The following is a 43,648-nucleotide window of genomic DNA, read 5'->3' as shown; positions in this document are numbered from 1 at the left end:
ATTATTAATTATTATTAAAAAAAGCGTAAATAGAAGGAGAGATTCCGCCTATTGGCTCGAAAAAGTCAAAAAGGAGCAATTTTTCTTTGCATAAGCGGAAAACATCCCCTTATTTACCCCGAAACGAGGCTCCATTCTGCATCTAACCGGAAATTCTCCGCTAATATTACTTTTGCTAGTTATTCGATTAAGTACTTTTAAATACCAATAACGATTCCAATACGACTGTCATTCGGCACGTATTTTAAGAAATGCACTTCAAAACGGAACTCTTTACCATTTAAGATAGGAGCTTTTTCACGCTCCTTAGCCGCTTCAATGGCACGCAAAATAGCCTACCCTATTGGGTAGGCTATTTTTGCTTCTAGAAGGCTTAGAACCAGTTTGTATGGAATGTTCCTTCTTTATCTGTACGTTGGTACGTATGTGCACCAAAATAATCACGTTGAGCTTGTAACAGATTCGCTGGAAGTGTTTCTGTACGGTAGCTGTCGTAGTATGAAAGGGCAGCAGAGAAACATGGTACAGGAATACCGTTTTGAACGGCAACAACCATGATGTCACGAAGAGCATGCTGGTAGCTCTCAACAATTTCCTTGAAATATGGATCAAGTAATAAGTTTTTAAGCTGGCCGTCACGATCATATGCTTCTTTAATCTTTTGAAGGAATTGAGCACGAATAATACATCCTCCACGGAAGATCATTGCAATTTCTCCGTATTGTAAATCCCAGTTATATTCTTCTGAAGCTGCACGCATTTGTGCGAAGCCTTGTGCGTATGAACAAATCTTACTCATATAAAGAGCTTTACGAACTGACTCGATAAATGCCTTCTTATCACCAGTAAATTCCTTCGCAGTTGGTCCACCTAATACTTTGCTAGCATGAACACGTTCTTCCTTCATTGCTGAAAGGAAACGAGCGAATACCGACTCTGTAATGATTGGTAGAGGTACCCCAAGGTCAAGAGAGCTTTGGCTTGTCCACTTACCTGTACCCTTTTGTCCAGCCGTATCAAGGATAACGTCAACAAGAGGCTTACCTGTTTCTTCGTCCTTTTTCGTAAAAATATCAGCTGTAATTTCGATTAGGTAGCTATCAAGCTCACCTTTGTTCCACTCAGCAAATACTTCATGAAGCTCTTCTGCGCTAAGACCAAGTACATGCTTTAATAAGAAGTAAGACTCAGAGATTAACTGCATATCTCCGTATTCAATTCCATTATGAACCATTTTCACATAATGACCTGCTCCATCTGGACCGATATACGTTGTACAAGCCTCACCGTCAACCTTCGCAGAAATATCCTTAAAGATAGGTGCGATTAATTCATAAGCTTCTTTTTGTCCACCTGGCATAATAGAAGGCCCTTTAAGCGCACCCTCTTCTCCGCCTGAAACGCCTGTTCCAACAAAGTGGATACCTAATTCACTAAGTTCTTTATTGCGGCGCTGTGTATCAACAAAATACGTATTTCCACCGTCAATAACGATATCACCTTTATCAAGTAATGGCTTTAATTGATCAATTGTTGCATCAGTTGGCACACCAGCTTTAACCATAAGCATGATTTTACGTGGCTTTTCTAATGATTCAACAAATTCTTCCATGCTATATGTACCAAATATATTTTTTCCATTTGATTCCGCAAGCATCTCATCTGTTTTTTCGCTTGAACGATTGTAAACTGAGACAGTGTAGCCTCGGCTCTCGATGTTCCAAGCAAGGTTTTTCCCCATTACTGCTAACCCAATAACACCAAATTGTTGTTTTGTCATTTTTTTACTTCCCTTCTAGCTAAATACTTATATACATAAGAATCCACTTTACTTTAGCAAGATTAAGCAAAAAGCGCAAGTAAGGTGATTATTAAATATTCAAATATATTTTTTCCTGAATTTCTTTATCTATGTTACTCTTCTTTCCTATCTCGCGCCGTATGTAAAAAATCTTTATTAAAGCTCGTATCTGTCCCAATTGACGGCGTTTGCTTTTTCTTCCGAGCCATTCCTGCCCGATTTATAATGGCCGTACCATATTTTTCTCTTAATTTTGAAACAGCATTTAATAGCGGCTCTTTTTTTGCATCGCGTTCATAAGAGAAAAGATCTAGCTGTTTCACTGCTTCATTCACATGTATTAAGTCTGTCCCTGTGATTCCAAGAAGACGGATGGCATTCCCATTCCAATTGGAATGAAACAATTTTTTGGCAAGTTGAGAAATTTCATCTTGTTTATCTACTGGATTATTTAGTTTTTTGCTTCTAGTCAACGTTTTTCGATCCTTATACCGTATCGTTACACTTAATCCCGTTGCCAACACTTGTTTTGCTTTTAGTCTTGCAGATACTTTCTCTGCGAGCTTCTCCAAAACTTCGTTTAACTCTCTGATATTTGTAACATCCTTCGGAAGAGTGGTTGAGTTTCCAACGCTTTTAAAGTCAGAAACAGAATTGGGGTCCACTTCACGGTGATCAATCGCGTTCGCTCGTTCCTTAAGACGTACTCCATTGATTCCAAGAAGTGCTTTTAACTGAATCTCATTTCCTTTTGCTAAATCACCAATCGTAAGGATTCCTATTGTCTTCAATTTCTCAGCTGTCTTTTGACCAACACCGTGCATTTCACCCACATTCATTGGCCACAGAATTTGTTTGATATCCCTTTTTCTAAGAACCGTTATTCCTAATGGCTTTTTTATATCAGATGCTGTTTTTGCTAAAAATTTATTGGGAGCAATCCCGATGCTGCAAGGAAGATCAAACTGTTCTAACATCCTAGCTTGAATGGTTTTTGCAATTTCAAGAGGTGATCCAAACTCGTAGCTTTCTGTAATATCTACATATCCTTCATCAATGGAAACCGGCTCTACAAGGTCCGAAAACTGCCTTAACAGATCAAAGATAGCGATAGAGGCAGCCCGATAGCGCTCAAAATTGGGTTTCATCACGATTAAATCAGGGCATAATTTTCTCGCTTCCCATAACGGCATTGTCGTTCTCACCCCAACATGCCTTGCTTCATAGCTGCAGGTAACAATGATACCACGTCTTTCCTCAACATTGCCTGCAATCGCAAGTGGCTTCCCCTTTAAACTTTGATCGTAAGCCATTTCCACGGATGCATAAAAGCTATTCATATCCACATGAAGGATGACACGACCGTTTTTCGGGTACATTTCTCGCATAGCCCACCTCCTCACCATTGTCCTTATATTTTACCAGAAGTATTGGATGACGAAAAAAAGAGAGCCACAGGCTACTCTTCTTGGTGTGATTTCATATATTGTTGGATTTCATTTATTCCTTCTAGCGATTGAACAAGCTTAGATGGATCGATCAACGTAATTAAACGAGATTCCAAGTTGGCAATGGAAGTAAAGTAACTTGTTTTATTAAATGCTACTAGCCCTAACTGCTTTAAATTTTCCTTTTCAATATCAATAATCTCTTTTGCGTCGTTAACAAGGACTCCAATGGTTAATTCATCTGTCTTTACGACAATCATCCTCGTTTGATCATTGTACTGAATGGTTCGGTGATATAAGATTTCTTCAAGATCAAGAACAGGCAGTAATTCTCCTCTTACTTTCACGATTCCTTTCACGTACACAGGTAAATGAGGGATTGGTGTAATTCCTTCCACCTTCTCTATCGAGATCACTTGTTCAATAGGAATCGCATATTCTTCCGTCCCTACTTGAAAAACGACTACTTTTGTTGTTGTAAGCATGGGTACTCGCTCCAATCTAGTACAAATTCATCATACTTTATACCTGTATCATACTAACATTCCTGCTATCTTGTCTATCGAAAGTAACAAAAAAAGAGTGAAGGATTTACTCCTCACTCTTTGTCCATTAGGCAGAAACTTCTTCAATGATAGCAATCACATACTCTGCCAGCTTATTGAGTTCTTCAATAGGCATTCTTTCATTCGTTGTATGAATTTCTTCATAACCCACTGCCAAGTTAACGGTGGGAATTCCAAATCCAGCTATTACATTCGCATCACTGCCCCCGCCGCTTCTTAACAGTTCAGAGGTTCGACCAATTTTAGCAGCAGCTTTCCTCGCCACTTCAACCACATGGTCTCCTTCTCCAAATTTAAAGCCAGGGTACATAACTTGAATTTCAACCTCTGCTCTGCCACCCATTTCTGAGGCCACTTCTTCGAAGGCAGCTTTCATTTTTTTCACTTGCTCTTCCATTTTCACATTTACTAACGAGCGTGCCTCAGCTAAGATTTCAACGTGATCACAAACGATATTGGTTTGCGTACCGCCTTCAAAACGACCGATATTTGCAGTTGTTTCCTCATCAATTCGACCAAGAGGCATTCTTGAAATGGCTTTTGCAGCAATCGTAATAGCCGATATCCCTTTTTCAGGTGCCACGCCAGCATGTGCTGTCTTTCCAAAAATCATTGCCTTTACTTTTGCCTGCGTAGGTGCAGCAACAATAATATTACCTACTTTACCGTCACTATCTAGAGCATAGCCGTATTTTGCTACAAGTAAGGATGGATCTAATGCTTTGGCACCAACCAATCCAGACTCTTCTCCAACAGTAATGATAAATTGAATTGTTCCATGCGATATAGATTGTTCCTTTAACACACGAACCACTTCAAGCATAACGGCAAGTCCCGCTTTATCATCCGCTCCGAGAATGGATGTACCATCTGTTACTACATAACCATCCTTAATGCTTGGTTTGATGCCTTTACCAGGCACAACCGTATCCATATGGGAAGTGAAGTAGATGGTGTCTACCTGCTCCTTTGAGCCTTTAAGTGTACAAATTAAGTTTCCTGCCCCGTGTCCAGTCGTTGCAGTTGTATCGTCTTCAACCACTTCAACGCCTAGCTCTAAAAACTTCTGTTTTAATACCTTTGCTATTTCTGCTTCATTCTTTGTTTCTGAGTCCACTTGAACGAGCTCTAGAAATTCCTTTAACAATCTTTCTTCATTAATCATTCTGTACCCTCCATCAATCATTCACTCACTCTTGTAGTATAACTTTTTCGTATCATAATCAGCAAATGAATGGGTTTAAAGGGGAATATTTCCATGCTTTTTATTAGGACGGGTATCTTTTTTATTACGAAGCATCTCTAAAGCTTGGATAATTTTAATTCTTGTTTCACGCGGATCAATGACGTCATCTACCATCCCCATACTTGCGGCCACATATGGATTAGCAAATTTATCACGATATTCCTCAATTTTTTGTGCTCTTGTCGCCTCTGGATCTTCACTTTGGTTAATTTCTCTTGCAAAAATAATATTCGCAGCCCCCTGCGGCCCCATCACTGCTATTTCAGCGTTAGGCCAAGCAAATACAAGATCAGCACCGATAGACTTCGAGTTTAATGCAACATAGGCTCCGCCATAAGCTTTTCGCAAAATAATCGTTAATTTTGGGACCGTTGCTTCTGAATAGGCATACAATATTTTTGCTCCGTGTCGGATGATTCCACCATGTTCCTGCTTTACACCAGGGAAGAAGCCTGTGACATCCTCAAATGTGATAATAGGTATGTTAAACGAGTCACAGAAACGAATAAATCTGGCTGCTTTATCAGACGAGTCTATGTCCAACCCACCGGCCATAAACTTTGGTTGATTACATACTAATCCAATTACTTCACCCTTTACTCGAGCGTACCCGACAACGATATTTTTGGCGAAATCCTTTTGAACCTCCATGAAAGAACCTTCATCTACTACTTGCTCAATTACCTTTCTCACATCGTACGGACGGACTGAGTCAAATGGTACCACATCGGTTAAATCAGGACGGTAATCCCAATCAGCTTCATACTGACCAATCGGGGCTTTTTCTTCATTATTCTGTGGAAGATAGCTTAATAATTGCCGGACCCCCGCAAGTACTTCTTCCTCCGTTGATGCATGAAAATGAGCATTTCCACTTATGGAGTTATGTACCTTTGCCCCTCCTAAATCCTCGGGACTTATTTTCTCACCCGTAACCGTTTCAATTACCTTAGGACCTGTTATGAACATTTGACTCGTTTGATCCACCATAAACACAAAATCAGTGATGGCTGGGGAATACACCGCCCCACCTGCACACGGACCCATAATCACAGATATTTGCGGTATGACTCCAGAGTAAATGGCATTTCGATAAAAGATCTTTCCGTAGCCATCGAGAGACACGACTCCTTCTTGAATTCTAGCTCCACCCGAATCATTCAGCCCAATAAATGGTGCACCATTCTTCGCAGCCAAGTCCATTACATTCGCTATTTTATTCGCATGCATCTCCCCTAACGCTCCACCAAAAACCGTAAAATCTTGAGAGAACAAATAGATTGGACGACCATTTACCTTTCCATAGCCAGTAACTACACCGTCGCCTGGACCCTTTTGATTCTCCAAACCAAAATCCTTGCATCTATGTTCAATAAAAGGGTTCAGTTCAATAAAGGTCCCCTTGTCAACAAGAAGATCGATTCTCTCCCTTGCTGTCAGCTTTCCTTTTTCATGCTGCTTTTCAATTTTTTGATCTCCCCCACCTAACTCTACTTCTCTTTTCCGGTCATATAAATCATTGATTTTCTCATAGATGTCGATCATTTTTGACTCCCCCCATCTCTTTGACACAATTCGAAAAGCACATGATGAGTAGATTTTGGATGCATAAAGGCCACTCGTGCATGATGTGCTCCTTCTTTTGGTTTGTCATGAATCATTTGTACACCCTTCTCTTTAAATTCCTGAATCCTAGATTCAATAGAATCTACCCCTAGAGCGATGTGATGGATTCCTTCTCCACGCTTTTCGACAAACTTATAGATAGCGCTTTCAAAATTTGTCGATTCCAATAACTCTAACATGACGTTTCCCGTGTCTATAAAGGCTACTTTTACCTGTTCTGATGGAACTTCTTCAATTCCGACAAGCTTTAATCCAAGAGTCTCTGTATAAAAAGGCAAGCATGCATCAATTGATTTTACAGCAATCCCGATGTGATCAACATTATTTATCACTTTTTCCATCTCCCTCAAAAGTAATATAATTATAAATATTCGCTTTTTGGACAAAAATCCCTTCTTAGAACCTGAGCGGTTGTTCAATTTATCTTTTCCTAGTAAAATAAACGTAGAAAAGTTCTGCCTGAGAGGAGATAGAAAATGGGAAATAAGAAAACACAGAAGATTGTTGTTTATGTAATGCTATTTGCGATGCTAGCATCTACCATACTAGCTGGAGTTGTTGCATTTTTATAAACAATAAAAAGTCACTTAAGGGTTGGGCCTTAAGTGACTTTTTATTTTGAAATCGCTCCGTATTCTTTTGCTATTTCTGCATAGTTTTCATTTGTTGTTGTGATTAATACCTTTGTGCCTATTGGAATGAAATCATAGAGAGATTCAATGGCTTCATTTTGAAGTCTCACACACCCCTGCGACACATACTTACCTATGGAACTAGGTGTGTTGGTTCCATGAAGACCATAGATTCTTCCATCGGTTTCATTTGCGTCAAAGCCGATCCATCTTGTACCTAAAGGATTTTCTGGATCTCCACCATTAATATTGTTTTTTCGATAATAAGGATTTTTTGCCTTAACCGTTATCGTGAATAATCCTTCAGGCGTTAACTCCTCCGTTTTACCTGTTGCAGCTTTTACCACTGTCTGAACTCGATTTTCATTAATTAAAGCTACTTCATTTGTAGCTTTATTGACAATTAAAAAAGGGTCCCCCGGAAGAGGATTTTCCCCTAATGGCCAAATAGGATTTGAAGTAAATGCTATAACTAAAGCTAGAAGAAAGGATACCATATGATCACCTTCCGTATTATTTCTCCTTAGTAGTTTGTAGCATCTTCTTCCTTTTATTCGCTTTTGATTTTTTCATTCCAACAAAGTCCTTTTTAATCGTTAAATATTGCTCCATTTCCTTTGTGAAATGCAACAGAGCTGCCCGTGTCTCAAATTCCTCACGTGTTCTAGGAAGCTCCATTTTCTGAAATTCCACTCTCATCCTCTCTAATTTTTCAATATAAATATCCGCTGTGTTCCCTGGGTGAATATTATTTGAGAGGTCTTCAATAAATTCCGCAATCATCTCTCCCTGTTCAACGGTTAAAGAAATAGAACTAACAAGTGGCAGCACTCTTTCAATAATTTCAAATTGCTTTTCTCTCATTTTAAAATAGTGATAATATAAGTTCTCGTTTCGGAGGAAATGGTTTTCTACATCACGGAAAGCTAGAGTCTTTGCCTCATCAATAAGCGTTGCTGTTTCAGTGATTTCATGACCATCCCAATCCGTTTTATTATTCTTTAAATATAAGATAATTTCATCAAAGATGGCTTTGAAGTTCTCCTCTATTTTCCTTTGATAATCAATCAGCTTATTTTCTAAACTTGGCATATACAAGTTCATAATTAGGGCCACACCAATTCCAATAATAATCAAACCCAATTCATTCAATAATAGACTCTTTGTAATATGTCCAGCTGAGTACAAATGCAGAATAATAACCGTACTCGACACAATCCCATCGCTTGCTCCCACCATTACTGCTGTAGGAATGAATAATAATAATAAAAGTCCGATCATGACGGGATGGAAAGCAATACCTTCAAAAATAATGATTGAAAAAACCATTGCCACCATGCAAGCTAAAAACCGTTCCCAGGAAGCACGGACACTTTTCTTCTTTGTTACTTGAATGCAAAGGATGGTAAGAATTCCCGCAGATGTAAAACTCGAAAGGCCAAAAGCCTGAGCAATCATAATGGAAGCAGCTGCTCCCAAGGCGGTCTTTACCGTTCGGTAACCAATTTTAAATTCCATTTTATATTTTACTCCTATATGTTAATTTCCCATTAGTTACCTTACCCTTGATGGCGCTTTCAATTCAACTGTTAACCGATGAAGATTCAAAAGAAAAACCTCAGAGACCTGAGGTTATACTTCTTCACAATATTTATCGAATGCTTCTTGTAACTTTTGTACAACTGCCATTGGTTCATGCCCTTCAATTTCATGACGCTCAACCATTGTTAAAATTTTTCCGTCTTTTAATAAAGCAAAAGAAGGAGAAGATGGTGGATAATCAGTAAAGTAAGAACGTGCTGTTGCTGTTGCTTCTTTGTCTTGACCAGCAAAAACCGTCACTAATTGATCAGGCTTTTTATCGTAGTGTACAGAATACATCGCTGCCGGACGGGCAATACCACCTGCACAACCACATACTGAGTTGACCATAACAAGTGTTGTACCTGACTTGGAAAGTGCATCTTCCACATCTTCTGACGTCTTTAATTCTGTATAACCAGCAGCAACAATTTCTTGTCGCGCTTGTCGAACCACATCATTCATAAATAAATTAAAATCCATATTCACGAAAAGTCCCTCCATCATTTCATTATTATATATTCAATATACCAATATGAGATACAAATATACAATCAGAAAGGTTTAAGGTATTAAAAAAAGGGTATCATATAAGCACAGCTAGATCATACCCCTACTCCTTAGATGAAGGTCACCGTATGTGTGACCTTCCTTTTTTTATTTTTTTTCATAAAAATATTTGAATAGAAGGTCTACTGCAAGGGTAACCGTCTGATCACCATCAACTACAGCTCTTTCAAGCTGAGGAAGCAATTCTTTTATTTTTTCGTGAGCGTAAAATTGTAACTGAAGCTGATCCGTGATTAAGGCGTGCATCCAATCCTTTGTTTGTTGTCTTCTTCGCTCCTCGAACACTCCTGATTGTGTCGTTTCATGGACAAATTGGTCAATTGTCCGCCACATTTCCTCAATTCCTTTATTATATAAGCTTGAGCATACATGCGCTCTCGTTTCCCAATTAGTAGTTGAGGGTTGAAGGAAATGCAGAATTTGATTATATTCATCCCTAGTTCTTCGTGCGGCAGCTTCATTTTCACCATCCGCTTTATTTACAACAATGGCATCGGCAAGCTCCATGATTCCCTTTTTCATCCCTTGTAGCTCGTCACCAGCTCCTGTTAATACTAGGAGCATAAAGAAGTCTACCATGTCTCTCACTAGAACCTCGCTTTGTCCCACACCAACTGTCTCTACAATAATGACTTCATAACCCGCAGCTTCGCAAAGAGCAATAGATTCCTTCGTTTTTCGATGAACGCCACCTAACTTTCCTCCCGTAGGGGACGGTCGAATAAAAGCTAACTCTGTCCTAGATAGTTGTTCCATTCTCGTTTTGTCCCCTAAAATACTCCCACCACTCCGCTTAGAGCTAGGATCAACAGCTAGAACAGCTACCCTAATGCCTTGTTCACATAAGTACACCCCAAGTGAGTCAATAAAGGTACTTTTCCCCGCTCCTGGTACACCTGAAATGCCAATTCGAACCGATTTACCTGAGAAGGGAAGAATTTGTTGAAGAAGCTCCTGCCCCTTTTTAAAGTGGTGGTCGGCATTGCTTTCGATTAATGTGATCGCTTGAGCGAGCATAGAACGATTTCCATTCCTTAGCCCTGAGCAAAGTTCCTCGACCGTTGGTGTTTTATTTACTTTTTTTTGAAATCGTTTTGCAGAAGAAAAACGATCTTCTAAATGATTACCTTTCATTACTTATCCACTTCCTCATAGCCTAATCGCTCATAGATTGCTCTTACTACCTTTTGAGCGGCTACTGGAATGACGGTCCCAGGTCCAAAAATAGCGGCGGCCCCTTTACCATATAAATAGTCATAATCTTGAGCAGGGATTACACCACCGATTACCACTAAAATATCATCCCGACCTAAGTCCTTTAATTCTTTCATTAATTGTGGAAGCAGTGTTTTATGGCCGGCAGCAAGTGAGCTTATACCAATCACGTGAACATCATTTTCGATCGCTTGTAAAGCGGTCTCCTTTGGTGTTTGGAATAACGGTCCTATATCCACATCAAATCCTAAATCAGCAAAAGCTGTTGATATCACTTTTGCTCCCCTATCGTGACCGTCCTGTCCCATCTTTGCTATAAGGATTCTTGGCCGACGTCCTTCATTTTCTAAAAATTCCTCTGTCATACGCTGAACTTCTTTCATTTCCTCTTCATTCGAGTACGCTGAGCTATATACTCCACTAATTGAGCGGATAATCGCTTTGTGTCTTCCTGCAACAGCTTCCACCGCATCTGAAATTTCTCCGATCGTTGCACGGGCCCTAGCAGCGTTTACCGCAAGTTCAAGGAGGTTTCCCTCACCTGTCTGTGCCCCTTTTGTTAATGCTTCTAGAGTTCGCTTTACTTCTTGCTCGTCTCGATTCGCCTTTACGTATGCCAGTTTTTCAATTTGCTTTAATCTTACAGCCGTGTTATCTATGTCTAAAATCTCAATATCTTCCTCTTTATCAACTCGGTAACAATTGACACCGATGATTGTTTCCTCGCCTGAGTCAATTTTAGCTTGGCGCTTTGCTGCCGCTTCTTCAATCTTCATTTTTGGCAATCCCGTTTCAATTGCTTTTGCCATTCCACCTAGCTCTTCAATCTCTTCAATATGCTCCCACGCACGTTTAATCAACTCTTCTGTTAGTGCTTCAACATAATACGATCCACCCCAAGGGTCAATCACATTCGTGATTCCGGTTTCTTCCTGAAGAAATAACTGCGTATTGCGCGCAATTCTAGCAGAAAAATCGGTTGGAAGTGCAATAGCTTCATCTAGAGCATTTGTGTGAAGAGATTGAGTATGGCCCATCGCTGCAGCATGCGCTTCGATAAGTGTGCGAGTCACATTATTAAACGGGTCCTGTTCAGTTAAGCTCCATCCAGATGTTTGGGAATGGGTACGTAACACCATAGATTTCTCATTTTGAGGAGAAAACGACTTCATCATCTTTGCCCAAATGGAACGCCCTGCCCTCATTTTAGCTACTTCCATGAAATAATTCATACCAATCGCCCAAAAAAATGATAATCTTGGGGCAAAGGAATCGATATCAATACCCGCTTTTAGACCTGTTCGAACATATTCGAGCCCGTCTGCTAGTGTGTATGCAAGTTCAATATCTGCTGGTGCTCCCGCCTCCTGCATATGATATCCTGAAATACTAATACTATTGAATTTCGGCATATACTTAGAAGTATAGGAAAAAATATCAGAGATAATTTTCATCGACATTTCTGGTGGATAAATATATGTATTACGAACCATATATTCTTTTAAAATATCATTTTGAATCGTCCCAGACAACTGTTCCTTACGTACCCCCTGCTCCTCAGCTGTTACAATGTAAAAGGCCATGATCGGCAAAACAGCTCCATTCATTGTCATCGATACAGACATCTGGTCAAGAGGAATGCCATCAAATAAGGTTTTCATATCGAGTACAGAGTCTATAGCAACACCTGCTTTTCCTACGTCACCTACAACGCGTGGATGATCAGAATCGTAGCCTCTATGGGTGGCTAAATCAAATGCTACTGACAGTCCCTTTTGTCCCATTGCTAAGTTTCTACGATAAAAAGCATTACTTTCTTCTGCGGTAGAAAAGCCTGCATATTGCCTTACGGTCCATGGCCTATTAACATACATCGTAGGATATGGTCCCCTAGTAAAGGGGGGCAAACCAGGTAAATCTCCAAGATGAGCAACATGATCACGATCATCTCTCGTATATAAAGACTTTACTTTGATTTGTTCATTTGTTTCGTAAAATAAATCCTCTATGGAGGCAGTTATTTCTTCTTTTTCTCGGTTGCTCTTTTCTTCCTTAAAAGAGGATATCTTTATTTGACGAAAATTAGGTTTGTTAAGCATGTGTGGTTTCCTCCATTTCAGTCAAAAGACTCGATAGAGAATCATAGCAGTTACTTTGTCGATGAAAAAAGTCCGTTACACCTGATTGAAGCCAGACATCCTTTGCTTCAGGTAGCCCTGCCAAATATAGTCGTTTTTCTGGATAATTCGTATGAAATTCTTTCACGATGGTAAGCCCCAATTCCTCAAGTACTCCATACGCTCCACACAAGCAGTACGTTGAATGGTTACTACTTTCAATATACTTCTGAATTTGTTCCCAACTGTCAGTTCCCTCATTTTTTTCTGTAGCAATTCCACCTGGTGCAAGAAAGCCCTCCATAAAATCTACTTGTGGTTTAAACTGTTTTAATCCACCTATACAAATAAGCCCCACCACTGGTTGCCGTTCTAGTTTTTCAGAAAGCCTTCTAAGGGTTTCATAGGGTTCTGAAAGTCTAGATTGCTTTAGCTCGGGTATCTTGATGGCTACTGCTTCAGGTGTTGTTTTTTGCTGCATGCATAATTTTAATGGTTGATCTTCCAAATTTGCGTACATATTGGTACCGATAATCGATTGTTTTCTTGTGAAACTATCATTCTTTCTATTATCCAATACACTAGAAATTTGTGATTGGATGTCACCATCAACAAGGGAGGATAGCATACCGCCATAATCATCGATTTGCAAAAACAGCTCCCATGCCTTCTTGGCAATCTCCTCAGTTAGTTCTTCTATATACCAGGAACCTCCAGCTGGATCGTGTGTTTTACAAATAAGCGCTTCTTCTTTTAAAATAAGCTGAGTATTTCGAGCAATTCGGTCGGAGAACTCTGCTCCATTCCCTTCTAGCTCATTAAATGGACTTACATGCAAATATTGAACTCCTCCGATGAATGCAGCAAATGCTTCATTACTCGATCGGAGAAGATTTACATATGGATCATAAACTGTTTTTGTAAAGATTGATGTTCGTGCTGATATGACCATTTTTTGATTTTCGGTACTTCCTCCGTATGCTTTTACAATTTCACTCCAAAGCATTCGTGCTGCTCTTAACTTAGCAATTTCCATAAAGAAATTAGCTCCTATTGAGAAGTGAAAAATATATTTAGATAATATGGTTTGGATCGGTATATTTCGGTTTGAAAGTTCTTCTAGGTGGAATACGGCAGTTGCAAGAGAAATCGCAATCTCTTGGACGGCGTTAGCCCCCCCATTATGATAGGGAGTTGTATCAACAAGAATTGTTTTTAGTTCTGGGAATTTTTGTGAGGCAATTTGAATGTTTTTTGCTAATTCATCATACACATCGTTCACCGGCTCTTCTAAATAGCCATCTGAAACCAATTGGGCTAACGGGTCCGTTGCAATAAAACCTTGAATATCACTTCTCTGTTTGACGCTACAGAGCTCTGAGAGGAGTTGGGATTGGTGACCTTTCTTTGCATGTACGCAAACTGGGAAACGACCCGCAAACGCTTCAAATATAGATTGATAGGAGATATCCTCTTGAACAGAGAAAGAAACAGCGGACTGTCCGCCTTTGATTGCAGCTTCCATCTTTTCTTTTAGCTCATTTTCGGTAGACGCGTGAATGGTCTGAGCTATTCTCCATGGTTGCTTCTCCCCCAAATACGAATCAATTCCTCTTCGAAAATCTGGGATACCAGGAAATTGAGAACAGAATTGTTCTTTTTTAAAATAAAGCGGTTTCATTTTTATCTGTTCGTATGTATGTTTTATTAAATGTTCTACTTTTTTTCCTTTCAGTGACTGTTCACTTTTTTCGGTCCAGTCTTCTTCTTGCCAAAGTGGGAATGACGCATGTTTCATATCTTTTATTTGCATAGTATGCCGTGTCAAATTTGCCACGGCTCCCCTCCCTCCGAAAGATAAATTGAGGTAAAATTTTAAATGATTGATCTTACCCTTATTGTAGTACACATGGGAATAATTGCAAAGAAGAAAAACCGCTGTCTAAATTGACAACGGCTTTTTTGTATTAGTAGATAGATGTATTTTCCTTTGTGGTTGCCTCAAGGATATCTTTCACCCGTTTTAAGAATCTTCCGCACACAAGTCCATCAAGAACACGGTGATCAAGCGATAGACAAAGATTAACCATGTCTCTTACAGCAATCATACCTCCATCCATGACAACCGGACGTTTAACGATGGATTCTACTTGTAGAATGGCTGCTTGAGGGTAATTAATAATTCCCATGGATTGAACGGATCCAAACGAACCGGTGTTGTTAACAGTGAACGTACCACCTTGCATATCAGCACTTGTTAATTTTCCAGCTCTTACTTTAGACGCTAATTCAGTAATTTCTCTTGCAATCCCTTTAATGGTCTTTTCATCCGCGTGCTTAATAACTGGAACATATAAAGCATCCTCTGTTGCAACAGCTATGGAAATATTAATATCCTTCTTCTGGATAATTTTATCTCCTGCCCACATAGAGTTCATTTGCGGGAATTCCTTTAGGCTTTGAGCGACTGCTTTTACAAAGAAAGCAAAGAATGTTAAGTTAAATCCTTCTTTTGCCTTAAACTCCGATTTGATGGAGTTTCTGTATGCAACTAAATTCGTGACATCGACTTCAACCATCGTCCAGGCATGTGGTGCCTCATGCTTGGAGCGTAACATATTAGCCGCAATTGCTTTTCTAACACCTGAAACCGGAATTTCTATATCCCCGGCTGTTACAGGAACATCCATTGGAGCAGGCGCTGCTTTTTCTACTGCTTTTGGAGCTGGAGTAGTTGGTACAGCTTCCACTTTTGGTTGAGGTGGCACAACAGCTCCGGACTCTATGATTGCCAGAAGGTCTTTACGAGTAATTCGACCTCCCGCTCCAGAACCAGATACCTGAGTTAAGTCAATTCCATGCTCCCCAGAAAGCTTTAAGACTGCTGGTGAATAGCGTGCTTTATTTGGCGCATCACTCACTTCAGGTATTTGAACATTTCCCTCTGTTTGATTCTTTGTTATCGTTTCCTGAGGTGTACTATCTTGCCCTTCAATTTCAATGGTACAGATAATGGCACCAACCTCTAATGTTTCTCCTTCACTAGCAATAAGTTCAACAATCTTTCCTGAGAAGGACGAAGGTACTTCTGCATTTACTTTATCAGTCATTACCTCTGCTAGAGGATCATATTTGTTTACCGTGTCCCCAACTGAAACGAGCCATTTGCTAATCGTTCCTTCTGTTACACTCTCCCCAAGCTGAGGCATTTTGATTTGTTCGATAGCCAATTCATTACCTCCTTGTTAACCTTTAATCCCTATTAAAATTCAGCAAGCTCACGCATCGCTTTTTCAACCTTATCTGGATTTACCATAAAGTATTTTTCCATCGTTGGAGCGTATGGCATAGCTGGGATATCAGGGCCTGCTAAGCGCTTAATCGGTGCATCTAAATCAAACAAGCAGTTCTCAGCGATGATCGCCGCTACTTCGCTCATAATGCTGCCTTCCTTGTTATCCTCCGTCACTAACAGGACCTTTCCCGTTTTAGAAGCTGCCTCAATAATCGCCTCTTTATCCAATGGATACACGGTACGTAAGTCAAGTATATGGGCTGAAATCCCGTCACTAGCTAATTTTTCTGCCGCTTGTAAAGCAAAGTGAACACATAAACCATAAGTAATGACGGTAATGTCTTCTCCCTCTCGTTTAACATCTGCCTTACCAATTGGAAGAACATAATCATCAGCTGGAACTTCCCCTTTGATTAAGCGATAGGCACGCTTATGCTCAAAAAACAGAACAGGATCGTCATCGCGAATAGCTGCCTTTAACAGACCTTTTACATCATAAGGAGTTGAAGGCATCACAATTTTTAGACCAGGCTGATTGGCAAATACCGCCTCAACAGATTGAGAGTGGTAAAGTGCACCGTGAACGCCTCCACCATAAGGAGCACGCACTACAATGGGGCAACTCCAATCATTGTTAGAGCGATAACGGATTCTTGCTGCTTCGGAAATAATTTGATTTACTGCGGGCATAATAAAATCAGCAAACTGCATTTCAGCAATTGGTCTCATACCATACATCGCTGCGCCTATTCCGACTCCTGCAATAGCTGATTCAGCTAGTGGAGTGTCAATTACTCGAGCCTCTCCAAATTGCTCATATAAGCCTTGCGTTGCTTTGAACACACCGCCCTTTTTACCCACGTCTTCACCTAAGACAAATACTTTCGAATCGCGCTCCATCTCCTCACGGATCGCCATAGTTACCGCATCAATATATGAGATTACAGGCATTGATTTCTTCCCCCTTACTTCTCAGCATACACATGCTTTAATGCACTTTCTGGAGCTGCATATGGTGCATTTTCTGCATAGTCGGTTGCTTCATTTACTTGTATCATTATTCGATCATTAATTTCCTTTGATAAATCATCATTTAGGAGTCCAACTTCTGTTAGATAAGAAGCAAATGTAAGAATTGGATCCTTCGCTTTTGCTTCCGCTACCTCTTCTTGACCGCGATAGCTTCGGTCATCATCATCAGAGGAGTGAGGAGTTAATCGGTAAGAAACGGTCTCTACCAATGTTGGGCCCTCCCCGCGACGTCCGCGGTCTGCTGCTTCTTTCACTGCCTTGTATACTTCAAGTGGGTCGTTTCCATCCACCGTTACACCTGGCATGCCATAACCAATCGCTCGATCAGAAACATTTTCACATGCAAGTTGTTTTTCGATTGGGACGGAAATCGCATACTTGTTGTTTTCACACATAAAGATGACTGGAAGTTTATGAACACCAGCAAAGTTTGCTCCTTCATGAAAGTCTCCCTGATTCGATGAGCCTTCTCCAAACGTAACGAATGTCACTAAATCTTTGTTTTCCATTTTACCAGCAAGGGCAATTCCAACTGCATGAGGAACCTGCGTAGTTACTGGAGAAGAACCTGTGACAATCCGGTTTTTCTTTTGTCCAAAGTGACCAGGCATTTGACGCCCACCTGAGTTTGGATCTTCTTCCTTAGCAAAACCCGACAACATGAGATCTTTCGCGGTCATACCAAACGTTAGGACAACACCCATATCTCGATAATATGGAAGAACGTAATCCTTCTCACGATCTAATGCAAATGCTGCACCGACTTGAGCAGCCTCTTGACCTTGACACGAAATAACGAACGGAATTTTACCCGCGCGATTTAACAGCCACATCCGCTCATCAATTCGACGAGCAAGTAGCATCATTTCATACATTTCTAAAACCATCTCATCACTCAAACCTAATGCAAGATGACGATTTTCACCCATTATCATAACCTCCTATTAAACGGTGACAGACACCTTTTGTGGACATTTGTATTTATGGAGTACACATACACTCACCCGTGTAAAGCTTTCCCATCTACAGCAAGGGCTGCTTCTCCAATTGCTTCAGATAACGACGGGTGAGGGTGAATCGTTTGAGCAATTTCCCACGGAGTGGCATCCAACACTCTAGCCAACCCTGCCTCTGAAATCATATCTGTTACGTGTGGGCCGATCATATGGACACCCAAAATATCATCCGTTTTCTTATTAGCAATGATTTTTACAAATCCATCAGATTCACCATACACAAGTGCTTTACCAATGGCTCGGAATGAGAATTTCCCTACTTTTACTTCGAATCCTCTTTCTTTCGCTTCTTCCTCTGTGTATCCTACACTAGCTACCTCAGGATTAGAGTATATACACTTGGAAATAAGACTATAATCAATTGGTGAAGGGTTCTCCCGGACAATATGCTCAACTGCAACAATTCCTTCATGTGAAGCTACATGAGCCAACTGAAGTCCACCAATGACATCACCAATTGCATAAATATGGGATTCCTTTGTTTGATAGAAAGAGTTTGTTTTAATAACTCCTTTTTCTATCTCAATATCTGTGTTTTCAAGTCCAATTCCTTCCACATTTGCCTGCCGACCTACAGAAACTAATATCTTCTCGGCTGAAAATTCCTTAATTGTTCCTTTTACATCAGCTGAAATCACAACATCGTTTTCCTTTTTTATAGTTTCTGGTAAAACTTTAGCACTGGTAACCAATTTAATTCCTTTTTTCTTCATTAAGCGCTGCATTTCCTTTGAAATTTCGCGATCTTCTGTTGGAATAATGCGGTCACTATACTCTATTACGGTTACATCTGTTCCAAAATCTGAAAGCATCGATGCCCACTCAATTCCAATCACACCGCCGCCAACAATAATGATCGACTTAGGAACAGAAGAAAGTTGCAGTGCTTCATCAGAGGTAAGTACCTGTGAACCATCGATTTCAAGACCTTCTAATGTACGAGGACGCGAACCAGTTGCGACAATGACATTTTTCGGTAACAACATCATATTGTCTTCTCCGCTGTTCATCTCTACCGAAATGGTACCCGGCATTGGTGAAAAGATAGAGGGTCCTAAGATCCTGCCCGTTCCTTCATATATGCTAATTTTCCCTTGTTTCATAAGGTGCTGAACGCCTTTATAGAGCCCCTCAACTATTTTATTCTTTCTTTCTTGAACCTTACTGAAATCTAATGAAATGTTTGAGGCAATTACACCAAAATCCTGCGCTTTTTTGGTCGTACGATATACCTCTGCACTTCGAAGTAATGCTTTACTAGGAATACACCCTTTATGTAAACAAGTTCCACCTAACTTTGTCTTCTCCACGATGGCCGTTTTTAATCCAAGCTGTGACGCACGTATTGCTGCCACATATCCACCAGTACCTCCGCCTAAAATGACTAAATCATATTCTTCTGCCAAACCAAACCCTCCTCGTTACTTGCTATGAACGGTGTCTTTTATTCCATTTGGATATTGTTTCGCCTCTTCTTCTCCTCTTAACACTCTTAACGCACCTTCCGCAAGAGCCTGTAACTCATTTTCACCAGGTTCAATCATTACGTCCGCTATCCAATTGACACGATCACTGATTTCTTTAACAAATCCTTTCCCGTACGCCAATCCACCCGTAAGAATAATCGCATCTACTTTTCCTGCTAATACACTACTCGCTGCACCAATCTCTTTCGCAACCTGGTATGCCATCGCTGAGTATATAAGCTTAGCCTGCTTATCTCCCTTACGGATCATTTCTTCTACTTTTAGCGCATCATTCGTACCAAGATACCCAACAAGTCCGCCTTGACCGACTAGTTTCTTCATAACTTCTTCTCTATAAAAATCTCCTGAATAACATAAGGAAATTAAATCACCAGCTGGTACTGTCCCCGCACGCTCCGGACTAAATGGTCCATCACCATGCAATCCATTATTCACCTCAATCACTCTACCATTTTTATGAACCCCTACAGTGATCCCTCCACCCATATGAGTCACAATTAGGTTCAGGTCCTCATACCTTTTCCCGAGGGACTTCGACACCCTCCTAGCAACCGCTTTTTGATTAAGTGCATGGAAAATACTTTTCCGTTCAATTAATGGAAAACCAGAAATACGTGCGATCGGATCAAGTTCATCTACAACAACAGGATCGACAATAAAAGCTGGGATATTTAAACCAGATGCAATTTCAAAGGCAATAATTCCTCCCAGATTTGATGCGTGTTGTCCTGAATAACCAGCCCTTAAGTCTAAAAGCATCATATCGTTCACTTCATACGTCCCACCTTCAATGGGGCGAAGTAAGCCACCACGTCCACAAACAGCACTCAGCTTTGATATATTTATTCCTTCAATATCAAGCGTCTCAAGTATCGTCTGTTTTCTGAATTCATATTGATCAATAATATTGTCAAACGAATTGATCTGGTCTGATTCGTGTCGTATGGTCTTTTCAAAAATTGAAAGGTCATTATCGAATACTCCGATTTTCGTTGATGTAGAACCCGGGTTGATTACAAGAATTCGATTCATTAATTCATGCAACGTGTAAACCTCCATTGTATCCAAGCTTTATACTACTATGTAAAAGACAAGAGGCTGAATTCTCAGCCTTCCTTGTCCGTGCATTAACGTCGACTTAAAATATGATGTCCGTTTTGTAAGAATTGACTTCTAGAATTACGCATTCTTTCGATTCGCTCTTCTGCCATTCGATCAGCCGCTTTATATGTCGGAATTCTATCACGTTTTGCAATTTCAATTACCTTCTCAATATTAGTGTAGATCGTCTCAACTTTTTTCATTGCTCTCTCATGATTATAACCGTATAACTCATCTGCTACGTTAATTACTCCGCCTGCATTAATTACGTAATCTGGCGCATAAACAATTCCCATTTCATGAATGATATCACCATGGCGTGGGTCACGTAACTGGTTGTTTGCCGCTCCTGCAATAACTTTCGCTTTAATTTGGGGAATCGTGAGATCATTAATGACTGCCCCAAGAGCACATGGTGCATAAATATCACATTCAACACTATAAATTTCATTTGGCTCTACCGCTTTGGCTCCAAAATCTTCAACAGCCCTTTGTACAGCTTCTTTATTTATATCCGTAACAATTAATTGTGCGCCTTCTTCATGAAGATGACGGCACAAGTTATATGCTACATTCCCTACCCCTTGTACGGCAACAACTTTTCCTTCAAGGGAATCCGTACCGAACGCTTCCTTTGCAGCAGCTTTCATCCCACGATAAACACCATATGCAGTTACAGGTGATGGATTCCCAGATGAACCAAATGCCGGTGAGATACCCGTTACGTAATCCGTTTCTTCATGAATTAAATCCATATCTGCTACCGTTGTTCCTACATCTTCCGCTGTAATGTAGCGTCCATTTAATCCTTGAATATAACGACCGAACGCACGAAACATTTCTTCATTTTTATCTTTACGCGGATCACCTATAATAACGGTTTTTCCACCGCCAAGATTTAATCCTGCAGCTGCATTTTTGTAAGTCATTCCCTTTGCTAGACGCAAGGCATCTTCAATCGCAGCTTCTTCTGACTCGTATGTCCACATCCGCGTTCCACCTAAGGCCGGACCTAATGTTGTATCATGTATAGCGATAATCGCCTTTAATCCCGATTGTTTATCTTGGCAAAACACCAATTGCTCGTAATCATAAGTTTCCATATACTTAAAAATTTCCATTAACGTCTTCCTCCTCAACCAACAGTGTTTTCTTTATTTACAAACAGAACAAATTGCCAGAGCAAGTGAATACACTTTACTTTCCGCTGAATCTGCTCTAGATGTTAAAACAATTGGTACTTTTGCTCCGGCGATAATTGCTCCAACCCTAGCACCAGCAAAATATACGAGTGATTTATATAGTGTATTTCCTACTTCAATAGTTGGCACTAATAAAATATCAGCTCGTCCAGCCACCTCACTGTTAATCTTTTTCTGCTTAGCAGCTTCGAGAGAAATGGCATTATCAAGACCCAATGGTCCGTCTATGATGCAATCCTTTATTTGGCTTCTTCGATTCATTTGAGTTAAGATCGCTGCATCCATTGTTGCTGGCATTGATGGATTTACGACTTCTACTGCTGCAATGACGGCCACACGTGGAGTTTCAATTCCGATTGATTTCGCAAGTTTTACCGAATTATTAATGATTTGAATTTTTGTATCTAAATCAGGATTTATGTTCATAGCTGCATCGGTAACAATTGTAAAACGGTCATAACCAGCAACTTCAAAAACGGAGATATGCGATAACACATTCCCTGTTCGTAAACCGAAGTCTTTATTAAGTACTGCCTTTAAGAGAGTAGCTGTTGGAACATTTCCCTTCATAAGTACATTTGCTTCATTTAATTTAATTGCTTTAACTGCATGTTCAGCAGCAGAAACACTTGAGTTGGTATGAAAAATCTTTATTTTTTCACTTCTTACTAGTTCTGGGGCTTTTTCCCTCAGTATAGACAAAATTTGCTCTTTATCTCCATATAGAAAGAAATTAGCTATCCTGAGCCTTAAAGCCTCTATAACTGCATCAATAACCTCTACATCGTCTGCCGCCGCTACTGCTACGGTCTTCTCTTCATATTGGGTTGCTCTTTCTATTAGCAAATCCAATGTCATTAAGTTCAACCCCTTTTTACCCCTAAGCTTACGATACTCCTGTATAACATTATGCAAGAAGCATGCCAAAAAATAAAATATGAAAACGTTTTATTATGCATGGATTAACCTGCAAATTATTTCACTGCATGAAATTTATTGCACGCCACTTCTGGCAAGATTGTATTTATCAAGCTTATAATATAAATTTCGAACGGATAATCCCAATTTCTTTGCAGTTGCTGTTTTATTTCCTTTTAGTTCCGCTAAGGTTTGAGCGATTATTTTTGCTTCAAACTCTTCAACGAGTTCTGCCAATGACTCCTTTTTGTCTTCCTCAGCTGTCACCTTTGGCAACTGATCTTGCTCCTTAATTAAAACAGGGACGTGCAAAATATCAATTTCCGTTTCATGGTTGGTCATAAAAATGATTGCCCGCCCAAGAATGTTTTCTAATTCTCGAACATTACCTGGCCAATCGTAACGCATAAGTTGCTTCATTGCGAGCGGTGTGATTCCCTCCACATTTCGTCCATAATCTTGATTTATTTTTTGGATGAGCCTTTCGCACAACAACGGAATATCCTCTTTTCTGAATCTCAAAGCAGGAATATGAATAGGCATTCGATTGAGACGATAATATAAGTCTTCCCGAAAAGTACCGTTTGCAATGCCCTTCTCAATATTTACATTCGTGGCAGCGATCACTCGAACATTAATCGGGATCGATTTGGTCCCACCTACTCTAGTAATTTCATTTTCCTGTAGCACTCTTAACAGCTTCGCTTGTGTATTGGCCGTCAACTCACCAATCTCATCTAGAAAAATACTCCCATTATTCGCTTCTTCAAAGAACCCTCTTTTCCCCCCACGTTTCGCACCCGAGAACGCTCCTTCCTCATAGCCAAACAGTTCACTCTCGAGGAGACTTTCTGATAATGCCGCGCAGTTAACACGTATGAACTTGTTATATTTCCGATCACTACCATTATGGATCGCGTGTGCAAAAAGTTCTTTTCCCGTTCCTGATTCACCGCGAAGCAATACCGTTGCTGGAGTTTTCGCACCAAGTCTTGCTTGTTCAATCGAAAGCTGAATTTCCTCCGAACGGCCAATAATATCATCAAACGAGTATTTTGCTTCAAGAGTACGAATGATTTGCCTTGCTCTACTCAGCTCTTTATTTAAACTTTGAATTTCAGACATATCATGAATGACACCGACGCTACCTTTTAATTTCCCATCAACAATTATAGGAGCGACATTAACAATAACATCTTTTTTATTTGGTCCAACTCTCATCGTTACTCCTCTTACTGGCCTTCTCGTTTGGAGTACTTTCATATGCATACTTTCGCCTTCTGAAATATCTGCATTCGCTGGTTGCCCGATGACTTGTTCCTCCGTCAATCCCGTAAGCCTAGTATAAGCAGGGTTAATCATAATCCCATTTCCGTTTTCGTCTACAACAGAAATCGCTTCATCACTAGATTGAATAATCGCTTGAAGCATGGTCTTTATCTCGTTTAAATTCGTTATTTCCAAGGCCAAGTCCATTAACTCTGTTTTATCTTTAAAGACAGAAAATGCCCCAATCAATTGATTATTTTCATCAATCATCGGGATTCGGGTGGTTATCACATGCATGCCATTCGTTAATACCAACTCATGATTCGCTTCAATTTTCCTGGTTATTAAAATACGTGGCAACTGGCTTGAAGGAATAACTTCGAGGATTGGTTTTCCAATCGCCTCTTTCTGGCTAATTCCTGTCATTCTCTCCGCACTGCTATTAAAAAGGGTAACTACCCCGTCTTTATTTACTACAATCATCCCATCGTCAGTCGAATTAAAAATCAAGTCATGCTTATATGCATCATTTTGCACTTTATCAAGCAACTTTTCTTTTTCTTCAATTAACATGGTAACAAGGAAGGCTACACTTCCAGGAATAAGAACCGTATTCTTAGAGCGAGCATCTCTTAATTCACGAAAAACATTTTCATCACCAGTTACCTCAATAATAATATCAACTGTTTCTATATATTTACGCCAATCAATATCTGTAATGATTCCTTCCGTTTTGGCGTGTTTTATCCCTTCCGCCTCTAGATCACGATCAATCACTACTTTAACATCAAGCATAGCTGTTTCTTTTAATATTTTTAATATAGAAGTTCCACCCTTACCGGCCCCTACAATCATGACTGTCTGCAAAAAATCACCTACTCTATATGAATAATGAAGAATATTGCATATCTCTATTTTAATGTGAATATTCCATCTTGACAAATTGGGAGAATAATTTATGATGGCAAAGGAGACCACACTTTCGTTTTGAAGGGATTGCCTATGATTAGAATATTTGCGTTACTTATCTTATTAATACCTGGCTTTTTAGCCGCATACGGTATTAAACTAATGCGGGATATGCTGTTCGGGATACTTCTTTCACCCTTTCCATATCTTTGGCTTCAATTTCTGATTGGTCTATTTCTGTTTGTGGCAGGATTATCTTTCGTGGCAGGTTTTATCTTTCACAGAGATCGCAAAAAAAATAAAGTACAAGCTCGATTTCAGACACAAAAAAAAGACAAAGCGTAAAAAATATGATTACGCTTTGTCTTTTTTATATTTATCCCGAAGTTTAACCGCAATGGTTGGATCATCTGTTATAAACGCTGTACAGTTGATTTGAAACAATCTCTCCATCTCAGCTTCTTTATTGACTGTATATGGCCTCACAGCAATTCCCGACTCTAAGGAAGGACCAATCACCTCATTAGGTACCGCTAAATAATGGGGATGAAACCCTTTTGCTTGAATAGAAGCTGCATATACCCATGGCATATATAGACCTTCTGATAGCAAAGGGGCAATCTCGATTTCTGGAGCAAGTCTATAGCAATGAACAATACTGTAATGATTAAATGAAGAAATTACGATTCGGTCTGAGAGTTCATATTGACGAATTAACTGTATGACTTTTTCCTCCATACCTTCGTAACGAAACACACCATTTTTCAATTCAACATTGCAGGTTAATGTATTTGTCTGTAGCCAAGCGAATACTTCTTCTAATGTAGGAATTGATTGTTTTTCTTTTAAATCAGGAAATAATACTGCTGCATTCAATTTCTTTAATTCTTGAAGTGTATAGTCCTTCACATATCCTTTTCCATTTGTCGTGCGATTCAGCTTTTCATCATGAATGACTACTACTTCACCATCCTTTGAAAGCTGGACATCTAGCTCTACTCCATCTGCATTTGCATATTCTGCTTCCTGAAATGCTATCATCGTGTTCTCAGGAAACTTAGCTGAATAGCCGCGATGTGCAATTACTTCAGTCATAATGCTCGTACCTCCATTATTCAGAGTAAAGTGTATTCCTATCGCTGTAAATCGTACCTTTTATTAAAGTACGAACATGTTTTTTCTGGTTTTTGATTTGTAGTGTCGTTTCTGGATACGCTGCAACTTGTATACTTACTTGACCTTCTCCCTTTGTCTCAAGAAGCTTCATGACGTTTTTTCTTCTTGCCTCTAAAAAGGACACATCCATCATTTCGTCCTCATATATGGTCTTTAACCGTTGAAATTGCTTGTATTGTGTTTCATTCAGATGCGATTGTAAGTCTTCAAACGATTCGAGTTGCTTTTTAAGCCCCTCCACATAGAACACTTTTTCTTTATACCTCAACAACAACTCAGAAAGCTCATGTTCTAATTCGAAACGATTAAATCCTTCCACTTGAATAAACGTCTTCCTTTCTAGCCTATTACCAAATACAGCAGCACTCACCTTCCCCTTCGCCTCAATGGTCCCTCCGATAATTTTACCCTTTTGTTCGTTAGCAATAATATTCCTTCCCTTTATCTTTGCACCTAACGCATAATACCCAATATGAATATCCTCACCAGCTTTTAGCGTACATTCATTAGCATGTTTTAAGAATATATTTTTTGCTGCTTTAATAATGGTTGTGTTATTCCCGAATACTCCACCTTTAATAAAAATGTCACCGCTTTCGGATACCACTTCTTTGACCCCACTTATGCCAAGCTCCCCTAGGATTGAAATATCCTGAGTAGCCTTGACACTAAATCCTGCTGAAACCATGCCGTTAATTGTGACACTTCCATCAAATTGTATGTTCCCAGTACCCGTTCCCACATCTCCATTAATGATGAGATGATTCCCAACAGAAATTTTCCCATCTTTGTATTGGACAACTCCATCTACAAGCGCTTTTAAAGTGGTTACGTCGTCCTTTTCTATTTTTTCAACTGTCTTATGGTCATAAAACAAGGGTTTGTCCTTCCCTCTTTTCGGTAGCAATACCTCTCCCAGTACATTTCTTCCAGGAACACCTTCTGTACATGGAATCTTTTCACCAAGCCATTCCCCAGCTTTCACTTCATCAATAAAATGCAAATCAAAGTAATCTGCTTTTCCGTCTTCGCGAATCGTCGGTTTTCGGTCAGATAATTGAAAGTACCGCACAACCGCATCTGCTCCAGTAAGGGCAGGCTCACCTTTTGCTACGATAAATTCCTTATTGGAAAGCGGTTGCTTTACTGCCGTGTCCAATATTCCATTTTTAATTCCATGAACACCTAGTGCTTCCATTATGTCAGCAGTGAATTTCTCACTCTCACTGTGTAATTGCGCTTCTGTTACATGAAGCCGCATCTTTGCAATCATCTTATCTTCACTAATAGAAATAGAAATAAGAGGCTTCCATTCACCGACATGTATCTTCTCGCTTATTACCTGTTCTAAACTAGCTTTCAACTCTACAAATTTAGTGATCGTAATTCTCGGATGCTCTCGAACAAGCTGATCCAATCGATTTAGTGAAAATCCTTTTTTTAAAACCGTAATAAAGACAGATCCGTTCTCCACTTCCAGTCGAAAATATTCATTGTTTATTAGGTCCATGAATGCCGTCACCCTAATCATAATAGTACTTTAAGTATATATGAAAGATGGTTACTTGAATATACATGATCAATCTTCTTCATATAAAAACAAAACTTTGTCCCAACAAGTGATAACTATAAGAGCAATATCATATTTTTAAGTAAATATATTAAATGTTAGTAGGGATTTTTATGAATGAAAAAAATAATCATCACGCTTATGAGCAACTTTCAAATTCTAACTCAGTCGTCCCCCGTTATATAAAAGCCCCAGTTGAAATCGTTCATTCTAAATTTGACTTTACGATTAATAAAACCATTAAAATTAGCGAAAGGACAAGCAAAATATTAGATATTAACTGGACTACCCTTCACCCTGAATATCAAATAAACCTAGTAGCCAATCGACTTTGGGTTTCTGGTAAACTTCATGCTGAAATTACCTATACCAAACTAAACAATTCTAACATCCACATGGAAAATCTTCTTATTCCGTGGAAAAAAACATGTCAATTAGAATATACGTACCCTCCAATGATTCCTTTGAGCAATGAAAAAACACAGTATGATTTCATTAACCAAGACCAACAAACAGAAACTTCGACTCACTTTGAGCAATCGATTTATCAAAATGAAGCGTCCATATTGGAAATCATCTCTACCAAAATTATTACAACAAAGAATATAAAAGAAGAGGATACTAACTCCATTCTATTCTTGGATCTATATTGTGAAAAACAGTTCAGAATATGGCAAAACCAAATAATAAAACTCTAACCAGAAGGAACTGTTGTTATGGTTCCTTCTTTGTGATGCACGAAACATAATCAGGCTAAAACCCCTGTCTATTCGTCCATACATCGGGACAAGCGAATCATACACTAATCATGTATAACAAGCATCAGAAAGGGGAAAGTTTGCATGTCATTTTTTGAACATCATGATTCTCACGGAAAAAAGAAAGTTGTAAAATCATCATCTGTTCAACAAGAGGTAAGTAACACACCTGTAACACCAGAGGTAGTAAATTCTTATCCTTTTATGAAAGTTCCTGTTGTATTAGGGGAAACAACTGTACAAATCGACCTTGATTCCATTATTGAGTTTCCTGAACCGGTATTAGAAATCAAAAAAATTAAAAAAAACCTAAAGCTAGTACAATGTCGGCTATTGCTACCAACAAACAAGCTATTCTTAAAGGGATTTGTTAGAAAAAACATTCAATATGCAACACCTAAAGCAGGAGGGAAAGATTTTGTCTCTTCAAGCATTCACTCCTTAACGGTCGATGTCCCATTTCAAGCAGTCACACAAATAGACTTTTTAAGCAAACCTGCTTTTAAAGCTGGTCCTAAAACGACTGAGTTCGAGTATTTTATGTCTTCCCCACTACCTCATGGATATGCTTCCAAAGAAAAATTGCTTTCAGCTGACCTCTCGGAGTACAACCAAATTAGTGGGGAGGTTTTTAACGAGCTGCCTTATTGCGAATTAATCGCAAGTCATTTTATTGAAATGGATGAAGCCCTAAATAGAAAAATGGGAACGGTTTTTGGCCCAGAGGGAGAAATCTGTGCACCATTTGAAGAAGGTACCTTCACAAAAATTGAAGAAAAAATGGTTGTTGAATTGACTTTAAAGGTACTACAAAATCAACAAGTTAAAATGCAGAAACATGTATGTAAACAAGACGAAGATATGGATGACCACCATCATTTTTAACATTCCCATAAATCACACAAAACCCAATGAACACTTTTGTCATTGGGTTTTAATTTTCCTTATAAATAATTAATACTGAATGATGGCTTTACTTTTCTTCTAACTCTTTCAAGAAGCCTTATGTTCTAAACGAAGCTTATCAGCAACCATTGCGATAAATTCTGAATTTGTAGGTTTTGCTTTTGACATACTCACTGTATAACCGAAAAGACTCGAAATGCTATCGATATTCCCTCGGCTCCAAGCTACCTCAATTGCATGACGAATGGCACGTTCAACACGGCTAGCCGTAGTATTATATTTCTTCGCAATATCAGGATACAACACCTTCGTAATTGAACCAAGTAGTTCAATATCGTTGTAAACCATTGAAATAGCTTCACGTAAATATAAATACCCCTTAATATGAGCTGGTACACCAATTTCATGGATGATGCTAGTAATACTTGCATCCAAATTTTTCGGCTTTGATTCCATTTGTTGACGATACATCGGACTAGTTGTTAACGGTGAAGTCGTTCTCATAACAGCGCTTGTTTTCCCACTCACTTGACGAATATGATTTCCTAAATTTTCTAAATCAAATGGTTTTAAGATAAAGTAAGAAGCTCCTAGTTCTACCGCTTTCTTAGTAACGTCCTCTTGGCCGAATGCTGTAAGCATAATAACGTTCGGCATCGGAGACTTTCGAGTTTCACGCAACTTTTCAAGAACCGCTAGCCCGTCTAGGTGTGGCATAATGATATCTAAAACAAGAACATCAGGAGACACTTTTTCTAATAAATCCAGACATTCTTGACCATTATGAGCTGAACCAACGACTTCCATATCTTCTTGGGACACTAAATAGTCCTTAAGTAAGCCAACTAGCTCTCTATTATCATCAACTACACATACTTTTATCTTTTTCACTACATGTTTCCTCCTCGAAAGTATTCTCACCTGAACAATTATCTATATATATAATCTACTAACCAATTCGACAATGCAACAGTAAATCCTTTTCTTTTTTGAAAAAATCTAAAAAAATGGTATAAATCTCTATTTTTCTTCGGTTTTCGCCCGTATTCGACTTATTCTGTACTTTTGTCGAAAAATCTTTATTTTCGATTAAAAAAAGGGAGAGGCTAAAGCCTCCACCTTAACTCGCCTTTTCTCTTGGTTTTTCGTAAATATCAATACCAGCTTCATTTAGCATCCATTCGATATGAACACCATAGCCTGAAGTAGGGTCATTGACGAACACATGTGTTACGGCTCCAACCACCTTATCATCCTGTATGATCGGACTTCCACTCATTCCTTGAACAATCCCACCTGTTTTTTCAAGTAACTCTGGGTCAGTTACCTTAATCACCATTCCTTTTGTAGCCGGAAATTTTTGTGGAATCGTGCTTACAATTTCGATATCAAATAATTTTACTTGATCATTGTCTACAACTGTTAGTATCTTAGCCGGACCCTCTTTAACCTGATGTGAGAGGGCTATTGGAAGTGCTTTATCCATTATTCCATTGGTAATTTCTTTTGAAAGCTTACCAAAAATTCCAAAAGGGCTATTTCTTTGAATGTCACCAATAACTTCTTTATCAGAAGAGAAACGGGCTAGTTTTTCACCTGGATCTCCATTGCTTCCTTTTTCAATAGACGTGACTGTTGAGCGAACAATTTGACCATCCTCAACTACGATAGGCTTTTTTGTGTCCATGTCCGAAATAACATGTCCTAAGGCACCATACTTTTTCGATTCCGGATGATAAAACGTCATTGTTCCAATACCAGCCGCCGAGTCACGAATATATAAACCGAGTTTAAAATTCTCTTCTCCCGTTTCCTTTAATGGCAAAAGCTTCGTATCAATTTTGCCATCTTCTCTGCTTACTTCAATATTTAATGGTTCACCCTTTTGTCCTGCTGTTTGAACAAATGGTGCTACATCTGACATTTTTTCGATTTTTTGACCATTAATCTTTGTAATAATGTCGCCTACTTTAATTCCAGCAATTTCACCTGGAGATTTCTTACCTTCTGCTGTATTTACTTGATGGTGACCAACAACAAGGACTCCTACCGTATTAAGCTTCACACCGATAGACTGTCCACCTGGAATGACTTTAAAATCCTTTAATACGTCTACATCGACCTTTTTAATGGGGAAACCTGCTAGTTCAAGCAGCATTTCATCTTTCCCATATTTCTTTGCTTGTAATGACACGGTTTGATCATCTTGTTGAATAGAAAGAGTTGAATTTGCTGTGACGGCAGCAGATACAGGAGTAGATTTTTGTAAAATAAGGTTTTCGCCTTCAAACAGGGTAACGCTTTTGGGGATACTAAGGTAGTCTTGAAACGGTTTCGAAAATCCTATGGCAACTAATGAAACAAGGAGAATTCCACCAATTATTTTTCTAAGAAGTTCATGCCTCAACATCTTTCACTCTCCTCGCTTCTAGTCCACACACACTTTTTTCTTCTTTATGGCTACATCTTTAATTTTGCCTGCTTGAGTCGCATTTATAACCTTTTCCGTTATAAAAAAAGCTACCCGTTATGGATAGCTTTTCAAGTTACCTTCATTTCCTTTGCTAAATAGAGTAATTCTTTCGCATGCTCACGGGTCAAATCGGTAATTTCTACTCCAGATATCATTCGACCGATTTCTTTTACCTTATCTGGCTCTGATAATGATTGGACTGAAGTTTTCGTTCTTCCTTTTTGAGTAACCTTTGAAATATAAAGATGGGTATCAGCCATAGCTGCCACTTGAGGCAAATGGGAAATACATAGTACCTGAGATGAAACAGCTACTTTATAAATCTTTTCTGCAATGGCTTGCGCTACACGTCCTGACACTCCTGTATCCACTTCGTCAAAAATAATGGAAGTAACACCTTGATGTTTAGAGAAGATACTTTTTAAAGCTAACATCATTCTCGATAACTCTCCACCAGATGCTACCTTGGATAAAGGCTTTAATGGTTCACCTGGATTTGTTGAGATAAAGAATTCGATGTGATCACATCCTGTATGTGTGAACACATCATAATCCGAGTGAAAACGCACTTCAAATACTGTTTTATCCATATACAGTTCTTTTAATTCACGGTGAATTGATTTTGTTAGCTTCTCCGCAAACTGAAACCTTGTGGAGGTCAACTCTTTTGCTTCGAGCACTAAATCTTTCTTTATCGCCGCAAGTTCTTTGCTTAATGCATTGATATGCGTCTCTTTATTTTGTAGTGTTTCTATCTCTTCTTCTATTTTAGCTGAGTATTCTATGATCTCTTCAATCGTTTTTCCATATTTTCTCTTTAACTGATTTATTTCGTTTAGTCTGCTCTCAATATCGTGCAAACGTTCTGGATTAAACTCAAGACTGTCCATTTTACTTCTTAGCTCTCTAGCGACGTCCTCTAAGGCGTAGTAACTAGTCGAAACCGTATCAGCTAACCCTTGATATTGTTGATCCACACTTGAAACATCTTCTAAATGACTCATCAAAAGGCCAATCCAATCCAATCCCCTTTGGTCTCCTTGAAGCACAGAATAGCTATTAGAAAGGCCCTCATAAACCTTTTCAAAATTAGACAATCGTTTTTTTTCTTCAAGTAATTGGTCATCTTCATTAATCACTAACTGCGCTTTTTGAATTTCATCAAATTGAAATTGAATCAGATCCAGCCGATGAGCCATTTTCTGTTCATTTTCACTCAAACTTTTTAACCTTTTGGAGGTCTGCTCATAGCTTCGATATAATTTCGAATACTCTTCTAGTTGCCTTGATATCACTTTTGCACCGAATTGGTCTAGGAGCCTTTGATGCTTAGCTTCCTCCATTAATTCTTGATGCTCATGTTGTCCATGAATATCAATTAATGTCGACCCTATTTCACGTAAGGTAGATATCGTGACCAGTTTGCCGTTTATGCGACAAACACTTTTACCCGATTGCGATATATCTCTTCTTAATATAAGCATTCCCTCTTCAATCTCTATTCCAAACTCTTCAGCTTTTTGGTAGCTCGGATGCGTCAAACTCTCTAATTGGAAAAGCCCTTCAATTTCAGCTTTTTCTTCTCCATGTCGAACAAATTCTGACGAACCTCTTCCCCCGACAAGAAGATGAACAGCATCAATTATAATCGATTTACCTGCTCCTGTTTCACCTGTCAAAACTGTCAATCCCTTTGTAAATGACACAGTTAGGTTTTCAATAATTGCAAAATTTTTAATCGACAACTCGGTTAACAACTGGTTTCACCTCTATTTAGAGCATTTCAAGGAATCGATTGGAAATCGTAATCGTTTCTTCTTCTTTTCTACAAATAATGAGAATCGTATCATCTCCACAAATCGTTCCTAAAATCTCTTCCCAATCTAAGTTATCAATCAGTGCACCAATGGCCATGGCATTACCTGGTAATGTTTTCATAACAAGTAAGTGACCTGCACTATCAATTCGAACGAAGGCATCCATTAAATTTCTCTTTAATTTTTGAAGAGGATTAAAACGTTGATCCGCAGGAAGACTATATTTGTATCTCCCATCCATAAGCGGCACTTTTACCAAGTGTAATTCTTTAATATCTCTCGAAATGGTTGCTTGTGTTACGTTAAATCCAGCAAACTTTAGTTCATCAACTAATTCATCTTGTGTCTCAATATCATTGCTAGTAATGATTTCTCTAATTTTAATATGACGTTGGCCTTTATTCATGTACTCACCCCTAATTGCTTTCAAAAACTCTGTAATATTTTGTTATATTTTTTCAACTTTTGTAGTATATATGTATAAATATACATCCTTTTGCTTATCCCGTCAAAGTATACCTACAATAAAAAGAAGAACAAGCATGACGCTTATTCTTCTACATTCCCCTTTGATTTTAATACTTCATGAGCTTCTGAAACAATTTGGCTCGGCTTCTTAGAAAGATGGTTGTTCCCTTGCTCCTTTTCACCTTCCCAGCCTAAATGAAGTAAAAACTCAATATTGCCATCCCCACCAGTGATTGGTGAGAACGATAGATTTTTGACATCATAACCAAGAGATAAAGAAAGGTTGATGATTTTATTTATGACCGCTTCATGAACCTTTGGATCCCTTACGATTCCCTTTTTCCCTACCTCTTCTCTACCAGCCTCAAATTGTGGTTTGACCAATGCGATAATATCGCTGTTTTGGACTAGGAGGGTTTTTAACACAGGGAGAATAAGCTTTAATGATATAAATGAAACATCTATTGAAGCAAAATTCGGCATCTCTCCAGTCAGATCAGCAGGTGTCACATAACGAAAGTTTGTCCGTTCCATGACGATCACTCGATCATCTTGCCTCAACTTCCATGCTAACTGATTATATCCTACATCTAAGGCATAAGATTGTTTAGCCCCATTCTGTAAGGCACAGTCTGTAAATCCACCGGTGGAGGCACCAATATCTAACAAAACCTTGCCTTCAACATGTACATCAAATTCCTTCAAGGCTTTTTCTAACTTTAAGCCACCCCTACTTACATAAGGCATGACATTTCCTTTAATCATTAGTGGCAGATCGCTACTTATTTTTTCACCAGGTTTATCCAATCGGTTTTCGTTGCTATATACGAGACCTGCCATAACCGCTCGTTTTGCTTTTTCTCTTGTTTCTATTAACCCGCGTTCAACTAGCAGGACGTCAATTCGTTCTTTTTTACTTTTCATAGTAATGAACCCTTTTTTCCTTTAATCTTTGTAAGTTCGATTACCTTTCGAATCGTTGAATCCACAGTCAAATCGATTTCTTTCAATAACTCATCAACACTTCCATGCTCAATAAATTGATCTGGAATTCCCATGCGATCAACCACTGCATCAAAATAACGATTTTCAGATGCAAACTCTAAAACAGAACTTCCAAATCCACCTTGAAGAACGGCTTCTTCAATTGTTAGCACAGGCTGTTTCCGTTCAAACAGCTCTGTGAGCATCTGATGGTCTAACGGTTTAATAAATCGTGCATTGACGACCTTCACACGAATCCCCTGCTGTTCAAGATGATTGGCTGCCTCTAACGCCATTGGAATCGTTGTCCCAAAAGTTAAAATAGCCACATCTTCGCCTTCTTTTAATACTTCCCAAGTACCAATTGGAATCGTTTTAAGCTCTTCATCCAATGGAACTCCCACTCCATTTCCTCGAGGGAATCTCATGGCAATCGGTCCATCATCATACTTTAAGGCTGTATTGACCATATGTTGCCCTTCGTTTTCATCTTTCGGCATCATCAGCACCATGTTTGGCACATGTCTCATAAAGGCAATATCAAATACTCCTTGATGAGTTTCTCCATCAGCACCTACAAGTCCTGCACGATCAATACCAATAAAAACATTTAAATTTTGACGGCAAATATCATGAACTACTTGGTCATAAGCCCGTTGCAGGAAGGTTGAATAAATCGCTAAAAACGGCTTCATCTTTTGGGTTGCGAGTCCTGCAGCTACGGTTGCAGCATGCTGTTCAGCAATTCCCACATCAAACATACGATCAGGGAATTCACTTGCAAATCCCTCAAGCTTGGAACCAACAGGCATTGCAGGGGTGATTGCAACGATTCTCTCATCTTCTCGTGCTAGTTTTCGAACCGTTTCACTAACCAGTTTACTCCATGCTGGTGGAGGAGTTTCAGCCGGTTTTGGAAAAGCTCCTGTTTCAATTTTATACGGTCCCGTTCCGTGCCAAGTACCCACTACATCACTTTCTGCAGGATGATATCCCTTTCCTTTTTTAGTGATCACGTGTAAAAGAACCGGTCCTTCTGTCTTTTTTGCGTATGCTAAGTTTTCAAATAGTTCATCATAATTATGACCATCTACTGGTCCTAAATACGTAAAGCCCATCTCTTCAAAAAACATACCTGAAACCAACAAATACTTCAGGCTATCTTTTATCCGCTCAGCGGTTGTCGCTAATTTCCCTCCAACAGCGGGAATTTTCTTTAACAGATACTCTAGTTCATCTTTCGCCCAGTGATATTTCCCAGCCGTTCGTAATCGGCCTAAGATACTGTGAAGAGCACCTACATTAGGGGCAATGCTCATCTCATTGTCATTTAAGACAACGATGAGGTTCTTCTTTTCATGACCTATGTGATTTAATGCCTCTAGTGCCATTCCACCAGTTAAGGCACCATCACCAATTACAGGGACAACAAAAGATTTCTCCTTTTTTAAATCCCTTGCGATCGCCATACCCATAGCAGCGGATAAAGAGGTAGAACTATGCCCTGTTTCCCAAACATCATGTTCACTTTCAATCATCTTTGGAAATCCACATAAGCCTTTATATTGTCTTAATGTGTCAAACTCACTTGCTCTACCAGTTAAAATTTTATGGACATATGATTGGTGACCAACATCCCATAAAATTTTATCTTTTGGGCTTGTAAAACAAGTATGAAGAGCAATCGTCAGCTCTACTACTCCTAAATTCGGTCCAATATGGCCACCTGTAACTGATAATTTTTCTATTAAAAATTTTCTGATGTCTTCACTTAATTCTTGTAGTTGTTGTTGAGAAAGCCCTTTTAAGAAGGAAGGGTCTTTAATTGATAACAGATCCACTAGTAGGACCACTCACTTTCATCTCTTAATTGTTGCCGATCTTTTTCTTAGTTGTTTCATGTGTTTCGTTAGCTATATACATTAAGAGTACCGTATTATAGTCATTTTTCCAAATGTTTTCCGTTTACACTCTTATTAATGATTTCGGTTAGCTACTAAATCCGTGATTTCTTTAAGAATCTCCGTTTCAAGTTCCAAGCTATTTAGGGCATCCTTTGCAAGCGTAATATGCTCTAATAGTGATTGCCTTGCTCCCTCCATCGTCAGCAACGATGGATATGTGCTCTTATTGTTTTGTTCGTCACTGCCCACTTTCTTCCCGATGATTTCTTCATCACCTTCAAGGTCTAGAATATCATCCCTAATTTGAAAGGCTAAACCTAAATGGTGAGCAAAGGTAGCAAACTTTTCTAATTGTTGAGTATTTGCTCCGGCAATCATCGCTCCAGCAACCACACTATAAGCAAGTAACTTCCCTGTCTTATGGATGTGAATGTATTCAAGTTCTTCAAGACTTAAGTCTTTCCCTTCCCCATCCATATCGGCTACTTGTCCACCTACCATTCCTTCGGCACCTGATGCTTTTGCTAAGTCAGAAATAAGTTGGATTTTTACTTCAGCCGGAATATTCTGGGAAGATGCACTCGAAATTACTTGGAAGCTGTACGTTAAAAGGGCGTCACCAGCAAGAATAGCATATGCTTCTCCAAACACCTTATGATTCGTAGGCTTTCCTCTTCGTAAGTCATCGTTATCCATACTTGGAAGATCATCATGAATTAAAGAATACGTATGGATCATTTCTATTGCTGCAGCTGCTTCTAAACCTAATTCTCCCTTCTTCCCAAACGCTTCTAAGGTGGCGAATAATAATAATGGACGAATACGTTTGCCACCTGCCTCTAACGAATAGAGCATCGCTTCCTTAATTAGTGAAGGTGCAGTTAATTTACTAACAGATTCATTTAAATACGCTTCCACTAGCTCTTTATACTTTTTAGAAAAGGAGGTAAATCCCACTTTCTTCACTACTATTCCTCCTCTTGAATAGAGAAGGTTTCCTTCTTCCCATTCTCGGTAAGAATTTCTGTTAGCTGCTCCTCTACATTGCGAAGCTTATCGTGACAAAGCTTCGAGAGCTCCATACCTTTTTTATAAATAGAAATGGCCTCTTCTAGAGGTACATCACCTTCTTCTAGTTGTTCAACGATATCTTCAAGCTGCTGCATTGCTTCTTCAAAGCTTATTTTCGTTTCTTTACTCATTTGTTTGATCCTTCCCCTCGATCTCTAACACTTCACAAGTGATAGAACCATCTACAAGTTTTATTTTAATATTATCATTTAGTTGGATTTGGTCCGTACTTTTTACTAAGTGATTTTCTTTATCATAGACGAGGCTATATCCTCGATCCATAATTTTTAAAGGGCTTAATGCATCCAATGCCATATTCACTCTTTGATGTTCTTTTTTCTTTGCTAAAAGAAGGTTTGCAAAGGCACGGTTTAATGCCTTTTCGGTCTTTGTTTGCTGCTGAACAGCTGTTTGAAGAAGTGTATTCAAATTATGTCTTTCAAGTCTTCGTTTGGTACGAATATACTCTTCATTTCTATTTAAAAATAAAGCTTGTGCTGCTCTCTGTAATAATTCTGTCGACTTATCAACCTGCTCTAACTTTTGTTCATACAATCTTTGTGGGTACTTAAAGGCGTATGATTTACTCAAGCGATCATATCGCTGTGCTTGTACATTTATCTTTTCTTTAATTTTTCGAATAATCCTTGTTTGTCTTGTTAACACTCTTTCAATTAATTCATCAATATGTGGGACAGCGAGCTCTGCTGCACCCGTAGGAGTCGGTGCTCGAAGATCAGCTACATAATCCGCAATGGTTGTGTCTGTTTCATGACCAACAGCAGATATAATCGGTATTCTGGATGAAAAAATGGCCCTTGCCACTATTTCCTCATTAAACGACCATAGTTCCTCAATTGAACCCCCACCGCGTCCAACAATCAATACATCAATCTCATGTAATTGATTTGCTTGTTCAATTGCCTTTACAATAGATGCAGCTCCTTGTTCTCCTTGAACAAGGGCAGGAATGACCATTATATTAGCAATCGGATATCTTCTTTTAAGGGTCGTTAGAATATCTCGTATCGCTGCTCCCGTAGGGGAGGTAATTACTCCAACGGTGTGGGGGTATTTTGGCAGTGGTTTTTTATGTTCCTTTGAAAATAACCCTTGTTTTAATAGTTTTTCCTTTAGCTGTTCAAAAGCTAAATAAAGATCGCCAATTCCATCGGGCTGCATCTCTTTTATGTACATTTGATACTGACCACTTTGTTCGTATACGGTGATATCACCTTTCACTAACACTTCCATTCCATTTTCTGGTCTAAATTTAATGGATTTATTGAAGCTTGAGAACATGACGGCAAGGATTCTTGCTTTTTCGTCTTTTAATGTAAAGTACATATGTCCACTGGAGTGCTGTTTAAAGTTTGAAATTTCCCCTTTTACGTACATATCCTGTAAATGTGGATCAGCGTCAAATTTTCTTTTTATATATTTGGTTAAGGCAGTTATTGTTACATATTGCTTTTCTTCCATTTAGTACTCCTTTTTCAGCAAAGGTATGGATCACGCAAAAAAACAGTCCTATCTAATTATAAGGATAAATCACTTTTCAGTCACGTCATGATGGTTTGGAAAAGGGATTACCTATAAAAAAGGGCTGTTTTTTGTGAAAATCTATCCTTGAATAGCTTTTCGCGCGGCTTTGACTGTGTTATACATGAGCATAGTAATGGTCATGGGACCGACTCCACCTGGTACTGGGGTAACGTAGGAGGCCTTGTCTTTTACTTGATGGTAAGCAACATCACCACAGAGCTTCCCTTCTTCGTTTCTGTTGATTCCAACATCAATGACTACAGCCTCTTGTTTTACAAAGTCGGCAGTTATAAAATTAGCTCTCCCTACAGCAGCAATTAAAATATCTGCTTGATTCGTGAATGATGCTAAGTCACGAGTCTTTGAATGGCAGTAAGTAACCGTAGCATCGCGGTTTAATAGCATTTGCCCTAGGGGTTTTCCGACGATATTGCTTCGTCCCACAATCACCACATGCTTTCCAGATAGAGAAATAGCATTATCTTCGAGCATCTCAATCACACCTGAGGGGGTGCATGGCATCAATGCATCTTGTCCTATAACCATCTTTCCCACATTAATCGGATGAAAACCATCAACGTCTTTCATCGGTGTAATTGCATTAATGATTTCGTCTTCATCCAAATGTTCTGGAAGTGGAAGTTGTACTAATATCCCATGTATCTCTTTACTCTCATTAAGCTCATATATTTTAGTTAGCAATATGTCTTGAGTAACAGTTGAGTCAAAGGTAATAAGCTCCGAATATATTCCAAGCTCCTTACATGCTTTCTGTTTGTTAGTCACATATGTACGTGATGCATCATCATTCCCAACTAAAATGACCGCTAAGCCTGGTACAACTCCCGCTTTTTTAAGGTTCTGAACGTCTGCCTGGATTTCTCTTCTCTTTTTTCTACTTAATTCTTTCCCATCAATTGTATGAGCTGTCACAACGATTCCCCCTTTTCAGCAAAACGGAATTACTGCTTTTCTGTTTGTTGCTTTATTTTAGAGAGAACTCCGTTTACGAATCGACTAGCATGCTCATCTCCGAAAACTTTCGCAATCTCAATCGCTTCATCAATAACAACGTTTGCAGGTACTTCTTCTTTCAAGTATACAAGTTCGTAAACAGCCAGTCTTAACAGGTTCCGATCCACTGGCGCAATTCGCTCGATTGTCCATTTTTCTAAATGCTCTTTAATCATTTCATCTATCTGACTTTTGTGTTCGACAACCCCACCAACTAAATCAGAGAGGTAGTTATCTCCACGCTCTTCTTCTAATACATGAAGAATCGCTTCCTCTGGATTTGCTTCACTCATGTCAATTTGAAACAATGCTTGTAACGCCTTTTCTCTTGCCGTTCTTCTTTTCATCTATCCTAAACTCCTTTATTAGTTGAGATACCCTAATCATCAATATGATCATAGCATAATAACTCATCATACATGAAATACTCGAAAGAAAAAAGAGCCAAAGACATTTTTGTTGTCCTTGACTCTTTAGAGTGAATAAATTACAGCTCTTGTTCTTGTTCAACCTCTTGCTTCGTACTTTCAAATTGAATACCAACGATATGCACGTTTACTTCCTTAGCATCAAGTGCAGTCATATTCAAAAGCGCTTGTCGAATATTATCTTGAACCTTTTGAGCAACAGTTGGAATGGAAACACCAAACTTCATTAAGCAATACACATCCACTTTAATTCCGTCTTCTCCAAGCTCCACCTTAACACCCTTGCCATGGTTTTTCTTACCTAATCGCTCAACGACACCTAATGCAAAGTTTCCTCTCATTTGAGAAACTCCTTCTACTTCAGAAGCAGCAATTCCAGCGATTACTTCAATGACTTCAGGTGCAATCTCTACTTTCCCAAGACCAGAGTTTCCTGGATTCATTTCCAAGATGTTATTTTCGCTCATACAAAGCACCTCCAACTTTATTTTCCTGTTTCCATTAAATCATACATTTCAAGAAATTTCGTGTTAAAGTCTCCTTCAACAAACTTTTCATGATTCAAGAGTTTTAAGTGGAATGGAATGGTTGTATGAATTCCTTCTATGACAAATTCACTTAACGCTCTTTTCATGCGTGCGATTGCTTCTTCTCTAGTACTTCCGTAAGTAATCAGCTTCGCAATCATGCTGTCATAGTATGGAGGAATCGTATAACCAGGATATGCAGCTGAATCCACACGAACTCCTAAACCTCCTGGAGGAAGATACATTTCTATTTTACCAGGTGAAGGCATGAATTTCTTCATTGGATTTTCTGCGTTAATTCTGCATTCAATCGCCCACCCATTAAACATAACTTCTTCTTGGGTTAAACTAAGCTTGTCACCAGATGCCACTTTAATTTGTTCCTTAATAAGGTCTACACCAGTTACCATCTCTGTGACAGGATGTTCTACTTGGATACGAGTATTCATTTCCATAAAGTAAAACTTACGGTTTTGATAATCATAAATAAATTCTACTGTACCTGCACCAGAATAATCAACCGCTAGTGCTGCCTTAACGGCCGCTGTTCCCATTTCATGTCTTACTTCTCCGTCTAAGGCTGGAGAAGGCGTTTCCTCAAGAAGCTTTTGAAGTCTTCTTTGGATGGAGCAGTCTCTTTCCCCTAAATGGATGGCATGACCATGATTATCTGCAAGTACTTGTATCTCAACATGTCGGAACTCTTCAATAAACTTTTCGATATATACCCCAGGGTTACCAAAAGCAGTTAATGCTTCTTGTTGAGTAATGTTAATCCCTTTGATTAGCTCAGTCTCCGTTCGGGCCACACGAATCCCTTTTCCGCCCCCACCAGCAGTCGCTTTTATTATAACAGGGTACCCAATTTTATTTGCCAATTCAATGGCTTCTTCATCGTCCTTAATGATTCCTTGGGATCCAGGGACAATGGGAACTCCTGCTTGTTTCATCGTTTCACGAGCAACGTCCTTTGTTCCCATCTTAGAGATAGCTTCAGGAGATGGTCCAACAAATGTGATATTCACATCTCTACAAAGATCAGCAAAGTCAGCATTTTCAGCTAAGAAACCATAACCAGGATGAATTGCGTCACAGCTAGTTAGCTTAGCTACACTAATGATATTAGTAAAATTCAAGTAGCTGTCCTTTGATGCCGTTGGCCCAATGCAATATGCTTCGTCTGCAAGCTGAACATGTAAAGATTCACGGTCCGCTTCAGAATATACAGCAACAGATTCAATCCCAAGCTCACGACAAGCTCGAATAATCCGAACGGCGATTTCTCCTCGATTCGCAATTAATAACTTTTTTATCATAGCAGACAGCTCCTTACTCTGGCTTAACTAAAAATAACGGTTGACCATACTCCACTAACTGTCCGTCTTTTACAAGTATTTCAACAATTTCTCCGTTAACTTCAGCTTCAATTTCATTAAATAACTTCATTGCTTCTACGATACAAACCACTGAATCGCTTGAAACCTTTGAGCCAACCTTAACATACACATCAGCATCAGGTGAAGGTGATTGATAGAAAGTCCCAACCATCGGTGAAGTGATTTTATGTAAGTTTGAAGTATCAGCAGCAGGTGTTTGTGCTGTTTGTGCTTGAGGTGCGATTTGCTCCTCTTGCTTTACCTCTACAGCAGCCACTGGTGCTGGTGTTCTTTCAGCAACGACTACAGGTGCTGGGGTAACTTGTTCCTTTACAGTAACTGTTCCCACAGCCACATTCTTTTTCATTTTAATTTTTGCACCTTCGTATTCATAAACAAATTCATCTAGACTTGATTGATCTACAAGTTTTATTAATTCTCTAATTTCTTGAACCTTTAACATCATACTCACCTCTAATTTACTTTTTAGCACTAGATACTAATATCATACGATAAGACCTCATAGAAGTTCAACCTTTATTCCTTTATATACATATTCGACAAAAGACCACGTTTTCATTTTTGAAATATAAGATTTTT

General features: G+C 39.1%; 41 protein-coding genes. 4 read left to right on the top strand and 37 right to left on the bottom strand.

Going from position 1 to position 43,648, the window contains the following annotated elements; all coding sequences use genetic code 11:
- Window positions 1-197: 197 nt before the first annotated feature.
- The 7 genes from ACQ5H4_RS10925 to mce all read right to left on the bottom strand — a co-directional run bounded on the left by ACQ5H4_RS10925 (window position 198) and on the right by mce (window position 7,028).
- Window positions 198-329 (bottom strand): hypothetical protein, encoded by a 132-nt coding sequence (locus ACQ5H4_RS10925; RefSeq protein ID WP_430774943.1) that lies wholly within the window; start codon window positions 327-329, stop codon window positions 198-200.
- Between the two features lie 44 nt (window positions 330-373).
- Window positions 374-1,780: an NADP-dependent phosphogluconate dehydrogenase gene (gene gndA / locus ACQ5H4_RS10920; protein ID WP_430774942.1), complete on the bottom strand. Its 1,407-nt coding sequence runs from the start codon at window positions 1,778-1,780 to the stop codon at window positions 374-376.
- 134 nt (window positions 1,781-1,914) lie between these two features.
- Window positions 1,915-3,189 (bottom strand): DNA polymerase IV, encoded by a 1,275-nt coding sequence (locus ACQ5H4_RS10915; RefSeq protein ID WP_430774941.1) that lies wholly within the window; start codon window positions 3,187-3,189, stop codon window positions 1,915-1,917.
- A 71-nt stretch (window positions 3,190-3,260) separates the two neighbouring features.
- A complete protein-coding gene (locus ACQ5H4_RS10910) occupies window positions 3,261-3,734 on the bottom strand; it encodes a chemotaxis protein CheW (protein WP_430774940.1) in 474 nt (157 codons plus the stop codon).
- Window positions 3,735-3,861: 127 nt separating this feature from the next.
- Window positions 3,862-4,980, bottom strand: a complete 1,119-nt coding sequence (locus ACQ5H4_RS10905) for a tripeptidase T (protein WP_430774939.1) — start codon at window positions 4,978-4,980, stop codon at window positions 3,862-3,864.
- Between the two features lie 75 nt (window positions 4,981-5,055).
- The gene (locus tag ACQ5H4_RS10900) at window positions 5,056-6,606 is read right to left on the bottom strand and encodes an acyl-CoA carboxylase subunit beta (protein WP_430774938.1); all 1,551 of its coding nucleotides are present in this window, start codon (window positions 6,604-6,606) and stop codon (window positions 5,056-5,058) included.
- The gene (mce, locus tag ACQ5H4_RS10895) at window positions 6,603-7,028 is read right to left on the bottom strand and encodes a methylmalonyl-CoA epimerase (RefSeq protein WP_430774937.1); all 426 of its coding nucleotides are present in this window, start codon (window positions 7,026-7,028) and stop codon (window positions 6,603-6,605) included. Before mce ends, ACQ5H4_RS10900 begins: the two co-directional genes overlap by 4 nt.
- 135 nt (window positions 7,029-7,163) lie before the next feature.
- Between mce and prli42 the strand changes: the two genes are divergently transcribed.
- Window positions 7,164-7,259 (top strand): stressosome-associated protein Prli42, encoded by a 96-nt coding sequence (gene prli42 / locus ACQ5H4_RS10890; protein WP_251514496.1) that lies wholly within the window; start codon window positions 7,164-7,166, stop codon window positions 7,257-7,259.
- 41 nt (window positions 7,260-7,300) lie between these two features.
- Here prli42 and ACQ5H4_RS10885 read toward each other — a convergent pair whose 3' ends face one another.
- The 14 genes from ACQ5H4_RS10885 to ACQ5H4_RS10820 all read right to left on the bottom strand — a co-directional run bounded on the left by ACQ5H4_RS10885 (window position 7,301) and on the right by ACQ5H4_RS10820 (window position 24,989).
- Window positions 7,301-7,816, bottom strand: a complete 516-nt coding sequence (locus ACQ5H4_RS10885; RefSeq protein WP_430774936.1) for a L,D-transpeptidase — start codon at window positions 7,814-7,816, stop codon at window positions 7,301-7,303.
- Between the two features lie 16 nt (window positions 7,817-7,832).
- Entirely contained in the window at window positions 7,833-8,837 is a 1,005-nt protein-coding gene (locus ACQ5H4_RS10880) for an aromatic acid exporter family protein (protein ID WP_430774935.1), read from the bottom strand.
- 114 nt (window positions 8,838-8,951) lie between these two features.
- The gene (locus tag ACQ5H4_RS10875; protein WP_430774934.1) at window positions 8,952-9,389 is read right to left on the bottom strand and encodes a BrxA/BrxB family bacilliredoxin; all 438 of its coding nucleotides are present in this window, start codon (window positions 9,387-9,389) and stop codon (window positions 8,952-8,954) included.
- A gap of 168 nt (window positions 9,390-9,557) precedes the next feature.
- Window positions 9,558-10,604, bottom strand: a complete 1,047-nt coding sequence (meaB, locus tag ACQ5H4_RS10870; protein WP_430774933.1) for a methylmalonyl Co-A mutase-associated GTPase MeaB — start codon at window positions 10,602-10,604, stop codon at window positions 9,558-9,560.
- Entirely contained in the window at window positions 10,604-12,784 is a 2,181-nt protein-coding gene (gene scpA / locus ACQ5H4_RS10865) for a methylmalonyl-CoA mutase (RefSeq protein ID WP_430774932.1), read from the bottom strand. Before scpA ends, meaB begins: the two co-directional genes overlap by 1 nt.
- Window positions 12,777-14,639, bottom strand: a complete 1,863-nt coding sequence (locus ACQ5H4_RS10860; protein WP_430774931.1) for a methylmalonyl-CoA mutase family protein — start codon at window positions 14,637-14,639, stop codon at window positions 12,777-12,779. Before ACQ5H4_RS10860 ends, scpA begins: the two co-directional genes overlap by 8 nt.
- A 130-nt stretch (window positions 14,640-14,769) precedes the next feature.
- The gene (locus ACQ5H4_RS10855) at window positions 14,770-16,032 is read right to left on the bottom strand and encodes a dihydrolipoamide acetyltransferase family protein (protein ID WP_430774930.1); all 1,263 of its coding nucleotides are present in this window, start codon (window positions 16,030-16,032) and stop codon (window positions 14,770-14,772) included.
- Between the two features lie 32 nt (window positions 16,033-16,064).
- Window positions 16,065-17,048, bottom strand: a complete 984-nt coding sequence (locus tag ACQ5H4_RS10850) for an alpha-ketoacid dehydrogenase subunit beta (RefSeq protein WP_430774929.1) — start codon at window positions 17,046-17,048, stop codon at window positions 16,065-16,067.
- A 14-nt stretch (window positions 17,049-17,062) separates the two neighbouring features.
- A complete protein-coding gene (locus tag ACQ5H4_RS10845; RefSeq protein WP_430774928.1) occupies window positions 17,063-18,058 on the bottom strand; it encodes a thiamine pyrophosphate-dependent dehydrogenase E1 component subunit alpha in 996 nt (331 codons plus the stop codon).
- A 71-nt stretch (window positions 18,059-18,129) separates the two neighbouring features.
- A complete protein-coding gene (gene lpdA / locus ACQ5H4_RS10840) occupies window positions 18,130-19,551 on the bottom strand; it encodes a dihydrolipoyl dehydrogenase (protein WP_430774927.1) in 1,422 nt (473 codons plus the stop codon).
- Window positions 19,552-19,566: 15 nt separating this feature from the next.
- Window positions 19,567-20,691, bottom strand: a complete 1,125-nt coding sequence (gene buk, locus ACQ5H4_RS10835) for a butyrate kinase (protein WP_430774954.1) — start codon at window positions 20,689-20,691, stop codon at window positions 19,567-19,569.
- A gap of 68 nt (window positions 20,692-20,759) precedes the next feature.
- Window positions 20,760-21,854: a branched-chain amino acid dehydrogenase gene (bcd, locus tag ACQ5H4_RS10830; protein ID WP_430774926.1), complete on the bottom strand. Its 1,095-nt coding sequence runs from the start codon at window positions 21,852-21,854 to the stop codon at window positions 20,760-20,762.
- A 33-nt stretch (window positions 21,855-21,887) separates the two neighbouring features.
- Window positions 21,888-22,793: a phosphate butyryltransferase gene (gene yqiS / locus ACQ5H4_RS10825; RefSeq protein ID WP_430774925.1), complete on the bottom strand. Its 906-nt coding sequence runs from the start codon at window positions 22,791-22,793 to the stop codon at window positions 21,888-21,890.
- Between the two features lie 135 nt (window positions 22,794-22,928).
- The gene (locus ACQ5H4_RS10820) at window positions 22,929-24,989 is read right to left on the bottom strand and encodes a sigma 54-interacting transcriptional regulator (protein ID WP_430774924.1); all 2,061 of its coding nucleotides are present in this window, start codon (window positions 24,987-24,989) and stop codon (window positions 22,929-22,931) included.
- A 135-nt stretch (window positions 24,990-25,124) separates the two neighbouring features.
- Here ACQ5H4_RS10820 and ACQ5H4_RS10815 point away from each other — a divergent pair, with 135 nt between their 5' ends.
- Window positions 25,125-25,376 (top strand): DUF2627 domain-containing protein, encoded by a 252-nt coding sequence (locus ACQ5H4_RS10815; RefSeq protein WP_119710658.1) that lies wholly within the window; start codon window positions 25,125-25,127, stop codon window positions 25,374-25,376.
- Between the two features lie 9 nt (window positions 25,377-25,385).
- Here the strand turns inward: ACQ5H4_RS10815 and ACQ5H4_RS10810 are convergent, their stop codons facing one another.
- Window positions 25,386-26,126: a glycerophosphodiester phosphodiesterase gene (locus tag ACQ5H4_RS10810; protein WP_430774923.1), complete on the bottom strand. Its 741-nt coding sequence runs from the start codon at window positions 26,124-26,126 to the stop codon at window positions 25,386-25,388.
- Window positions 26,127-26,142: 16 nt separating this feature from the next.
- Window positions 26,143-27,717 (bottom strand): flagellar assembly protein A, encoded by a 1,575-nt coding sequence (locus tag ACQ5H4_RS10805; RefSeq protein ID WP_430774922.1) that lies wholly within the window; start codon window positions 27,715-27,717, stop codon window positions 26,143-26,145.
- A 173-nt stretch (window positions 27,718-27,890) separates the two neighbouring features.
- Between ACQ5H4_RS10805 and ACQ5H4_RS10800 the strand changes: the two genes are divergently transcribed.
- Both ACQ5H4_RS10800 and ACQ5H4_RS10795 read left to right on the top strand, forming a co-directional pair.
- Window positions 27,891-28,475 carry a hypothetical protein gene (locus tag ACQ5H4_RS10800; protein WP_430774921.1) on the top strand — a complete coding sequence of 195 codons (585 nt, stop codon included), beginning with the start codon at window positions 27,891-27,893 and terminating at the stop codon, window positions 28,473-28,475.
- Between the two features lie 144 nt (window positions 28,476-28,619).
- On the top strand, window positions 28,620-29,420 hold the full coding sequence (locus ACQ5H4_RS10795) for a CsxC family protein (RefSeq protein ID WP_430774920.1): 801 nt from the start codon (window positions 28,620-28,622) through the stop codon (window positions 29,418-29,420).
- 108 nt (window positions 29,421-29,528) lie between these two features.
- Here ACQ5H4_RS10795 and spo0A read toward each other — a convergent pair whose 3' ends face one another.
- From spo0A to accB, 14 genes are all read right to left on the bottom strand, one after another.
- Window positions 29,529-30,332: a sporulation transcription factor Spo0A gene (gene spo0A, locus ACQ5H4_RS10790; RefSeq protein ID WP_430774919.1), complete on the bottom strand. Its 804-nt coding sequence runs from the start codon at window positions 30,330-30,332 to the stop codon at window positions 29,529-29,531.
- A 229-nt stretch (window positions 30,333-30,561) separates the two neighbouring features.
- Window positions 30,562-31,851 carry a SpoIVB peptidase gene (gene spoIVB / locus ACQ5H4_RS10785; protein ID WP_430774918.1) on the bottom strand — a complete coding sequence of 430 codons (1,290 nt, stop codon included), beginning with the start codon at window positions 31,849-31,851 and terminating at the stop codon, window positions 30,562-30,564.
- A gap of 131 nt (window positions 31,852-31,982) precedes the next feature.
- On the bottom strand, window positions 31,983-33,671 hold the full coding sequence (gene recN / locus ACQ5H4_RS10780; RefSeq protein WP_430774917.1) for a DNA repair protein RecN: 1,689 nt from the start codon (window positions 33,669-33,671) through the stop codon (window positions 31,983-31,985).
- Window positions 33,672-33,687: 16 nt separating this feature from the next.
- Window positions 33,688-34,137, bottom strand: coding sequence for a transcriptional regulator AhrC/ArgR (gene ahrC / locus ACQ5H4_RS10775; RefSeq protein WP_119709076.1), 450 nt, complete (start codon window positions 34,135-34,137; stop codon window positions 33,688-33,690).
- 143 nt (window positions 34,138-34,280) lie between these two features.
- Window positions 34,281-35,123: a TlyA family RNA methyltransferase gene (locus ACQ5H4_RS10770; protein WP_430774916.1), complete on the bottom strand. Its 843-nt coding sequence runs from the start codon at window positions 35,121-35,123 to the stop codon at window positions 34,281-34,283.
- On the bottom strand, window positions 35,120-37,024 hold the full coding sequence (gene dxs / locus ACQ5H4_RS10765; RefSeq protein ID WP_430774953.1) for a 1-deoxy-D-xylulose-5-phosphate synthase: 1,905 nt from the start codon (window positions 37,022-37,024) through the stop codon (window positions 35,120-35,122). The genes ACQ5H4_RS10770 and dxs overlap by 4 nt, the downstream gene beginning before the upstream one ends.
- A gap of 135 nt (window positions 37,025-37,159) precedes the next feature.
- Entirely contained in the window at window positions 37,160-38,053 is an 894-nt protein-coding gene (locus tag ACQ5H4_RS10760; protein WP_430774915.1) for a polyprenyl synthetase family protein, read from the bottom strand.
- A 2-nt stretch (window positions 38,054-38,055) separates the two neighbouring features.
- Entirely contained in the window at window positions 38,056-38,289 is a 234-nt protein-coding gene (locus tag ACQ5H4_RS10755; RefSeq protein WP_119709078.1) for an exodeoxyribonuclease VII small subunit, read from the bottom strand.
- Window positions 38,282-39,640, bottom strand: coding sequence for an exodeoxyribonuclease VII large subunit (gene xseA, locus ACQ5H4_RS10750; RefSeq protein ID WP_430774914.1), 1,359 nt, complete (start codon window positions 39,638-39,640; stop codon window positions 38,282-38,284). The genes ACQ5H4_RS10755 and xseA overlap by 8 nt, the downstream gene beginning before the upstream one ends.
- A 141-nt stretch (window positions 39,641-39,781) precedes the next feature.
- On the bottom strand, window positions 39,782-40,636 hold the full coding sequence (gene folD / locus ACQ5H4_RS10745; RefSeq protein WP_430774913.1) for a bifunctional methylenetetrahydrofolate dehydrogenase/methenyltetrahydrofolate cyclohydrolase FolD: 855 nt from the start codon (window positions 40,634-40,636) through the stop codon (window positions 39,782-39,784).
- A gap of 29 nt (window positions 40,637-40,665) precedes the next feature.
- Window positions 40,666-41,064: a transcription antitermination factor NusB gene (nusB, locus tag ACQ5H4_RS10740; RefSeq protein WP_430774912.1), complete on the bottom strand. Its 399-nt coding sequence runs from the start codon at window positions 41,062-41,064 to the stop codon at window positions 40,666-40,668.
- Window positions 41,065-41,204: 140 nt separating this feature from the next.
- Window positions 41,205-41,612, bottom strand: coding sequence for an Asp23/Gls24 family envelope stress response protein (locus ACQ5H4_RS10735; protein WP_119709082.1), 408 nt, complete (start codon window positions 41,610-41,612; stop codon window positions 41,205-41,207).
- Between the two features lie 17 nt (window positions 41,613-41,629).
- Window positions 41,630-42,988 carry an acetyl-CoA carboxylase biotin carboxylase subunit gene (accC, locus tag ACQ5H4_RS10730; RefSeq protein ID WP_430774911.1) on the bottom strand — a complete coding sequence of 453 codons (1,359 nt, stop codon included), beginning with the start codon at window positions 42,986-42,988 and terminating at the stop codon, window positions 41,630-41,632.
- A gap of 13 nt (window positions 42,989-43,001) precedes the next feature.
- Window positions 43,002-43,511 (bottom strand): acetyl-CoA carboxylase biotin carboxyl carrier protein, encoded by a 510-nt coding sequence (gene accB, locus ACQ5H4_RS10725; protein ID WP_430774910.1) that lies wholly within the window; start codon window positions 43,509-43,511, stop codon window positions 43,002-43,004.
- Window positions 43,512-43,648: the final 137 nt, after the last annotated feature.

The sequence above is a fragment of the Bacillus coreaensis genome (assembly GCF_050586445.1).
Taxonomy (GTDB): Bacteria; Bacillota; Bacilli; order Bacillales; family Cytobacillaceae; genus Robertmurraya_A; species Robertmurraya_A coreaensis.
Note: the sequence above shows the minus strand (reverse complement) of the source record. Positions and strands in the feature narration are given on the sequence as shown.

Bases quoted from the DNA above. Each gene is read 5' to 3' on its own strand.
- ACQ5H4_RS10910 (WP_430774940.1), bottom strand. From the start codon at position 3,734: ATGCTTACAACAACAAAAGTAGTCGTTTTTCAAGTAGGGACGGAAGAA.
- ACQ5H4_RS10770 (WP_430774916.1), bottom strand. From the start codon at position 35,123: ATGAAAAGTAAAAAAGAACGAATTGACGTCCTGCTAGTTGAACGCGGG.
- ACQ5H4_RS10905 (WP_430774939.1), bottom strand. From the start codon at position 4,980: ATGATTAATGAAGAAAGATTGTTAAAGGAATTTCTAGAGCTCGTTCAA.
- accC (WP_430774911.1), bottom strand. From the start codon at position 42,988: ATGATAAAAAAGTTATTAATTGCGAATCGAGGAGAAATCGCCGTTCGG.
- ACQ5H4_RS10900 (WP_430774938.1), bottom strand. From the start codon at position 6,606: ATGATCGACATCTATGAGAAAATCAATGATTTATATGACCGGAAAAGA.
- spoIVB (WP_430774918.1), bottom strand. From the start codon at position 31,851: ATGTTGAGGCATGAACTTCTTAGAAAAATAATTGGTGGAATTCTCCTT.
- ACQ5H4_RS10915 (WP_430774941.1), bottom strand. From the start codon at position 3,189: ATGCGAGAAATGTACCCGAAAAACGGTCGTGTCATCCTTCATGTGGAT.
- scpA (WP_430774932.1), bottom strand. From the start codon at position 12,784: ATGCTTAACAAACCTAATTTTCGTCAAATAAAGATATCCTCTTTTAAG.
- ACQ5H4_RS10880 (WP_430774935.1), bottom strand. From the start codon at position 8,837: ATGGAATTTAAAATTGGTTACCGAACGGTAAAGACCGCCTTGGGAGCA.
- mce (WP_430774937.1), bottom strand. From the start codon at position 7,028: ATGGAAAAAGTGATAAATAATGTTGATCACATCGGGATTGCTGTAAAA.
- ACQ5H4_RS10885 (WP_430774936.1), bottom strand. From the start codon at position 7,816: ATGGTATCCTTTCTTCTAGCTTTAGTTATAGCATTTACTTCAAATCCT.
- prli42 (WP_251514496.1), top strand. From the start codon at position 7,164: ATGGGAAATAAGAAAACACAGAAGATTGTTGTTTATGTAATGCTATTT.
- ACQ5H4_RS10810 (WP_430774923.1), bottom strand. From the start codon at position 26,126: ATGACTGAAGTAATTGCACATCGCGGCTATTCAGCTAAGTTTCCTGAG.
- yqiS (WP_430774925.1), bottom strand. From the start codon at position 22,793: ATGACATTGGATTTGCTAATAGAAAGAGCAACCCAATATGAAGAGAAG.
- nusB (WP_430774912.1), bottom strand. From the start codon at position 41,064: ATGAAAAGAAGAACGGCAAGAGAAAAGGCGTTACAAGCATTGTTTCAA.
- ACQ5H4_RS10805 (WP_430774922.1), bottom strand. From the start codon at position 27,717: ATGGACCTAATAAACAATGAATATTTTCGACTGGAAGTGGAGAACGGA.
- ACQ5H4_RS10735 (WP_119709082.1), bottom strand. From the start codon at position 41,612: ATGAGCGAAAATAACATCTTGGAAATGAATCCAGGAAACTCTGGTCTT.
- ACQ5H4_RS10800 (WP_430774921.1), top strand. From the start codon at position 27,891: ATGAATGAAAAAAATAATCATCACGCTTATGAGCAACTTTCAAATTCT.
- ACQ5H4_RS10815 (WP_119710658.1), top strand. From the start codon at position 25,125: ATGATTAGAATATTTGCGTTACTTATCTTATTAATACCTGGCTTTTTA.
- xseA (WP_430774914.1), bottom strand. From the start codon at position 39,640: ATGGAAGAAAAGCAATATGTAACAATAACTGCCTTAACCAAATATATA.
- ACQ5H4_RS10845 (WP_430774928.1), bottom strand. From the start codon at position 18,058: ATGGGTGAAAATCGTCATCTTGCATTAGGTTTGAGTGATGAGATGGTT.
- ACQ5H4_RS10795 (WP_430774920.1), top strand. From the start codon at position 28,620: ATGTCATTTTTTGAACATCATGATTCTCACGGAAAAAAGAAAGTTGTA.
- ACQ5H4_RS10850 (WP_430774929.1), bottom strand. From the start codon at position 17,048: ATGCCTGTAATCTCATATATTGATGCGGTAACTATGGCGATCCGTGAG.
- ahrC (WP_119709076.1), bottom strand. From the start codon at position 34,137: ATGAATAAAGGCCAACGTCATATTAAAATTAGAGAAATCATTACTAGC.
- meaB (WP_430774933.1), bottom strand. From the start codon at position 10,604: ATGAAAGGTAATCATTTAGAAGATCGTTTTTCTTCTGCAAAACGATTT.
- bcd (WP_430774926.1), bottom strand. From the start codon at position 21,854: ATGGAAATTTTTAAGTATATGGAAACTTATGATTACGAGCAATTGGTG.
- ACQ5H4_RS10755 (WP_119709078.1), bottom strand. From the start codon at position 38,289: ATGAGTAAAGAAACGAAAATAAGCTTTGAAGAAGCAATGCAGCAGCTT.
- gndA (WP_430774942.1), bottom strand. From the start codon at position 1,780: ATGACAAAACAACAATTTGGTGTTATTGGGTTAGCAGTAATGGGGAAA.
- buk (WP_430774954.1), bottom strand. From the start codon at position 20,691: ATGGAGGTTTACACGTTGCATGAATTAATGAATCGAATTCTTGTAATC.
- accB (WP_430774910.1), bottom strand. From the start codon at position 43,511: ATGTTAAAGGTTCAAGAAATTAGAGAATTAATAAAACTTGTAGATCAA.